Source organism: Labrys sp. E2SS-1L, from assembly GCF_057073705.1.
This window is the reverse complement of record NZ_CP172713.1, coordinates 340,015-397,685: the sequence shown is the minus strand read 5'-3', so window position 1 is coordinate 397,685 and position 57,671 is coordinate 340,015. Positions and strand designations below refer to the sequence as shown.

At 63.5% G+C, this 57,671-nt stretch carries 44 protein-coding genes (2 of these 44 only partly in view); 20 read left to right on the top strand and 24 right to left on the bottom strand.

The features are described 5' to 3' along the window. On the top strand, window positions 1-152 hold the end of the coding sequence (locus tag ACIGJE_RS27615) for a M23 family metallopeptidase (RefSeq protein WP_483680966.1). 2,311 nt of this gene lie to the left of the window's left edge; only the last 152 of its 2,463 coding nucleotides appear in the window; the start codon falls outside the window, past its left edge; its stop codon occupies window positions 150-152. A 63-nt stretch (window positions 153-215) separates the two neighbouring features. On the opposite strand, the gene tagH is transcribed toward ACIGJE_RS27615, so the two are convergent. The 3 genes from tagH to ACIGJE_RS27600 all read right to left on the bottom strand — a co-directional run bounded on the left by tagH (window position 216) and on the right by ACIGJE_RS27600 (window position 4,481). Next, window positions 216-1,544 (bottom strand): type VI secretion system-associated FHA domain protein TagH, encoded by a 1,329-nt coding sequence (gene tagH, locus ACIGJE_RS27610; protein WP_367624586.1) that lies wholly within the window; start codon window positions 1,542-1,544, stop codon window positions 216-218. Window positions 1,545-1,690: 146 nt separating this feature from the next. Beyond that, window positions 1,691-2,245 (bottom strand): DUF6931 family protein, encoded by a 555-nt coding sequence (locus ACIGJE_RS27605; protein WP_415086531.1) that lies wholly within the window; start codon window positions 2,243-2,245, stop codon window positions 1,691-1,693. A gap of 478 nt (window positions 2,246-2,723) precedes the next feature. After that, window positions 2,724-4,481 carry a type VI secretion system Vgr family protein gene (locus ACIGJE_RS27600; protein WP_311943585.1) on the bottom strand — a complete coding sequence of 586 codons (1,758 nt, stop codon included), beginning with the start codon at window positions 4,479-4,481 and terminating at the stop codon, window positions 2,724-2,726. A 308-nt stretch (window positions 4,482-4,789) separates the two neighbouring features. Here ACIGJE_RS27600 and ACIGJE_RS27595 point away from each other — a divergent pair, with 308 nt between their 5' ends. The 3 genes from ACIGJE_RS27595 to ACIGJE_RS27585 all read left to right on the top strand — a co-directional run bounded on the left by ACIGJE_RS27595 (window position 4,790) and on the right by ACIGJE_RS27585 (window position 10,364). Further along, entirely contained in the window at window positions 4,790-6,157 is a 1,368-nt protein-coding gene (locus tag ACIGJE_RS27595) for a sensor histidine kinase (protein WP_415086528.1), read from the top strand. 279 nt (window positions 6,158-6,436) lie between these two features. After that, complete coding sequence (locus ACIGJE_RS27590) at window positions 6,437-7,735, top strand: type VI secretion system protein TssA (protein WP_367624590.1); 1,299 nt, start codon at window positions 6,437-6,439, stop codon at window positions 7,733-7,735. A 304-nt stretch (window positions 7,736-8,039) separates the two neighbouring features. Then, entirely contained in the window at window positions 8,040-10,364 is a 2,325-nt protein-coding gene (locus tag ACIGJE_RS27585; RefSeq protein WP_415086526.1) for a caspase family protein, read from the top strand. 85 nt (window positions 10,365-10,449) lie between these two features. On the opposite strand, the gene ACIGJE_RS27580 is transcribed toward ACIGJE_RS27585, so the two are convergent. Together ACIGJE_RS27580 and ACIGJE_RS27575 are read right to left on the bottom strand one after the other, a co-directional pair. Then, window positions 10,450-10,848 (bottom strand): tail fiber domain-containing protein, encoded by a 399-nt coding sequence (locus ACIGJE_RS27580; protein ID WP_311943594.1) that lies wholly within the window; start codon window positions 10,846-10,848, stop codon window positions 10,450-10,452. 791 nt (window positions 10,849-11,639) lie between these two features. After that, window positions 11,640-12,932 carry a S41 family peptidase gene (locus tag ACIGJE_RS27575; protein WP_367624592.1) on the bottom strand — a complete coding sequence of 431 codons (1,293 nt, stop codon included), beginning with the start codon at window positions 12,930-12,932 and terminating at the stop codon, window positions 11,640-11,642. A gap of 353 nt (window positions 12,933-13,285) precedes the next feature. On the opposite strand from ACIGJE_RS27575, the gene ACIGJE_RS27570 reads away from it, so the two are divergent. Together ACIGJE_RS27570 and ACIGJE_RS27565 are read left to right on the top strand one after the other, a co-directional pair. Beyond that, a complete protein-coding gene (locus ACIGJE_RS27570; RefSeq protein WP_367624608.1) occupies window positions 13,286-14,071 on the top strand; it encodes a polysaccharide deacetylase family protein in 786 nt (261 codons plus the stop codon). Between the two features lie 185 nt (window positions 14,072-14,256). Beyond that, entirely contained in the window at window positions 14,257-15,255 is a 999-nt protein-coding gene (locus ACIGJE_RS27565; RefSeq protein WP_415086523.1) for a L,D-transpeptidase family protein, read from the top strand. Window positions 15,256-15,303: 48 nt separating this feature from the next. Here ACIGJE_RS27565 and dinB read toward each other — a convergent pair whose 3' ends face one another. Continuing rightward, window positions 15,304-16,560, bottom strand: a complete 1,257-nt coding sequence (dinB, locus tag ACIGJE_RS27560; protein ID WP_415086521.1) for a DNA polymerase IV — start codon at window positions 16,558-16,560, stop codon at window positions 15,304-15,306. 423 nt (window positions 16,561-16,983) lie between these two features. Here dinB and ACIGJE_RS27555 point away from each other — a divergent pair, with 423 nt between their 5' ends. Genes ACIGJE_RS27555 through ACIGJE_RS27540 form a run of 4 tightly spaced genes read left to right on the top strand, consistent with a single transcriptional unit; the run spans window position 16,984 to window position 21,385 of the window. Beyond that, window positions 16,984-18,435, top strand: a complete 1,452-nt coding sequence (locus tag ACIGJE_RS27555) for a hypothetical protein (RefSeq protein ID WP_415086519.1) — start codon at window positions 16,984-16,986, stop codon at window positions 18,433-18,435. Window positions 18,436-18,457: 22 nt separating this feature from the next. Continuing rightward, on the top strand, window positions 18,458-19,237 hold the full coding sequence (locus tag ACIGJE_RS27550) for a hypothetical protein (protein WP_394312852.1): 780 nt from the start codon (window positions 18,458-18,460) through the stop codon (window positions 19,235-19,237). A 2-nt stretch (window positions 19,238-19,239) separates the two neighbouring features. After that, entirely contained in the window at window positions 19,240-20,313 is a 1,074-nt protein-coding gene (locus ACIGJE_RS27545; protein WP_367626787.1) for a hypothetical protein, read from the top strand. Next, window positions 20,306-21,385 carry a hypothetical protein gene (locus ACIGJE_RS27540; RefSeq protein WP_415086517.1) on the top strand — a complete coding sequence of 360 codons (1,080 nt, stop codon included), beginning with the start codon at window positions 20,306-20,308 and terminating at the stop codon, window positions 21,383-21,385. Before ACIGJE_RS27545 ends, ACIGJE_RS27540 begins: the two co-directional genes overlap by 8 nt. 217 nt (window positions 21,386-21,602) lie before the next feature. Here ACIGJE_RS27540 and ACIGJE_RS27535 read toward each other — a convergent pair whose 3' ends face one another. From ACIGJE_RS27535 to ACIGJE_RS27525, 3 genes are all read right to left on the bottom strand, one after another. Beyond that, window positions 21,603-22,430 carry an alpha/beta hydrolase gene (locus ACIGJE_RS27535; RefSeq protein ID WP_415086515.1) on the bottom strand — a complete coding sequence of 276 codons (828 nt, stop codon included), beginning with the start codon at window positions 22,428-22,430 and terminating at the stop codon, window positions 21,603-21,605. Between the two features lie 77 nt (window positions 22,431-22,507). Beyond that, complete coding sequence (locus tag ACIGJE_RS27530; RefSeq protein ID WP_311943612.1) at window positions 22,508-22,960, bottom strand: cupin domain-containing protein; 453 nt, start codon at window positions 22,958-22,960, stop codon at window positions 22,508-22,510. A gap of 221 nt (window positions 22,961-23,181) precedes the next feature. Further along, a complete protein-coding gene (locus tag ACIGJE_RS27525; RefSeq protein ID WP_367626785.1) occupies window positions 23,182-24,093 on the bottom strand; it encodes a LysR substrate-binding domain-containing protein in 912 nt (303 codons plus the stop codon). Window positions 24,094-24,299: 206 nt separating this feature from the next. Between ACIGJE_RS27525 and ACIGJE_RS27520 the strand changes: the two genes are divergently transcribed. Then, window positions 24,300-24,941, top strand: a complete 642-nt coding sequence (locus ACIGJE_RS27520) for a hydrolase (RefSeq protein WP_311943421.1) — start codon at window positions 24,300-24,302, stop codon at window positions 24,939-24,941. An 88-nt stretch (window positions 24,942-25,029) separates the two neighbouring features. Here ACIGJE_RS27520 and ACIGJE_RS27515 read toward each other — a convergent pair whose 3' ends face one another. From ACIGJE_RS27515 to ACIGJE_RS27470, 10 genes are all read right to left on the bottom strand, one after another. Further along, window positions 25,030-25,287 (bottom strand): helix-turn-helix domain-containing protein, encoded by a 258-nt coding sequence (locus ACIGJE_RS27515; protein WP_311943413.1) that lies wholly within the window; start codon window positions 25,285-25,287, stop codon window positions 25,030-25,032. A gap of 230 nt (window positions 25,288-25,517) precedes the next feature. Continuing rightward, window positions 25,518-26,513, bottom strand: a complete 996-nt coding sequence (locus ACIGJE_RS27510) for an ABC transporter permease (protein WP_483680963.1) — start codon at window positions 26,511-26,513, stop codon at window positions 25,518-25,520. A gap of 10 nt (window positions 26,514-26,523) precedes the next feature. Beyond that, window positions 26,524-27,471, bottom strand: a complete 948-nt coding sequence (locus ACIGJE_RS27505) for an ABC transporter permease (RefSeq protein ID WP_483680962.1) — start codon at window positions 27,469-27,471, stop codon at window positions 26,524-26,526. Next, the gene (locus ACIGJE_RS27500) at window positions 27,464-29,092 is read right to left on the bottom strand and encodes a dipeptide ABC transporter ATP-binding protein (protein WP_483680960.1); all 1,629 of its coding nucleotides are present in this window, start codon (window positions 29,090-29,092) and stop codon (window positions 27,464-27,466) included. Before ACIGJE_RS27500 ends, ACIGJE_RS27505 begins: the two co-directional genes overlap by 8 nt. A gap of 24 nt (window positions 29,093-29,116) precedes the next feature. Continuing rightward, window positions 29,117-30,904, bottom strand: coding sequence for an ABC transporter substrate-binding protein (locus tag ACIGJE_RS27495; RefSeq protein ID WP_483680959.1), 1,788 nt, complete (start codon window positions 30,902-30,904; stop codon window positions 29,117-29,119). 59 nt (window positions 30,905-30,963) lie between these two features. Next, window positions 30,964-32,229 (bottom strand): GNAT family N-acetyltransferase, encoded by a 1,266-nt coding sequence (locus tag ACIGJE_RS27490; protein WP_415086505.1) that lies wholly within the window; start codon window positions 32,227-32,229, stop codon window positions 30,964-30,966. Between the two features lie 5 nt (window positions 32,230-32,234). Then, entirely contained in the window at window positions 32,235-33,503 is a 1,269-nt protein-coding gene (locus tag ACIGJE_RS27485; RefSeq protein WP_483680957.1) for an acyl-CoA dehydrogenase family protein, read from the bottom strand. 40 nt (window positions 33,504-33,543) lie between these two features. Further along, complete coding sequence (locus ACIGJE_RS27480; RefSeq protein WP_483680956.1) at window positions 33,544-34,989, bottom strand: LLM class flavin-dependent oxidoreductase; 1,446 nt, start codon at window positions 34,987-34,989, stop codon at window positions 33,544-33,546. 12 nt (window positions 34,990-35,001) lie between these two features. Then, window positions 35,002-36,243: an acyl-CoA dehydrogenase family protein gene (locus ACIGJE_RS27475; RefSeq protein ID WP_483680954.1), complete on the bottom strand. Its 1,242-nt coding sequence runs from the start codon at window positions 36,241-36,243 to the stop codon at window positions 35,002-35,004. After that, window positions 36,240-37,661, bottom strand: a complete 1,422-nt coding sequence (locus ACIGJE_RS27470; protein WP_483680953.1) for an NtaA/DmoA family FMN-dependent monooxygenase — start codon at window positions 37,659-37,661, stop codon at window positions 36,240-36,242. The genes ACIGJE_RS27475 and ACIGJE_RS27470 overlap by 4 nt, the downstream gene beginning before the upstream one ends. A gap of 230 nt (window positions 37,662-37,891) precedes the next feature. Here ACIGJE_RS27470 and groES point away from each other — a divergent pair, with 230 nt between their 5' ends. The 7 genes from groES (at window position 37,892) to ACIGJE_RS27435 (ending at window position 45,166) form a co-directional block, all read left to right on the top strand. Further along, complete coding sequence (gene groES / locus ACIGJE_RS27465; protein ID WP_311943393.1) at window positions 37,892-38,179, top strand: co-chaperone GroES; 288 nt, start codon at window positions 37,892-37,894, stop codon at window positions 38,177-38,179. Window positions 38,180-38,254: 75 nt separating this feature from the next. Then, window positions 38,255-39,883 carry a chaperonin GroEL gene (groL, locus tag ACIGJE_RS27460; RefSeq protein WP_394312870.1) on the top strand — a complete coding sequence of 543 codons (1,629 nt, stop codon included), beginning with the start codon at window positions 38,255-38,257 and terminating at the stop codon, window positions 39,881-39,883. 101 nt (window positions 39,884-39,984) lie between these two features. Further along, entirely contained in the window at window positions 39,985-41,565 is a 1,581-nt protein-coding gene (locus tag ACIGJE_RS27455; protein ID WP_483680951.1) for an ABC transporter substrate-binding protein, read from the top strand. Window positions 41,566-41,580: 15 nt separating this feature from the next. Then, window positions 41,581-42,528, top strand: a complete 948-nt coding sequence (locus ACIGJE_RS27450) for an ABC transporter permease (RefSeq protein ID WP_311943387.1) — start codon at window positions 41,581-41,583, stop codon at window positions 42,526-42,528. Next, window positions 42,528-43,403 (top strand): ABC transporter permease, encoded by an 876-nt coding sequence (locus tag ACIGJE_RS27445; protein WP_311943384.1) that lies wholly within the window; start codon window positions 42,528-42,530, stop codon window positions 43,401-43,403. Before ACIGJE_RS27450 ends, ACIGJE_RS27445 begins: the two co-directional genes overlap by 1 nt. A 23-nt stretch (window positions 43,404-43,426) precedes the next feature. Further along, window positions 43,427-44,347, top strand: coding sequence for an ABC transporter ATP-binding protein (locus ACIGJE_RS27440; protein ID WP_483680950.1), 921 nt, complete (start codon window positions 43,427-43,429; stop codon window positions 44,345-44,347). A gap of 3 nt (window positions 44,348-44,350) precedes the next feature. Then, complete coding sequence (locus ACIGJE_RS27435) at window positions 44,351-45,166, top strand: ATP-binding cassette domain-containing protein (protein WP_483680949.1); 816 nt, start codon at window positions 44,351-44,353, stop codon at window positions 45,164-45,166. 201 nt (window positions 45,167-45,367) lie between these two features. Here the strand turns inward: ACIGJE_RS27435 and ACIGJE_RS27430 are convergent, their stop codons facing one another. Further along, a complete protein-coding gene (locus ACIGJE_RS27430; RefSeq protein WP_483680948.1) occupies window positions 45,368-48,349 on the bottom strand; it encodes an NAD(P)-dependent oxidoreductase in 2,982 nt (993 codons plus the stop codon). Window positions 48,350-48,846: 497 nt separating this feature from the next. On the opposite strand from ACIGJE_RS27430, the gene ACIGJE_RS27425 reads away from it, so the two are divergent. Together ACIGJE_RS27425 and ACIGJE_RS27420 are read left to right on the top strand one after the other, a co-directional pair. Next, complete coding sequence (locus ACIGJE_RS27425) at window positions 48,847-50,055, top strand: transporter substrate-binding domain-containing protein (RefSeq protein WP_483681184.1); 1,209 nt, start codon at window positions 48,847-48,849, stop codon at window positions 50,053-50,055. 81 nt (window positions 50,056-50,136) lie between these two features. Then, the gene (locus ACIGJE_RS27420) at window positions 50,137-50,778 is read left to right on the top strand and encodes an ANTAR domain-containing response regulator (protein WP_311943374.1); all 642 of its coding nucleotides are present in this window, start codon (window positions 50,137-50,139) and stop codon (window positions 50,776-50,778) included. Window positions 50,779-51,027: 249 nt separating this feature from the next. Here ACIGJE_RS27420 and ACIGJE_RS27415 read toward each other — a convergent pair whose 3' ends face one another. The 4 genes from ACIGJE_RS27415 to ACIGJE_RS27400 form a co-directional block, all read right to left on the bottom strand. Next, the gene (locus tag ACIGJE_RS27415; protein ID WP_367626770.1) at window positions 51,028-52,671 is read right to left on the bottom strand and encodes a purine-cytosine permease family protein; all 1,644 of its coding nucleotides are present in this window, start codon (window positions 52,669-52,671) and stop codon (window positions 51,028-51,030) included. Between the two features lie 329 nt (window positions 52,672-53,000). Beyond that, window positions 53,001-55,085 carry a hydantoinase B/oxoprolinase family protein gene (locus ACIGJE_RS27410; protein ID WP_483680945.1) on the bottom strand — a complete coding sequence of 695 codons (2,085 nt, stop codon included), beginning with the start codon at window positions 55,083-55,085 and terminating at the stop codon, window positions 53,001-53,003. 38 nt (window positions 55,086-55,123) lie between these two features. Further along, window positions 55,124-57,196 (bottom strand): hydantoinase/oxoprolinase family protein, encoded by a 2,073-nt coding sequence (locus tag ACIGJE_RS27405; RefSeq protein WP_394312890.1) that lies wholly within the window; start codon window positions 57,194-57,196, stop codon window positions 55,124-55,126. 436 nt (window positions 57,197-57,632) lie between these two features. After that, window positions 57,633-57,671, bottom strand: the final stretch of a protein-coding gene (locus ACIGJE_RS27400) for an RrF2 family transcriptional regulator (RefSeq protein ID WP_311943366.1). 381 nt of this gene lie beyond the right edge of the window; the window shows 39 of its 420 coding nt (coding positions 382-420); its start codon lies off the right edge, out of view — the gene reads right to left on this strand; its stop codon occupies window positions 57,633-57,635.

Below are 57,671 nucleotides of genomic sequence, written 5' to 3'. Positions count from 1 at the left end.
CCGCCAAGAAGATGGGTGCGGCGATCTCGGGCACTTCGACGCCCTCGCAGGATACGGGCACCACGACGGTCAGTAACGAGCCTTTGGCGAAATTCGCCAGCGATCCCGCCTTCGCCGCGCTCAAGACATCCGTGCTGGCGCTGTTGCAGTGATGCCGATGCCGCACAGGGAAACGCGACGATGGAAGGCCAATCTCCAGATCGCGCGAGCCTGCCTCACGAATGCCGGTTGCGGTTCGAGGCGCTCAGCTTGTCATATTGCTCGGCATAGAGCTCCAGGAAGGCGCCGAGCATGCCATGTTCGCGGCGGCCGACCCTGGCCGCCCAGCGCTCGGCATAGAGTTCCCAATAGTTGCCCTTGCCGGAAAACAGGGATTTCTTGGCATCTGCTGCGGTCTTGATGGCCTCGGGGGACAATTCGTCGAAGAGCTCGGTCAGCGCCGCCTGCATCGAGGCCAGGAACGCGACCTGATGCATCTTGAGATCGCCGAAGGCGTTCTCGAGCGCGGCCCTGCCGTCGAGGTAACCCCGGGTCCGCGGACCCAGCATGACCCGCAGGGCCTCCTCCGGGGTCGGCATGAACTTCAGCGGGTTGTTGTCCTCAGCGCTGATCATGGTGCGGTTGCCGGCACGCGACAGCGCCTTGGCCTCTGCCCGTGCCCGCAGCAGGGCCATCACATGCAGGCAGGCGACATTGAGGAGCCGTCCGGCATCCTCCGCCAGGTCGCCGGCATCGACGCCGCCGAAGATGTTCTCGGGAATGCCCGCACCGGCCGCAAAGCGGCGAATGAATTCGGCCGCACCGACATCGCCCGAAGATGGCGCCGGAACGTTCCGCTCAGCAACTGGCTTCGGGGCCTCCACGGCATCCCTGGGCTTGACCACAACCGGCGCCACCTCTTCTGCCGCCGGTTCGGCCTTGGCAGGCTCGACCGGGCCGGGATCCTCGCTTTCCCACAACGCGGCGGCCGGCGCCGGCGTCGGAATGGCCGGCATCGGAAGGGAAGGTCTGGGCTTGCGGATCGGCTCCGGCTCCTCGAGGGGCGGCGGCACATAGGCGGCCTGGTGCAGGAAATCCGGCCCACGATCAGCCTCGCTCAGCGGCGGCAATAATTGGCTCGCATCGATGGGAGGTGGTGCCTCGTGCGGGCTGTCCCAGATATCCGCGCTTGCCAGGGACGGGCCCGGGCTCGAACTCGGAGGTGGCGGAGCCGGCTGCACCGGTGCCTGTGGCAGCTTGATCGATACCGCCAGCACATAGTCGCCCACAGCCAGCCTGTCGCCATCAGCGAGACGGTAGGGGCTTTGCAGGCGCTTGCTGGAGCCGTTGAGAAAGGTACCGTTGGTCGAGGTATCGGTCAGCCAATAGGCGCCGTCGTAGAAGCGCACTTCGCAATGCTTGCCGGAGATCACCCGGTTGCGATCGGGCAAGGTCCAGTCGAGATGCTGGTCGCGCCCAAAATCGAAACCGCGCTTGTCGATCGCAAACTCCAACGGCCCGCCATCGGGCAGGCGATCAAAGTTCTCGATCCTGAGTGTCAGCATGGCGGTTGCAAAGTCCTGTCACGTCATGAGGCAAACGATAAATAGAGCGTTTTGTGGAAGAATTGATAGGCCCTTCGATCAAGAAAACGCGCCAAAACAGAGGCTTAGAGCTCAATAGGTTTCCGGGAAATCGCGCCTTGCCACGGTCAGGAACCGCCGCGTCGCAGCAGCGCCACGGCATCGCCGACCAGGTCTTCCATGCCACCAACCTGCCTGGCCATGGGCAGGCAGGCGACCAGCAACGTCAAGCCGACATTCACGGCGTGACCGGTCAGATGCGGGGGCGGCGGGACCGGATGTTCGGGATTGGGCGAGAGACTCCCCCCGCTCCAGCCCGCCGCCAGGGCGGCCCAGGCGAAGGCGCCCTTATCGGGATCGTCCATGCCTGCATCGAGGGCCGCACGGCGGGTAAACTCAATGGGTTTCTTCAGCCAGTCATCGACCAGGCGCAGCAAGTTGGCCTCCGCGCCGCTCGGCGGCTGCGGCCGCTGGCGCAACGCCAGGCTGAGCCATTGCACGGCCTCGCGGCGCGGCAGCACGAAGGCACAGAACATCATGGCCTTGCGCGCGCCGCCCTGCGCCAGCAAGGCCTCGATGAACGCGAAAGGCTCAAGGTCGAGATTATATCCGGAAAACTCGCCATCGAGGTTCGGGAAGGCGTCGATCACCTGCCTGGCCGTCGAGAACCGAAGATGCTTCATCTCGTCTCCTGCGACCGTTCGAATACAGACTCTTGGCTTGCGGTCACGCCTCGGTATCGCATCACTTCGTGCTGCGATGCGTGCTCAGCCGCACCTTGCGAACAAGTTGTGGCCGGGATGACACGAGTGAGCCAACAAGACGGCACCATTCTCAGCGCTAACTCATTGTTTAAACGTATTTTTGCAATTTCCAGCGCTTTCGTCCAACCAAAAATGCTCCGCCGGGTCGCAATCGATTCCTGAAAATCCATCGCGATCCTGCGGATCTCTGGCGTCGCGTGCCGGTTGGACGGCGGCGATACGCCCTATCGCGTTTTTCCGGAGTCGATAAGAAGCGCAAAGACTTGCAGTTACTCCCTCCACCACCAAGGTCGCGTAACCCCGGTGAGCAGTTACAGACGCTTCAGCCAATTCTTTGGATTGGCTTGGAAACAAGGAGTTGGAGCAAAGAAGCGTTCAAACTCGAACGCGTTTTGCTCTAATTGATCAGAACCAGCGCCCCCTGGACCATTAAGGGTGCTGCAGCCGAGACCTGGCCGATTGCGTTCGACTTCAGATTCATCAAGGCATCGGCCTCCAGGGTGATCATGGTCGATTTGAGCTTGATGCCAACCGGGGTCATGGTGAGGGTGCTGTTCCCCACGGTGAACTCGATCTTCTGATTGGCCTTCACCGTCCAGGTCGACATGATGGTCTCGTCCCGGCTGTTGCCGATCTTCACTTCGACATTCTGGCCGATCTCGCGCCGCTCGTCGTTCTCGACCTTGCCTTCGAGGTCGTGCTGGGCGTGGAAGCGGATCAGCTCGTTACCGGCCGTATCGTCCATGATCAGCTCGTTATAGCCCGATCCGTTGAGCGTCTGCGACTTGGTGCCCGAGACGGCGTTGAGCTTGTCCTTGACATAAGGGGCGACATTCTCGGCATTGTAGACGCTGCCCGTCACCAAGGGCTGGTCCGGGTCACCCTCGATGTAATTGACCACGACCTCCATGCCGATGCGCGGGATCTTGACGTCGCCCCAGCCGTTTCCGGCCCAGTTCTGGGCGATCCGCACATAGCGGGACTGGCTCTTGTCGCGGTCCCAGAAGAACTGCACCTCGATGCGGCACTGGTCGTCCACGTCGCTGACCACCAAGGCGGTCTGCGGGCCGTGAATGACAGGCTTGGACGTCACGGCTGGCGCCCGGAACGCAATGTCGAGCGGCTGGAACTCGTAGCTACCGGAATAGCCTTCCTCGCCGGACGCGCCCGTCGAGCGATAGGCCTGGGCGCGGAAGAGATGATGGGCCCGAACGATCAGATATTTGGTGCCCTTGCTGGCCGGGGGATTGCCATCGAGCGTCATGGTGAAGCCTGGGCAGCAGGTGACGGCATCGCCGCCGGCCATCACGCGCTTGTCGATGGCCTGCTCGGCCTCGAGCCTCACATTGGCCAGCGTGGTGCCATCGCCCTTTTCCGTATAGCGGCCAGGGTAGTCGTAGAGTTCGAGGTCGCCATGCTGGTACCGGGCGCTGGCCGCCTTTTCCGCCATCAGGTCGGTGCTGGGCTTGTGGTAGTCGTAATCGTCCAGCGTGACCTTGCCGGAGCGCAGGCGCCGGCCTTCGGCCCATTCGTTCAGCCTGTCCTTGGTCATGATGTTGTCGAGACCGACAGCTGCAAATTCGAGTGCCGCACCGCCGAGCTTGGGCTGATGCGCCGCACTCGCATCCGCCATGACGAGCTTGTGGTCGGACTCGCTGTGTTCGAAATAATAGTAAATTCCGTATTCTTCCATCAGCCTTGAGATGAAGGCAAAGTCGCTTTCGCGATACTGCACGCAATATTCGAGCTGCGGATAGCTTTCCGACAAACGTTGCTCGAACTGGATGAAGCCGCGATTGTTCAGGACCTGGCTGATGATCTCGGGCGCGGTCATGTGGCTGTAGATCTTACAATTGGTGGTCCTGGTCAGCAGCCACAGCCAGGGGCGGAGCACCAGGCGGTAATAGCGCAGATCCTGGTCCCTGCCGATCCATTGCGTCTCCACCAGCACGCCGTTGAAGCTGCGCTTGACACCCTCGTGATGGGACTGGATCTCCAGACGGCATTTGGTGCCGAGGATCTTGTCGAAATCGACCTCGCTGTCGTCGCTGACCACTTCGAGGCGATATTCGAAAAGCTCGCTGAGGCCTTCCGATCCTTCAAAACGGGTGACGACGAGCTTGTCCTTGCCAAGGCTGCTCGTGAAAGAACCCATTCGTGTGTCTTGACCGAATATTTGTGCCACAGCCTGCCCTCGCTTTACCACGTCGGCCAATCAAGGCTAGCTCTGTTCAAGTTCAACGTCCATGCCATAGGCGCTTTGTCGCCTCCCACATTTAGGGGGTCCCAGTCATAGTCCACTCATCTGGGACTGGCGGGTTTCGACATTCTTGCTATTCTTGTTCGAGGGTCGATCGCTTTCCTGAATGAGACGCCTCTCGCGCAGTTGACGAGCGGTTCAGCCGGCCGACCCTGGAGCAAACGCTTTGGGCGTATCGTCGGTTATGGTTTGAGGACGGTGCGATGAGCCCGGTTGCGCAAGATTTGAGGCAGTTGGGGCATCTGCTCGCCACCGACACTTTGGCCGTCATCGCGGCAATTGCCCTGATGAGCTGGCTGCTGCGCCGGCGGGAAGGCGTCCTGGCCTGGCTCTGCTGCGCGGGTGCCGCCTGGTGCGCGTTCAACCTTGCGGGCCTGCCCCAGATCGAAACCCGACCCTTCGGCTTTTCGGTCGGCCGGATCGCCTTGCTCTACCCCCTGCTCTTCACCACGCTCGGCCTGGCGGCAAGCCTGGTCGGTGCAAGCCTTCCTCGCGGCCTGGTGGTCGCGATGGCGCTGGCCTGTTTCGGCCTCGGCGCAGCGGCGATCCCGTTTCACGACCTGGCAACCACGCGGATCGCCGGTCTTGCGAGCCTCGGCGCAGCGCTGCTCCTGCTGGTTTTTTTTGCAACGAGGGCGGAAACGCAGATCGCTACGCCTGAAAAACTGGCGCTGGTGATCCTCTACGCGCTCGGTCTCGCGGCGGTTGGCATCGATCTTTATGCCGGAACGGTCTGGCCCGGCAAAAGCGTGCCGTTCGCACCCTATGCCGGCGTGATCCTGCTCGGCTTCAGTGGCTTCGTCATCCTGCGGCACATCCTGGCCAATGCCGAGGCACGCGAGAGGCTCAACCAGGCGCTCGGCCAACGTATCGAGACCACCAAGGCCAATCTGCTGGCAAGCGAAAGCGCGAGGCACGCCCTCGAAATCGCCCATGCGGTGAAGCTGGAGCGGGAACGCCTGATGCGGGAAATCCATGACGGCATCGGTTCGAGCCTCGTGGCGGCCCTGGCTTCGGCCGAACGCCAGGGCAAGGAGAGCACGACGGCAGTCGTGGCCCTCAAGGGCGCGCTGACCGATCTTCGCGTCGCGGTCGACTCGCTCGAGCCGGTGGAAGGCAATGTCGCCACCCTCCTCGCCAGCCTGCGCTATCGCTACGAGCCCGAACTGCGAAAATCGGGCATCGGCGTCAAATGGATGGTCGAGGACGTGCCCGAACTCGACTGGCTCGACGCGCCGAGCGCCCTGCATGTGCTGCGGATCCTGCAGGAATCGGTCAGCAACACCATGGGCCACAGCAAGGCCACCCAGCTTACCTTCAAATGCAAGATGGCGCTGCTGCAGGGACGGCCCGGCCTCCGCGTCGAGATTGCCGATAATGGCAGCGGCTTCAATATGGAGGCTCCGGCCACAGGCCGCGGCCGCAGGAACATGCTTCAACGCGCGGAGGCCCTCGGTGCCACGCTGGAGGTGCTCAGCAAACGGGGCGAAGGCACCGCCACCATCCTTTGGCTGCCGCTGGTCCGCAGGCAGGGATTGAATCTGGAGGAGGGTCAGGCGGCAGAGCGGTAGACAAGACGCTCATACGCCGAAAGTAAAGGATCGATCGATCAAAAAATACTACCGCCGGCGGCCATGGTCATCGGCAACGATCGGCGCAGCATTTCCGCAGCCTCCCCTATATGGGGGGTTGCGGGTTGAGACGCAGAACAGCATCATTTCCAAAGGCGTTTTGTCATTTGAAGGAACCACGTCAAATCGCAAAGGCGCTCCGGACCAAAAAGTGGGAGTAGAAGTGCGGTTCGGACAAATCGCACTTTGCTTCGGCACAATCCCAACAGGTAGGCCAAGATGGCAGTCTATGCCGGCATCGAAACAGAGATTTCAGCCGACGCTCCCTGCGGGCCGGATCCCGATGCCGATTCCGACGCCCAGAATTTTCTCACCGTCGCCGAAGGCCAACTGCCGGCGAGCTACCGCAGCTTCAACAAGAAGTCGTTCGAGTCCAAGCAGACGCTTGCGGATCTGCGCGTGCATCTGGAGAAATCGCGCGATCTGCGCTATCTCGTCCTGGCGGCCAAGTATCATATTCTCTCGGATGATCTGCCCGGTTTCGTCGACGCCGTCGCAGCGACCAATGCCTTGCTCCTTGCGCAGTGGGATCATTGCCATCCGACCGAGGCGGCCGGCGGCGCCGAACTGAGGTCCGCCTTCCTCAAATCGCTCGACGACTTGCCGACAGTGGTTTTGCCGCTGCAGAGCGCCACCCTGATCACTGACAAGCGCCTGGGCGCGTTGTCCATGCGCTCGGTCCTGGTCGGGGAAGGGAAATTGCCTCCGCGCGAGGGAGAGACAGCCATCGATGCCTCGGGCGTCAGGGATGCCTTTCTGCGTTTCGAGCCGCTGCAGCAATTGGTGGACCTGACGGCTCATCTCGAGGCCATCCTCGCCAATCTTGACAGCCTGCGCCAGCTTTTCATCGACAAGGCCGGGCACGAGGCGGCACCGCAATTCGAGCAATTACCGGATCTGGTGCGCGCCATTCGCACCTATGTCGGCGGCATCGTCACCACGCGGGAGCCGGGCCTTGCACCGGCTCAGCCGGCTGAAGCCGAGAGCACGCGGGAGCAGGCGCAGACTGCCTCTGCATCCTCTGCGCCCGCTCCCCTCGCGCCTTCGGATGTCGCCTCGGTGAAGGAGGCTTCCAATGCGCTGGCGGCGATCCTGGCCTATTATGCCGGCAAGGAACCGTCGAGCCCGGCAAGACTGCTCCTCAAGCAGGCACATCTGCTCGTCGGCAAGTCCTTTGTCGAAGTCATGAAGATATTGGCACCCGGCCTCGTCGAGAAAGCGAAGATCCAGATCGGTGGCACCATGCCCTTTGCCTTGAACTTCGCCCAGCTTTCGGCGCTGGCAGTCGAGGAAGGCAAACCCGACGAGACCGAGGCCGAGGCCCGCACCTATTCTGTCGGGACGCGCGGCGAGGCCTCGGCCCTGATGCGCCAGATCGAAATCTTCTACAACAATATCGAGCCGTCGAGCCCGATCCCCATGCTGATCGAGAAGGCGCGAGCCCTGGTCGCCAAGGACTTCAATGCCCTTCTCGTCGAAATCTCGCGCAAAGATGAGAAGAAGGATGACAAGTCCTGATTCAACCAGGACGACGTATCGGGTAGAATAATACCGGGAGGCACTATCAATGCCCCTGGTCCCTTTTGGCAATCTCGGTCAAATCTTAGATTTGACATCGGAAATTACCAAGTGCCCAAGCCGAGATTGCGTCAGCATTTTCGAAGCTTGGCATCATCAGACACCCGAGGAGCTATGTAAGATATTCTTATTTGCTCTTCTAAGCTTTCGGACTAAGCCGATATCACTATTTCGAGAGTAGCAGGCAATTGTTTCGAAAGCTGATATCATTGGATCAGATATAGTACAGGAGGCGTCGGTGAAGATGCTGACCTCACATCAGGACCGGGACATGCGTCATTGCCTTGACTGGCGAGCCGGGCTATCGGCCGCCGCCCTCGCCGCAGTCATGTTCGCCCTGCCGGCGAGCGTCAAGGCAGCGGAGCGGCGCGTGGCCTTCGTGGTCGGAAACAGCCATTACACGGTCGTTCCCCAGCTCAACAATCCGGACAAGGACGCGCAGGCCGTCGCAGCCGCCTTGAAGCGCGAAGGTTTCGAAGTGGTGTCGGCGCTCGATCTCGACCGCAACGAGTTCGACAAGGCCCTGCAACGCTTCATCCGTTCGCTGCCGGGCGCCGAACTCAGCGTGTTCTATTATTCCGGCCACGGCATCCAGGTGGGCGGCGACAACCGCATCATCCCCATCGATGCCAAGCTGAAGGATCCGGCCGATCTGGAGGTGGAGACGATCAACGTCAAGACGATCTTCGCCTATATGCAGCAGAACTCCAAGACACAGCTCATCTATCTGGATTCGTGCCGGAACAATCCATTCCAGTCCCGCTCGTTCCTGGTCGGCCCCGAAAAGCAGATGGCGGTCGCCGGCGTAGGCCTCGCGCCCCAGACCAGCCCGCCGAGCAGCCTCATTGCCTATTCGACCCAGCCCGGTGCTGTCGCGGAGGACGGCACCGGCGACAAATCGCCGTTCACGGCCTCCATGGTGAAATACTCCTTCACGCTGGGCGTCGACGTGCAGCGCGCGCTCGACAAGGTGACCGACGACGTGTGGGAGGCAACAAACAAGCGCCAGCGCCCGTGGTCGGTCGGCACCTTGACCCAGCCGGTCTACCTGGCCAAGCCGGTCATTCGCATTGCCGCAGCGGCACCCGTCCAGCTTGCCAAGAATACCACCGTGAAGATTGGCCCGGCGCCCAAGCAGGGATCGGACAACTTCGCCGATCAGCAGGCCCCGATACAGGTTGCCGCATTGCTCGGCGAAACCTTCAACAAGCCGCGCCGCGTTCCAATCGGTGTCGGCCAGGTCGCCATGCTGGATGACCTGCCGCTGGTGCGCGCCGCCACCGGCGCGCAGATCCAGATCGCCGCGGCTCCGAGCTTCGGTACGATGTATCTAAACGGAGCGCCGCTGGCCGAGGGCGATGTCGTCGACCAGAACGCCGTCCGCTCCATCACTTTCGAACCTTCGATCGGCTCGGAGGGCAAGGTGCAGAGCGTGCAGCTCAAGGTCGAGCAGCCTGGGGGCGAAGGCCAGGTTGTCACCGGCAAGATCGAGTCCTTCGTGCCGATTTGCGACGACAAGGCGGGCGAGCCACTCGATCCGCAAGGCGTCACTCTCGGCAAGTTGCCGAACGAGATCGACGCCAAGCCGGCCATCGCCGCCTGCAGCGAGGCCGTCGCCAAATTCCCCACTGTCGCGCGCTATAAATACGAACTCGGCCGCGCCAAGCTGGCCGACAAGGATGTCGCGGGCGCCATCGAACTCTTCAACGCGGCCGCCGATGCGGGCTATACGCGCGCCTACTACGAACTCGGCTATTTGGCCGAGCGCGGTCTCGGCCGCTCACAGGACCTGGTCGAGGCCAACCGATTGTTCAAAATGGGCGCCGAACGCGGCGATCCCTATGCCATGCTCGCTTATGGCCGCAATCTCACCCTCGGGCGCGGCGTGCCCAAATCCGTGGACGAGGGCGTCAAGCTACTCAATCGGGCCGTGGAACTCGGGCACACCTATGCCATGAACACTGTCGGTGCCATGTACTATTATGGCCAGAACCTGCCGGCCGATCCGAAGCGCGGCATCAAGTTCTACGAAGCGGCGCTGGCGCGGCACGACATCTATGCCATGCGCAACATGGGCATCGCCTATCTCGACGGCAAAGGCGTGGCGCGCAAGCCCACCATGGCGATGGAGCTGTTCAAGCAAGCCTCCGAGGGCGGACATCCCAGCGCGCCCACCAATATCGGCGCCATGTATTTCAAGGGCAATGGCGTCAAGAAGGATCTGGCGAGCGCCATAAGCTGGTATGAGATCGGTGCCGAACGTGGCGACTTCTACGCGGCATCCAATCTCGGCTGGATCTATTCCAAGGGTCCGGCGGCGCAGCGCGACCTGGAGAAGGCCGCCTGGTATTCGAGCCTCGCCATCGCACTCGACGCTTATGGCGAGCACAAGGATGAGGGAAAGAACCTCAGCGCCTTGCCGCTGGCCGAGAAGAAGAAGGTCATCGACAAGCTCAATGCCGAATTGGGCAGCGATGCGGTGGCCCCGACATCGGATGTCGACGACACCATCGTGCTGGCTGCCCGCAAGGCCTGGCAGAAGCGGAACCCCCGTCTCGACCTGTTCTGAAGCAGGGCCGCCATACCGGCAGAGCGCGGCTTTTCTCCATGGCATCGAACCTGGCTTGCCGCCAGGTTCGATGCTGCCGTCGGCATTACGCGCCGCGCCCGAGCAGCTGCGTCGACCTTTGATAGTCCGCCAACATCATCATCTTCACATCGATGCGGTCATAGTCGACCATGAAGTAGCCGCTGTCGGTCCGGATGACCGCGTCGGGATGGATCTCCAGAAGGTCCTGGGCCATGACGCCGACATAGACCGGACCACCCCAGACATAGCGGAAGCGATAGATCGTCAGGCCGCTGGGAGACTGGCCGATGGCACGGATATCGGTCTTGAGCCGGCGATCGGACCAGCCACCGCCACCGCCCGAACCACCGCCGCCGCCACCACCGCCACTTCCGCCGCCCCCGCCGCTACTGCCGGCAGGCATCCTGTCGCGTGTATCGTCGCCGGCATCCGGCTCCATGATCACGCGCCTGCGGCGGGGCATCGTCGTATGGTGAGGCCGGGCGGGCCTGATCCTCCGGCGCGGCGGCTCCGGTTCATCCACATAGATGGGTTCGTTGGGGTAACCTGACGCGCAGCCGGCAAGCACAACGGCCAGCCCGCTTCCCAAGACCCCAAACAGCAGGCCCCGCCGAACTTCAAATTTGCTCGTCATCGGTATCTCCTAAAATCTGGCGGGCACACACCGCGCCGATATGGATCATAGCAAGTCCAGCGGATTCAGGCGTGACAGCCCGCACAGAGGAGCGCGCCGAATAGGATGACGCCGCCCCTTAAACTGACCGAATGGTCAACAAAATAAACGCCGAGACGACGGCCCCGGCGCAAATATAGAACAAAACTTGTTCTTGACATAGGCGTACTCGATCTTTGCAAAGCACTCGCATGACTTAAGGCATCAACGCCGGCCGCGCACCGGGTTCATCAAACACGGCTTCAATTCCGAGGAGTTGGCTTCGCCCCTATCATGGCCAAAGTCATTCCCCTTCCGTGAGCACGTGATCTCCAAGCAGGACTCGCCTCGCCCGCGTTTTATTCCCGGATTCGGTCAAGCGGATCATGCGGCGATCGACGGCGCTCGCTCTTGGGTACAATGCCCTCGGGGCTGCCATCCGGCGGTGAGGGCGATATGTGCAAGATCATGCCGTTTTCGCACGGCCGCACGGATATCGCCCAAGAACGTCCTGCGATTTGAATGAATTACTTCAAATCGCAAAGACGTGTCTAAGCAAAAAGTCGGAGCAGATAGGGGTTCGCCCTTGAACGCGCATCACCCTAGGATGGGCGCCCCTGCAGGATGCCGATCGCCTTGTTGAGCTGGGTGTCGTCCTTCTCGTTGGCGGGCACATAGGCCGAGGAGCCGCCTTCTTCGGCCTTGTCGGCATCCGGATTCGCCAGATGGCCCTTGAGGCCGGATTCGCCCTTCGTCTCGTCGGCACCCTTGAGATCGTCCGGCACGTTCTCCTTCACCACGATTTCGGGCTCGATGCCCTTGGCCTGGATCGAGCGCCCGGAGGGGGTGTAATAGCGCGCCGTGGTCAGGCGCAGCGCGCCGTCGCCCTGCAGCGGGATGATGGTCTGCACCGAGCCCTTGCCGAAGGAACGCGTGCCGACGATGGTGGCACGCTTGTGGTCCTGCAAAGCGCCGGCCACGATTTCCGAGGCCGAAGCCGAACCGCCATTGACCAGCACGACGATGGGTTTACCTCCCGTGAGATCGGGCCCGTCTGCAGCAAAACGCTGCACGTCGTCGACGTTTCGTCCGCGTGTCGAAACGACCTCCCCGCGCCCCAGGAAAGCGCCGGAAACCGAAACGGCCTGGTCGAGCAGGCCGCCCGGATTGTTGCGCAGGTCGATCACATAGCCCTTGAGCTTGTCCTGGCCGATCTTCTTGCTCAGCTTGTCGATACTCTTCTTCAGGCCGTCGAAAGTCTGCTCGGTGAATTGAGTGATGCGGATATAGCCGATACCTCCGGCTAACTCTTCATCCCTCACCGAGGCAACCTTGACGATGTCACGCACGAGCTTGACATCGAAAGGCACTCCCTTGCCCGCCCGCAGGATCCTCAACGTGATCGGTGTGTTGACCGGCCCGCGCATCTTGTCGACGGCCTGCTGCATGCTCAATCCCTGAACCGCCTCGCCATCCAGCGCAGTGATCACGTCGCCCGCCAATATGCCAGCCTTGGAAGCCGGCGAGTCGTCGATCGGCGATACGATCTTGAGGACGTTGTCCTCCATGGTGACCTCGATGCCGAGCCCGCCGAACTCGCCCTTGGTCTGCACCTGCATGTCCTGGAAGCTCTTGGCGTCCATGTAGCTCGAATGGGGATCGAGCGAGGCGAGCATGCCGTTGATGGCCCCCTCCACCAGCTTGCCGTCATCGGGTTGTTCGACATAGTCCGAACGCACCCGCTCGAACACTTCGCCGAACAGGTTGAGCTGCTTGTAGCTGTCGGCCAACGCGGCCTGAGCCCGACCGACGAGAAGAAAATGGGGTTGCGTCAGGGCAACCGTACCGAGCACGCCGAGCGCGGCTCCCGTGGATATGAGGGCGAGATTACGCATCAGGGTCTCATCTGTTGGCGGCCAAGTTCGAGTTCGAACGTACTCGATGCGCCTTCCATTCCCTCTTCCAAATCGCCCCAGGGAAGGCTGACAACACTGATACCGCGATTATGGCTGCATTTTGTTGTTCGTTCTTCACCGTCCAAATCGTGCTCGCCCTTCAATGAATGCGGGCCCGGCGTCTCCATGGCAGACGGAGTCATGGTTGTAGCTTTTTTCCTCGAAAAGCATTTTGATCGATCCTCGAGGTCTCGGTGAGGTTCAAGGCAGTGTCGCGTATCCGGAAGGCCGTTTCGAAGCAAAGGCATGGCAACACTCCTGGCCGGATATGCCTGGGCATCGTGACCTTCCTCATGGCGCTGTCATCGGTGCTGCCGGCCGCCCCTGCTTCAGCCGGCCAACAAAGGCATGAAGCACGGCAAAGCCCCACGCCCTGCGTGGCGTTGACGTTCGATGACGGGCCGGACATGACGCTGACCCCTCTCCTTCTCGATATTCTGGCCCGGGAAAAGGTCCATGCCACCTTCTTCGTGGTCGGCAAAAGGCTGGCTTATTCGCCCGGCCTGGTACGGCGTGAATTTCTCGAAGGCCATGAGATTGGCAATCATACTTTCGACCATCGGGCACTCACCGAACTGACAGATGGCGAAGCCATCGCCGAAGTGGAACTGACGGATGAGGCGGTCATGGAAGAAACCGGCCAGAGGCCGGATGTCTTTCGCCCGCCCTGGGGCAAGATCGATGCTCGCATCAAGGCGGCCTTGCGTGGTGCCGGCCTCTGGCGCCGAATGGCACTTTGGGACTTCGATTCCTTCGACTGGCTCGACGACACAGCGTCTCTGACCAGGCTGATCGGCGCCGGAGCCCCGGCGGGAGCCGTGATCCTGATGCATGATATCCATGCCAGCACCATCGAGGCCGTGCCGGACATCATCCACACCCTCAAGATGCGAGGCTTCCGGTTCGCGACGGTCGGGCAATTGCAGGCTTGCCGGCATGGGACGGAACCGGGCGCCGTATCGACGGCGCCTCATGCCTTGCCCGCACCGTCCCGCGATGCCCCCTATGGCAGCCTGGCCCATGCCCTGGATGCCATCGCCCCCTTGAAGGAATACATCGCTCATCGGCTCGGCTCCTGACGGCATGCTCGCGGGTGAAGGAGCCTGACTGCACCGGGCATGAAGCAAAGGCGGGTCAATCGCGAGTGCGCCCGATGGCGGGCGGCACGCAAGGCGCAGGCTGGGGATGGTCGCGAGGCGGGAACCAGATCAGCCGTACCGCGTCCTAGGAACAGGTACTTCGTCCCGGTCCTGGAGTGAGGTCCATGTTCAGGCTGCTTCTCGCCCTCACATGTGCACTCGTCTGCGGTGCCACGCAGGCCGCCAAGCTCGACCTCGATGGAGTCGATCGGGCGCAATTCAGCGAGGGCGAGCCGAAGGATGTCGATCCGATGCTGATCAAGGCGCAGATCCTTCTCGATCGCGCCCGCTTTTCGCCCGGTCTCATCGACGGCCGCCTTTCGGACAACTTCACCAAGGCCGTCGCGGCCTTCCAGGCGACGAACGGCCTGGCATCCGACGGCAAGCTCACCAGGGAAACCTGGGACAAGCTCGCGGCGACCTCCGTCGCCCCCGTGCTGACGACCTATGAGGTGACCCGCAAGGACGTGCGCAGCCGCTTCACCCGGCGAATTCCCACGCGCATGGAAAGGATGGCTCGTCTCAAACGGCTCGGCTATCGCAACCTGCGGGAGCAATTGGCGGAGCGTTTCCACGTCAGCCAACAATTGCTGACGATGCTCAACCCCGGTGCCCGTTTCAAAAAAATAGGTACAAGCCTGACGGTGCCTTATGTCGGCCGCAGCGCGCAACCTCCTGTTGCTGCCAGCATCGAGGTCGACAAGGCCTCCCGCCAGATACGTGTACTCGATCCTTCAAGCAACGTCCTTGCGGTTTACCCCGCCTCGATCGGCAGCGAGGAGAAGCCGGCCCCGAGCGGCTTGGCGGAGGTCAGGCACGTGGTGCACAATCCCACCTATTACTACGATCCGAAATTCGCCTTCAAAGGGATCAAGACCAAGCGTCCCTTCACCATTGCCGCCGGGCCGAACAATCCGGTGGGATCGGTCTGGATCGATCTTTCCATCGAAAGCTATGGCATCCACGGCACGCCCGACCCCGGTAAGATCGGCACGACCTTCTCGCATGGCTGCATCCGCCTGACCAACTGGGACGCCGAGGACCTCGCCACCATGGTCAAGCCGGGCGCGAAGGTCGAATTCAAGGGGGATACGGTGCAAAGCGAGAGCGAACGCTCTCCGTAAAGGCCTGCACGTCCTGCAACCGCCTCTACCGGGTACGGCGCTCAGCTTTCATGATTCATCCAGATCTTTCTGCGCAAGCTCTCTGAAGGCGTCCGGAACGGACCGCCTTCGATCCAGCGCCGCCGTCGCATAGCCCACCGCATCGCGCCCGAAGCGTTGGCGGATGAGATCCATGGCGCGATCGGCCGACTGGCGCGCAGTTCCCTGACAGGCGCCGGGCCGCCACTTCTCGTCGGGAAGGCCGAGCGGAAGATCGAGCTGGATCTCCCGCTCCTTGTGCAAATGGGAAACGCAAACCGCAACCAGCGTGATGACAGTCTCTCGCGGGTGATCGGCAAGCGCGATGCGCACCAGCCTGGTGGCAATCTCCGCCAGCACAATCGTCGCTGCGACCGGCGCCTCCAGCGTTGCCGACCGCGTGACGGCACGCATGTCGGCAAACCGGACGCGCACGGTCACGGTCCAGCCGGCCAAGGCCTTGGCGCGAAGGCGCGAGGCGACGCGATCGGCAAGCTGAAGCACGGCCGGCACGAACACGCCTTCGATGGCGGGTTGCCGCCCCAGCGCGGATTGCGCGCCGGCGGATCGGGCTCTGTGCTGCGTGCGGATTCGGCGGGGATCCCGGTTCCAGGCGAGTGACCGGAGCTTTTCGCCAGCCGCGCGCCCCAGAAGCCGCTCGATCGAGTGGCCGGGCGTATTGGCGAGTTGGCCGATGGTAAGAATGCCACGCTCCTTGAGCCTGGCCTCGGTCACCGGCCCGACACCCCACATCAGGCCGACCGGGAGGTCATGAAGAAAGTCGAGCTCGTGAGCCGGATCGACGACGACGAGGCCGTCCGGCTTTGCGACCTGGGAAGCGATCTTGGCCAGGTGCTTTGTCCGCGCGACACCGATGGAGATCGGTAGACCCAACTCGCTCCGCACACGCTCTCGAATGGTTGCCGCGATATCGGCCGGCGTCCCGAAGAGATGGGTGCAGCCGGCGACATCGGCGAAAGCCTCATCGATCGAGATACGCTCTACCAGCGGCGTGAAGTCACCCAGGATGGCGATCGCCGCATCGCCAAGACGCTGATAGTCGTCGAAATGCCCACCAACGAAAAGGAGTTGCGGACACAGCTCCCTCGCCTTGCGGCCCGACATGCCGCTATGCACCCCGAAAGCCTTGGCCTCGTAACTCGCCGCCAGCACCACCCCGCCGCCGACGGCGATCGGCCTTCCGCGCAGATTGGGGTCGAGGAGTTGCTCGACCGAGGCATAGAAGGCGTCGAGGTCGGCGTGGAGAATGGTGGCAAGGGTTTCCATGACCCGGAATCCCGCATCACAATGTTCCTTATTTGTTCTAGACAACGCAGGCAAAGTCAAGGCCCTGGAAGCGGCTGGCAGCTCCAGCCCCCGAGCGGTAAGCCAGCGATCGCCGAAACGCTCGGTGCCGCACCAAGCGAAAGCTCGCTGGTGGTCTCGTATCCATTGCAGCGGGCGCGTGTTCATTCGCCATCGTCGCGACGGCAAGCATCAGGGCGCCACTTTCAGGACGGTACAGCCAGTCCTTCCTGTCACAGAAGGCCATAGGCGCCATGGCAGTACGCACGCCCATGGCTCAACAGACACAATCCCAGGCCCCGGCGGCAAAACCACCGCTATGATAGCCGCAGCACTGCCTATATAACTACGCCGTCGGCTAAAATCGCGACCGATTATTTCGTTTGAGTTTCTGGATATTGCATCTTGAAGAGCACTGCCCTCGCCCGCCTGTTGCAGGGGATCACGAAGCCTTCTCACGACAAGCGTCCCTCGATCGAGACCTTTGCGGATATCGACACGGACCGGCTCGCTGCCGAGCTCAATCTTGCCGGCCGGGGAAGAGAACGCGGCGGCAACGAGGAGCCTGCGACGTCATCCGAGACGATGGACTCGGTCGAGACCCAGATCATCGAGCGCATCGAGGCCGCAAAGAAGGCCGCCCATGCCACCATCGAGGATGAGTTGCGCACTTATGCCGAACGCCTGGCGGCTCTCGATTTCGAGGACAGGTTCACGCAGATCCAGCATACCGCCCCGGCAGCCGTCGGCGATTTCAAGCTGGAAGCACGCGCGGGACGCGACGACCTTTATGCGCTGCGTCGCAACCTGCGCGACCTCGACGCCGAGCAGCAGGCCTTCCGGCGCAAGCACAAGATCGACCGCACCGCCCGTGTTCATGGCGGGGCAGCGACCTTCCTGAAAGTCGCCCTCCTCATCGTGATGTTCGTGGTGGAAGCGTTCGCGAATGGCAACTTCCTGGCCAAGGGCAGCGAACAGGGCCTACTCGGTGGCGTGACCGAGGCCATCTCCTTTGCCGCCCTCAACATTTTCGGTACCTTCATCATCGGCCATTTCGGCGTCAAGCAGATCGCCCACAACAGCGTGTTTCGCAAAGGCCTGGGGGTGCTGGCCTTCTGCTTCTACGTGGCCTTTGCCCTCGGCCTCAATCTCGCCTTGGCCCATTATCGCGACGTCTCTGCCCAGTTCCTGGAGGGAGGCGGCGAGCGGGTGATGCAGGTCATGGCCACCACCCCCTTCCAGCTCCGCGACCTCAATTCCTGGCTGTTCTTCGGGCTTGGCCTGATGTTCTCCTTGGTCGCCCTGATCGACAGCCTGACCTTCTCGGATGCCTATCCCGGCTATGCCGAAGTCCAGCACCGCCTCGAAGCGGCCAGGGACGCCTATCGCGACCGCAGGGCGGAACTCGATGAAAACCTGAAGGACGTTCGCGACGAATATCAAGACAGGATGCAGGATATCAGCAGCGACCTGTCCCTGCGGCGGGGCGAGTACGAGGCCATCATCGCCAATCGCGCGCGCATGCTGAAGCTCTTCAGCCAGCATCAGGACCATCTGGAACGAGCGGCCAACACGCTGATCGGTTTCTATCGCGAGGCGAATGCCAAGGCTCGCAAGACGCCGCCTCCGGCCCGTTTCGCAAGCCCCTTCTCGCTTGCAAAGGTCAGCGTGGAGGCCAGCACCGAGGGCGAATGGAGCCTGCGCGACCTGCGATCCCGCATCGAACAGATCCAGGCGATGCTGACGGCCGAGGTGAAGGAGATCCACACCGCCTACCAGACCACCATGGACGAATATCAGCAGCTCGACGACGTGGTTCCCGAGCCGGGGATGGGTGATGGCTCGAAACAGGCGTAGGCGCTCGCGCGGTGGAAGCGGTTTGCCGCAATACATCCTGGGCGGCCTCCTGCTGCTGGCGGCCGCGGCGGTGGCGATCGGCTTTGCCTATCTCAAGCTGACGGCCAAGGTTCCGCCGAAACTCGATGCGGAGCTGTGCCCCGTCGATGGCCCGACATCCATGACTATCGTCCTGCTCGATGCCTCCGATGCCCTGCCGCCGATCGGCCGTCAGCAATTGGCGACGGAGCTCACCGATCTGGCCGAGGCCACGCCCGAATACGGCCTGTTCGAACTGCGCGTCCTCGAACCCAACGCATCGGGCGGTGCCGTGAAGTTCCGGGCCTGCAATCCGGGTGACGGTTCGAGCGTGGACGCCCTCACCGGCAACAAGGAGCTTGCCAGGCGGAAATGGACGCAGGGGTTCAAGCAACCGCTCGAACGAGCCTTGGCGGCGGATCTGGCCGGTGTTCCCTCCGACAATTCTCCGATCATGGCGACCATCCAGGCGATTGCCGTCGAGCGATTCACGGGAGCCAGGTCGGACAACGTTGCCAAGAAGCTGGTCATCGTCTCCGACATGATCGAGAACGGACGGGATTACAGCCAGTATCGCGGCGACCTCTCCTTCGCCCGTTTCAAGAAGTCGGTCGCCTACAAGCAATTCAGGACCGATCTTCACGGTGCCGAAATAGGCATCAAATATGTGCAGCGCCAGAAGCCGCCGATCGACAGCGTTGCCCATATCCGGTTCTGGCAAGAATGGATCGCCGACAATAACGGCAGGTTCGACAGCGCCGATCGCCTGCAGGGAGTGAACTGACGATGGTCCAGGACAAGGCCTGGTCGACGACCGACAGCGCCATCAGTGCCAGCCTCTTCAGCCTGTTCGTCCTGGCGGGCAGCGCCTACATCATCGCCGCCAAGCTGATGCACTATCCGGCCTTCCTGGTGACATCAGTGCCGGTTGCGGTGATGGTGGTCTACGCGCTCGTCATCGTCGTGCTGCGGCGCTTCCGCCTGCGCTTGGACCAGGCAGGCGACAACATCTACTATATGGGCTTCCTGTTCACCCTCACGAGCCTGGGCGTCTCGCTCTATCAGTTTCAGGCCGAGGGGGCAGTAGAGGAAATCGTCCGCAATTTCGGCGTCGCAATTGCCTCGACCATCGCCGGTGTCGCCCTTCGCGTGCTGTTCGGGCAGATGCGGCAGGATCCCTACGAGGTCGAGCTGGCCTCGCGCCTGGAACTGTCGGAAGCCACCCGGCGGGTTCGCCGGGAGCTGGATACCATCGTGGTCGAAATCGCGAATTTCCGCCGTTCCTCCCAGCAGATGATCATCGAGGGATTTGGGGAAGCCCGCGAGGGCGTGCGGGATGCGACCAGCAGGGCTCTCGGCGACTTCGAGGATCTGACCCGGAAGGCCGCCGGGCCGATCGAGGCCAGTGCCGATGCCAGCACCACGATCCTGAAGGCCTTTGCCAAATCGGCATTCGAGAGCGTCGAGGCGGCCAATACGAAGTTTGCCGCGGAAACTGCCAAACTGTCCGAAGGGACGGACAGGCTCACGGCGACATTGGAGGCGGTATCGGACCACCTCAAGAGCCTGCAGGTACCCGCCAACGTCATCGAAGAAAAGCTCCAGCCTTCGGTCGGGGAACTGACGCAGGCCGTCTCCCAGCTGAGCAAGAGCCTCGCAACTTTCATCGAGCACAATTCGCCGATGGCACCGACCCAGCTTCTCGATACGGAAGCCAAGCGCAATGCCCGCATCGACAATCTGGCGGAGGCGATCGCCGGCCTGACACGGCAGATGGAAGAGGCTGCCGCCGCCAAGCAGAGCAGGCCGCTGCGATATATCAGGCGCCTCTTGCGCAGATCGGCGGCGGCTGATGCGTAGAGCGACCTCCATCGGCTCCGATGGGGCGGCCTATCGGCGAGGCATCGTCCTCGGTTTGACCATGGCCGAGATCATGCTGCTGCTGGTTTTCTGCCTGCTGATCGCCCTGACGGTCATGTTCAGCCGGGAGCAGGAACGCGCCAATCTTCTTGCCGCCCGCCTGAAGCAGGCCGAAGCGGCGCTCGCAAAGGAACAGCAGACCTCGAAGGATCTCGCTGCACTCCTGGACGAGTTCAAACGTACCGGAGCAATTCCCCAGCAGCTCGATGATAGCTGGCGCAAACTGGTCGAAGCACGCGGCCTCGTCGACAAACTGCGGGAGAACGGCGTCGATCCCGACCAGCTCAAACAATATGCCGCGAAACTCAAGGACATCCTGCCCACGCTGACCGCCGATGTCTCGGGAGCCGATCTGGCAACGGCATGGCGCCAGATCGCCGAAGCGAAAAGCCGGATGACGACCATCGAGCTTGGGAATCTGACGGTCTCCGGGGTGGCCGACCTCATCGTCAAGGGTGCCAAGACACAGCAGGCCGAGCGAGAGGGGCGCGGCGAGCACGACTGGCCACCCATCATCAATCTGAGCGAAGCCAGTGGCTATAATTTCGCCATCGGCCGGGCCGACCTCACAGCGGATTTCGACAGGAAGCTCAAGACGAACGTCGTCGAGCGCGTGGCGAAGATCGTCGCCGAATATGATGTCGATGTCGTCGAGGTGATCGGCCACACCGACGAACAGGCCGTCAACAACCGTGCTTCCAACCTGGATGGCAAGCTCATCCCTGCCCTGGCGGGCAAGGTGCAGATCGACAGCCTCACTCCGGCGGACAATGCAGGCCTGGGCATGGCCCGGGCCGTGTCCGTCGCCAGGGTCCTGGAGAATGACCCTCGTCTCAAGGGCGTGACGGTCCTGCCTCTCTCCGGAGGCCAGATGATCCTGCCGGGGGACAAGGTGACCGACGGATCCGTGAGGGGCGACGTCAAGGAACGGCGCCGGATCGAGATCAGGGTGCGAAGGTCCGAAGGCAAGGCGGCGAGCGGCCTCCGGCCTGAATCAGGAACGCAACCCTGACCCGACGCGCCAAGCATCTTATACCAGTCCGGACAATGTTTGACCTGTGCCTGCAAAGGGGGCGCTGTCATTCCCGGCGCCGCCGCAGGCGGTGGGAAGGGAATCCAGGGGCCGAGAACGTCGCTCGTCACTCCTGGATCCCCTTCCCTCCCAGTCACAAGCAAAGCTTGTGACGTGCTCGCCGGGGATGACAGGTCCGTCTTTCTGCGATCGGGTATCACATGGAGAACAAAGCGCGCGTCAAGGCATGGTCGGGATCGACAAGCCCATCCAGGATATTGAAATGGTGGCGATCGGGCTCCTCGACGACATCGGTCTCGATGCCGAGGCCTCGCCAGATATTGCCGAGCAACGCATTCTGCCGCAGGAACTCGGAGGTCTCCCGGGCACCTGCCCAGCAGATCAGCTTGCTGCCGGGCAATGGCTCGAGCAGAGCCGGGCTCTCGCTTTTTGCTTCGTTCATGTCGATCTTCAGCGTCCCATTGCGGGCTATATGCATCAGCGGCCGAAGGTCGTGCAGGCCTGAAACGGAAAGCGTTCCCACGATCCGGCCGTGGAGTTCGCCGGGGAGCGGCGTCGTCTGGCTGATCATGCGCGTCACCAGCTGGCCGCCGGCAGAATGGCCGATCAGCCGGATCGGCCCCGGCACGATGCCCGCGGCCGCCACGATGGCCTGGCCGATCGACTTCGTGATATCGGCGATGCGTACCTCCGGAGCGAGCGGGTAGCTGGGTATCGCCACCGCATGGCCATGCGCCAGCGCCCCCTGCACGAGATGCGACCAGAAGCTCTTGTCGAGCGCCATCCAAAATCCGCCATGAACAAGGACGACCAGGCCCGCAAGGCCTCCCTTCGGATAGAACAGATCGAAACGCTGGCGCGGATCGTCGCCATAGGCGAGATCCAGCCTTGCACGATCCTCGGCGACGAGCGCATCGCGTGCCAGCCGGGCAGGGTCCACCCAGGCCTGCGGCCACGCCTGGCTCCCGGGGATGTTGGCTGCGTTGTCGTAAGCCCAGGTCCAGTCGACCACCCGATATCGCATCTTACTCTCGCTTTCAGGCCCGTCATCCGGCAGCGGGACTCGCCTCCCCCGATCTCACCGCCCGGAACGACCTCGTCTCAGTCATTGGCTTCCGGCGGCAGGAAATCGACGTCATGCTCGGCCGAGGCGCGTAGGACGGCTTCGACATCGGACATGTTGTGCAAGGTCTCGAACAGGTCGCGCAGCCTGCCGGCGGGCGACACCCAGAACAGCGCCCGAGCCGGCTTGTCCGACTTGTTGAAATAACCATGCGGGATGCCGCGCGGCATGCGCACCAGGTCGCCGGGTTTGGCGGTCTGCCAGGTTCCGTCGAGTTTCAGCTCCAGCTGCCCCTCCAGCAGAAAGATGAATTCATCCTGCGTCGGATGGATGTGGACCGGCACGAACTGACCGGGTTCGGAATTCGCCTCGAAAGCGAAAGTCGACCCGCAATCGGCCTTCGGGAAATAGCGCTGGCCAAGGATGTTCCATTCGACCTGCTCATAGCCCTCGCCGTGCCGCGTGATGCCGCCATCCAGTTCCGTGGTCATCGTGATCCCTCCCCTTTTGTCTAGATTCGATATTCGCAAGAAAAGGCATGCGCCGCCCGCGGGCGGCGCATGCCTTGAGATCATAACCTCGTCCAGATTTCCTGAAACGAGTCTTTTCCGCAAAATGGCCCCTCTCCCGCCGAATTCGCGCTGCGTCTCGGGCAGGCACGCCGGCGGCAGCGCACGAAGCGCCGTGTGCTCGCAGAAGTGTCGTCTGCGCCCTACATGGCAGCCTGCTTTCGCGCCGCCGCACATTCGGCAGCAAGGAAATCGAGCAGCGCACGAACCGACGGCAGCAAGCCTCGCCGTGAGGGAAAAACCGCATGAACGATGCCGGCATTGGGTCGCCAGTCCGGCAGGACATGGACGAGCTGTCCCGCAGCAACGTGCCGCCAGACGGCCATGGTGGGCAGTTGCGCCACGCCCACGCCGGCAAGCGCCGCATCGCAAAGTGCGGCCATGTCGCCGGTCACCAGCCGTGGCAGATGCCTGACCTTGGCGCTTTGCCCATCGGCATGTTCGAGCTGCCAGTGATACTCGCGCTGCGGAGGCCCGAGGGTGGCGCTCGGCAGGCGGTCCAGATCGGCCGGGGAGGCTATGGGGCGCCCGGCCAGAAGGCCTGGGCTGGCCACCAGGCATTGCGTGCTTGTGTCGAGCCGCCGCATGACGAGTTCAGTCGGTTCAAGGGGCGGGAAACGCACGCGAATGGCCACGTCGAAGCCTTCGGCAATCACGTCGACGCGCCGGTTGGTGCTTTCCAGATGGATCTCGATGGCCGGATACGCAGCAAGAAAGCGCGCAAAGAGCGCCCCAAACTGAAAATTGATCAGCGCTACCGGGCAACTTACCCGGATGATGCCACGCGGCTCGGCCTGCACCTGCACGATCACCTGTTCGGCGGCCTCGGCCTCGACCAGCATGGCAACACAACGATCGTAATATTCACGGCCGATCTCCGTGACGGAAAACCGGCGAGAAGAACGATTGAGCAGTCGCACACCCAGCCGATCTTCCAGTTGCTGGATGCGCCGGCTGAGCTTGGACTTCTGCATGCCGCCGGCTCGCGATGCCGCAGCGAATCCGCCGTGATCGACCACCTGCACGAAATAAAAGAGGTCATTGAGATCCTGCATCGTCCCATTGATAGGACGCTGCATCGGGTTAAGCAATCTTCCGAGCCAGTCGTCCCGCTGATATTTCCAATTCTGCCGGTTCTGCCTTGGAAGCCGGGCTGGTTTTCCCAATCGGGGCGGCCGAAGCGCCCGCGCCGTTCTGCCCGCCGAGAATACTTCTCCGCGCGGAAAGGAAGTCGGGCGCCTGCAGAAGAAAGGAACGACCCATGTCGAGCGAACCCGTGCGCGATCCGCAATCGGATCAACTGCTGACACCGCAGAATGCAGCTTTCATCATCATCGATTATCAGCCGGTCCAGGTGAATTCGATCGCTTCGATGGATCGCCAGCTGCTGCTCAACAACATCGTTGGCTGTTCGAGGGCGGCAGTCACCTACGGGCTGCCGATCGTCCACTCGACCGTGAACGTGCAGACAGGTCTCAACAAACCGCCCGTTGCACATATCCGCAAGGTGCTGGGCGACTATCCCACCTATGATCGGACCAGCATCAACAGTTGGGAGGACATTGAATTTCGCAAGGCCGTCGAGGAAACCGGCCGAAAGAAACTCGTCATGACCGCTCTGTGGACGGAGGCCTGCCTCACCTTCCCGGCGCTGGACGCATTGGCTGAAGGTTACGAGGTCTATGTTCCTGTCGATGCGGTCGGGGGGACCTCGGTTGCGGCGCATGAGGCAGCGCTGCGGCGCATCGAACAAGCGGGCGGCAAGCTCATCTCGACCGTCCAGCTCTTCTGCGAACTTCAACGCGACTGGAAGCGCAGCCAGACCGTTCCGGCATTCCTGGATCTGTTCATCCAGACGGGCGGGACCCCCGGCATCCAGTTCACTTACGACAAGGCCGAATAGCATTCGCCCTAGCGTACCCGCCAGTCCCTGTGAGGTTACGGGGGCTGGCCGGCATGGATCGGCATTTGGTGGAATAGAGCCGCCTTGATTATCGGCCTCGCCGCCGCATCTGCCATCTCGAGGGCCGATCGTCCTCGGCCTGTCCCAGTCCGTATAGAATGTCCGCCACGGTGGTCTTCAGCTTGGCGGCCAGCTTCACCGCAACGTCGGGAGGGATCGATTCTCGGCCGGCCGCCCATGTCTCAAGCTGGGCGAGATCCACGCCCACCCGCCTTGCCAGCCATGAAGGGTCCATGCTGGCCTGGCTCATCGCCTGAGCCAGGCCATTGGGATATTCAGCGGCCATCTTGAGTCACAAGTCCGTGGGGAAGCCTATCGCTATCATCATAGTCACCTTGGGCGGTGAATATGACAGAAAGAAGCCCGCTCTATGCACTCCAGCCCTCGGCTTGACCTTGCCCCCAAGTTTTAAGCTATCTCGGGAGCTTGGTAAGTCTGCCCGCGATGCTGGAGCAATTGGCAGGCTGCTTCCAGGAGAAGGTCAATTCAGCCATCACCGCAATGCCTGTCGGCGGCTCATCCGGCTGCCGCCAGCGGGTCGCGCAGCCTGGTGATGGCATCGACCAGGAAGTTGCAGGCGACGAAGATCGCCGCGGTGAAGATGGTGGTGCCGATCACCACGGGAAAATCCCCGTCCAGCGCGGCGTTGATGGCCAGCCTGCCGACACCGTCGAGGCCGAAGATCTGCTCGGTAACGATCGCCCCGCCCATGATCACCGCCAGTTCCAGCCCAGCCAGGGTGATGATGGGGTTGAGGGCGGCCTTGAGCGCGTGACCGACCTGGATGCGCCATTCGCTGAGCCCCTTGGCCCGGGCGGTGCGGATATAGTCCGCGCCCAATACGTCCAGCATGGCGGCGCGCACCACGCGCTGGAAGATGCCGATCTCTGCGATCGCCAGCGTCAGCCAGGGCAAGGTCAGATGACGGGCCCATTCGAAGGGATTGTCGAAGAACGGCACATAGCCGCTACTCGGGAACCAGTCGATGCCCATGGTCGAGAGCTGGTAGAACAGGAAGAAGGACAGCAGCATCCCGGAGAGGAAGGTAGGGACCGACAGGCCGACATAGGCGATGGCCGCCAGCGCATGGTCGAGCAGGGAGCCCGGCCGCCGCGCCGCCAGGATGCCCAGCATCAGCGAGACCACCATCCAGATGACCAGCGCTCCCAAAGCGAGCGAGAAGGTCACGGGCACCTTGTCGAGGATCAGCTCGGTGACGCCCGTCTGCTTGCGGAAGGAATAGCCCAGACCCGGCGGCCAGTGCGCGAGCCCCATCGCCGCACCCTGAATGTCCGGCCCACGATAGAGATATTGCCAGAGCTGGACATGCCAGGGCTCGTCGAGGCGCAGCGCATGGGTGACCGCATCGATCGCCTGCTGATTGGCATTGCGCGGCGCCAGCATCACCGCCGGATTCTGATAGGCGAGGCGCGTGATGAAGAAGGCGATGACGAGGACGATCAGCAAAGTGGAGATCGCCCGTACGGCGAGGCCGAGAATGAAGCGCAGCATGATCCCTCCCTCAACGCCGATGGGGATCGAGGACGTTGCGCAGGCCCGCGCTCAGCGTGTTGAAGCCCACCACCGTCAGGAACAGGGCGATGCTCGGCCCGAGCAGGAACCAGGGCTGCAACTGGTAGAGCGAGGAGCGCTGGGCATCCGCGATCATGTTGCCCCAGCTCGCCGTCGGCGGCTGGATGCCGACGCCCAGAAAGGACAAGGTCGCCTCGGCCACGATGTTGTTAGGCAATTGCACGGCCCAGTAGACCAGGGCGACCGGCGCGACATTGGGCAGGATCTCCCGGATCAGGATCCGCCGGCGGCTTGCCCCCAGGGTCTCCGCTGCCTCGACGAAGGGGCTGTGCCGAAGCGAGAGCACCAGCCCCCGAGTCAGGCGGGCGAAATAGGTCCAGGAGAACAAAGCGATGATCAGCACCACCACCAGCACGGGATCGGCGATCGGTTGGCCGTTGGCGCCGCGGTTGAGCGCCAGCAGGCTGAGCGCCGTCACCACGAAGGGAAAGGACAGGGCCACGTCGATGCCCTGCGAGATCACGCGGTCCGCCAGCCCGCCGAAATAGCCGGCGATCAGGCCGATCGAAGTGCCCACCACCATGGCGAGCGTGGTGGCGGGGATGGAGACCAGCAGGGAGATGCGCGCGCCATAGAGGGTGCGGACCAGGACATCGCGGCCATCGCCGTCGGCGCCGAGCGGAAAGGCCCAGCCCGGCCCAATGGGCAAACCATCCTCCGACAGGGCGATATCGCTGAATTGCTCCGTCGGCCCATGGCCGAGCCAAAGCGCCAACAGGGGCGCCAGCAGCGCGGCGGCCACCACCGCCAGCACCAGCAAGCCGCCGAACCGCACGGAGGCTTCGGCCAGCACCGCCGCTATCCCGGACGGAACCTGCCGCACCGTGCGGTCCGGCTCGGACCTGCCGGCGAGCGCCGTTTCGGTGACGTCAGCCATGCAGGGCCAGCCTTCTGGGCTCGTCCGCTTCCCTGGCCCTCCGTCCCGGAATCGCGGCGATCAATGCCTGGGTATAAGCTTGGGTTGGATGGCGGAAGACCTGCGCGGTCACCCCCTCCTCCACGATGCGGCCGGCCTGCAGCACCAGCACGCGATCGCACAGATCGGCCACCACGCCGAGATCGTGGGAAATGAACAGGATGGAGACGCCGAGCCGGCTCCTGAGTGAGCGCAGCAGCGCGATGATTTTCGCCTGCGTGGTGATGTCGAGAGCCGACACCGGTTCATCCGCCACGATCACGCGCGGCTCCAGCGCCACCGCGCGGGCGATGGCGATCCGCTGGCGCTGCCCGCCGGAGAGCTGGGCGGGGTAGCGGTCGAGCACGTCCTGGGGCAGTTCCACCACATCGACGAGGTCGCGGGTGCGCGAACGGATCTGGGGCGCGGACAGATCCGTGTTGATGATGAAGGGCTCGGCCAGGATGGCGCCGATCCGCCGCCGCGGATTGAGGCTGCCATAGGGGTCCTGGAACACCATCTGGATAGCGGAACGTTGCTGTCCGGTGAGGGTTGTAGCGCCGGCATGGGCATAGACATTGTTGCCGAGCCGGACCTGGCCCTCGTCCGGCCTGTCCAGTCCGACGACGATGCGGCCGATGGTCGACTTGCCAGAGCCGGACTCGCCGACCACGCCGAGGATCTCGCCTTCGCGCAGGGCAAACGAGACCCGGTCGAGCGCCTGCAGCGTGCCCTCGGCCTTGCCGCCTCGGCGAAAGCGGCGGGAAATCCCCTCCACCGTCAGCAGGGGCTTGGTCTCCACGGGTGCGGCGGTGCCGAGGGCCAGCCCGTGGCGCGCCGCTCCCAGCAGCAGCCTGGTATAGGGTTCCTGCGGTGCGCCATAGATGCGCGCCGCCGGCCCCTGCTCCACCACGCTTCCCCCACGCATCACTACCACGTCGTCGGCGATATCGTTGACGACGCCGAGGTCATGGCTGACGAAGATCAGGGCCATGCCATGGCGCTCCTGCAATTGGCGCAGGAGCGTGAGGATCGCGGCCTGCACCGTCACGTCAAGTGCCGTGGTCGGCTCGTCGGCGATCAGCAGGTCGGGCCCGAGCGCGATCGCCATGGCGATCATCACGCGCTGGCGCATGCCGCCGGAGAACTGATGAGGGTAATCGTCGATGCGCCGGGCGGGATCGCGAATGCCGACCTCGTCAAGCAGATCGAGGATGCGCGTGCGCAGGGCCGACCGCCCCACGCGCTGGTGGGCCGTGATCGCTTCGCCGATCTGGCTGCCGATCGTCTTGAGCGGATGCAGATTGGAGAGCGGATCCTGGAAGACGAAGCCGATCTGCGCGCCGCGCAGGCGGCGCAGCCGGCTCGCCGACAGGCCGAGGAGTTCGGTGCCGCGATGGCGGACGCTGCCCGCCACCGCCGCCGAGGGCGGTAGCAGGCCGGTGGCCCCCAACAGCGATACGCTCTTGCCGGAGCCGGATTCGCCGACGATGGCCAGGGTCTTGCCGGCATCGACGGCGAAGGAGACGCCGCGCACCACCTGCGTGGGATGCCGGCGCGTTCCAAAGCTCACATCCAGATTATCGACCGAGAAGATCGCCATGGCCGCCTCTCCTGCACCCTGCCGCTATTTACGCAGGGCGATGTTGGTGATGTCGGCCTGCACGGCGAGCGAGGACCAGGTCCACAGCGCGATGCGATCGGAGGTGATGGCGACCTTGCGCTTCTCGAACAGGGGGATCCAGGGCAGGTCGGCGGAGACGAGGCGATCGGCCTTGGCCCAGACCGGGCCGGGATCATCGGAGGGGAAGGCCTCGGCCGCCAATCTGTTGAGCTCCTTGTTGGAGTAGCAGATCGCATAGACGTTGCCGGTGCCGCAGGGCGAGGCATCCGAATTCAGCCAGCCCCCGAGCAGCATGCGGGTGCTCGGTCCCTGCCAGTCGGGTGCGAAGGCGCCGCCGAGGAAGATGTCCCAATGGCTCTTGGGGTCCTGGATGTAGGAGCGGTACTGCGAGCTCGGCACCGGGATGAGGTTGAGGGTGAAGCCCGCCGCGGCCAGGTCTTCCTTGAGCGTCACCGCGATGGCCTGCACCTGCGCCGTGGTCTGGTAGACCGCATCCAGCGTCAAGCCGTCGGGATAGCCTGCCTTGGCCAGCAGCTCCTTGGCCTTGGCGGGATCACCTGCGCTCTTGGGTGTGGCGTAGGGATCGAAGGGCTCATGGCCGAGGATCGTCGAGGTGATGATCTGGCCGAGCGGGAGAGCGGCGATCGAGCCGCCCTGGCGCTGGACGAGATGGGCCTTGTTCACTGCATAGGCGAGAGCCTGGCGCACTTCGAGCTTGCGCAGGGCGGTGGCGCCTGGGCTGGTGGCTTCCGGCCGGGCGTTGACAGTGATGAAATTGGCCGAACCGCTGTTGGAGGCATGCAGATAGGGGCTCTTCTGCGCCTGATATTGCCGGATCGCCGCCAAAGGCGGCACGTCGAGATAGAGCGACAGGTCGGCTTCTCCGGCGCGGATCTTCTGCACCACGGCATCTTCGGTATTGGTGGTGAAGTCGACGACGATCTCATCGACATAGGCCTTGCGAGCCGGATCGGCGGCATGATTGTAGTTGGCCACCTTCTTGAGAACGAGCTTCTGGCCCTGATCGTAGGTCGCCACGTAATAGGGACCGCTCGAAGGCAGGTTCTTCCTGAACTCCAGCGAATCCGGGAAATATTTGGAGGCGATTTCCGGCGGCAGCGGGCTGACGAAGTTCATCGACAGGATGTTGAGGAAATCATAGTTCTTGCTGTCGGAACGCAGCACCAGCGTCCTGTCGTCCGGCGCGGAGACGCCGGCGATGTCATGCGTATCGGTAAAGGCCTTGGTGGCGGCGAGATCGCCCGTCGGTACCTTGGCGAACTGCTTGCAGTAGTCGGCGAAGCCGGAAAAGGCGAGATTGAAATAGTTGATGGCCGCGACCTGCTTGTTGGGATCGCAGAAGCGCTTGATGCCGTAGACGAAATCCCCCGCCGTGATCTTGCGCGTGATCGGGCCCGAATAGGTGATGCCGTCACGAAGATGGAAGGTGTAGGTCTTGCCGTCGGGGCTGACGTCCCAGGACTCGGCGAGGTCGGGCACCAGCTTGGTGTCGTCCTTGATGTCGCCCGGCGCGCCCGGATAGGTCACGAGCTGGCGGGTCACGGCCCGCAGGATCTCCCAGGAATCGGTACTGTAGCCGGTCAAGGGGTCGAAGGCGTCGAGATCGGGGTCGAGCGAGGCGATGCGCAGCGTCCCGCCATAAGGGACCTCGTCGGCCGCCTGTGCCGTGCTGGGGGCGAGGCTGCCTGCCAGCAGCAGGGCCGCCCCCACCGCCGCAAAGCAAGCCGCCGAGCCGAGCAGCCAAGAACGGGCGAAAAGCCGGGATTTCATAGTCTGTTTCCTGATGTTTCGAAGGAGGGACGAAGGCCCTGCGCCATCGGGCGTGGGGTCTAGAACACGGTGCCCGCGTGGGGCTGGGCCGGTGTGGCGAACAAGGTATCGAGCGTGGACAGCACCGCCTCGCTCTCGGCCTTGACCCGGCCGGCCCTGGCGAGCTGCCACCAGCGCGTGCCGCCGAGATAGGTCGTTGCCAAGGCGGCGACATCGAGCTCGGCCTGTGCCGGAGCATCGGTCGGCACCGCACCCTGCGCCGAGATGCGGAACCGGCCATTGTTCTCGGCGAAAAGAGGGTCGCTGACGGCGAGCACCACCTCGCCTTCACCGGCATAGCGGCGCGTTTCCAGGGCCTGGCGCACGTCGAGAAGACGCAGCCAGGTCTCGTCCCGCTGCCCGGTCACACGGGCCTGCCGATGGTTTTCGAACAGCCACGGCAGGGCGTCATCCACCGGCCGGCCTGGGAAGAGGATGCGGTGCACCAGATCGACATTGAGAAGATGGCCAATCAGAGCGCCATAGGCGGCATCGTCGGCCGCGACCAGATCGTCGACGACGAGGGTGCGATCCGAGCCGGCGAACCATTCGTCGAGACCGATCGGATGGTAGCGCACATAGCCGCTCTCCCGCCCTTCCTCGCCCGCCACCACGACATAGGCCGGCGCCTTGGACAGGTCCTGGCGCAGGCGCTGGAAGCGCCACCAGGCGTGCCAGCGTGCGATGGCGCCGGCCCGGGCGGTGCCGGCCTGAGCATGGATGGCGGGCAGCAGCGACCAGGCTTCGTCCGGCTCGACGAAACGCACCGGCAGGCCGCGCGCCACGCCCGGCCGCAGCCGGGCCCCTTCGGTGGCAAGGTCGAAACTGACCTGCGAACTGGCGATACCATAGCCGAAATGGGCGTAGATGCGCGCATCCGAAGCCCGCAGCGTAGCGATGGCATCGCCGCGCGAACGCGCCTCTGCCAATTGCCTTTCCAGAAGAGCGGTGCCGATGCCCCGCCTGGTATGGGTGGGCAGCACGCCGACATGGGTGACGGCGGCATGGGCGAGCCGTCCGCCGCCCGGAACCGTCAGGGTGCTGGCATAGGAATTGACGGTGCCGACCAGCGTGCCTGACAGGAAGGCGCCGAGGGTGCGACCCGGCTCATAGATGTCGGCGACGAAGCCGGCATCGATCGGCCCGAAATTCGGCAGACCCACCATGGCGGTGCGGAACAGCCGGGCCGCCTGGATCAGTTCCGGGACGTCATCCAGAACTCTTACCCGGGCGGGCGCCGGGCTCGGTGCCCTGACGGCCGAGAGGTCTACGGCGTGCAGCGACATGGCGTTCAGGCCTTCGCCGGCGGGGTGAAGACGCGTGGCTTCGGCAGCGTCTGGTTGAGCGCGAACTCGCCGATTTCACGCAGGCGGTAGGACACCGGGTCATGCACCGTATGGGTACGCACATTGCGCCAATAGATGTCGAGACCGTATTTGTTGGCCGTCGAACGGGCGCCCGTCGCCTCATAGATATCGGCAGTAACCTCCAGCGAAACCTTGGTGGCGATGACCTTGGCCTGGTCGATCAGAAGGGCGAGCTCGCCCCAGGCCTGCGCCGTCAGCGCCGGCCCCGCCAGCAGCGCCGCCTGATAGAGGGCCGCAGCCTTGTCGGCCAGGGCCACGCCGGCGGCGATGCCGGCCGACAGGCGCCCGAAGAGCTGGAGGTGGTAGGGATCCTCGGTCGCCTTTTCCAGCCCCGACTCGGGCCAGGGCCGGCCATGGCTGCGCACATAGGCGGAGGCGGCCTTGAGCGCTCCCTCGGCAATGCCGAGATAGAAATTGACGAAGATCAGCTGGCTGAACAGTACGCGCAGCCCGTCGCGCTGCTCGACATCACCGGCATAATGATCGAGACCCGACAGGAGGTCCGCATCGGTCGCCTCGACCCTGTCGAAAATCACCGAGCCGCTGGCGGTGAGGCGCTGGCCGAGGTTGTCCCAGTCGCCCTCGAAGCTGATGCCCTTGCGCGATGGCGGGACCTGAAAATGCACGCGCTTCTCGCCATCCCAGACGGTAACGGTGAGGATCTGGGCGATCGAGGCGCCGGTGGCGAAGGTGCGCCGCCCGCTGATCAGGTAGCCGTTCGCGGTCTTTTCCAGCTCGGCCTTGGGATCGCGCGGATTGCTGACGCCGCCCTGGAACCAGCCCTCCTCGCCGACGCCGCGGGCCGTGGCCTGCCATTGCTCGGGCGTGCCGAGGATGTAGCTCCACACCCCATTGGAATAGTGATAGGCGATCAGCTGCCCGATCGAGCCGTCGGCTGCAGAGATGATACGGCTGATCTCGAGCGCCTGCGCGAGATTGGCGCCGGCGCCGCCCAGGGCCCTGGGCACGGCAAGGCCGAGGAGGCCGGCCTTGCGCAAGAGCTCGATTTCCTCGGACGGATCCTGGTTGGCACGGTCGCGTTCGAGCGCAGTGGCCGCGAGTTCGGCGGCAACACTTTCGGCGCGGCTGCGCCACTCCGCGAATTCCGCCTCCGAAAGGCCGGCATAGATCTCGATGGCGGGGGCATCCCTGCGCGTATCGCGCAAGGCGCTCACGGTTGCGTCATAGGCCACTTGTCTCGTCCTCGTTCAAAGCTGTCGGCACATTGGGGGGTCACTCGGCCGCGGTCGCGGCCGGCACGTCCCGCGCAGGGACGAAACGGGTGAAGTCGCGGAAGGAGGCGCCGCGATGATCCTCGCGCAGCCGGCGCTGGCCCTCGCCCTGGAAGCGTTCGCGCAGGGTCACCGGCGTCGCCGGTCGCTCGCGGATGCGGCCGCGCTGGCGAAGCTCGGGCACGATGAAGCGGATGAAGTCCTCGAAGGAGCCGGGGCTGATGGCATAGGCGAGATTGAAGCCGTCGATGCCGGTCTCGTCGGCAAGGCGCTCGAGCGCGTCGGCGACCTTCTTCGGCCCGCCGACCAAAGTGGGATGGATGCCGCCCACGCCGATATAGTCGGCGACATCGCCCACGGTCCAGCGCCGGTCGGCATCGATGCTGGTGAGGCTGGACAAGGCCGAACGGCCGGCATTGGTCTCGATATATTCGATGGGATGGTCGAGCGGATATTGCGACCAGTCGACCCCGGTCCAGGCCGAGAACAGGGCAAGCGCCGCCTCCACGCTGGTGTAGGAGAGATAGTCGCGATATTTGGCCTCGGCTTCCTCGTCGGTTTCAGCCGTCACCACGCTGATGGCGGTGATGAACTTGATGGCATCGGGCGCCCGGCCGAGCTCGACGGCACGCGAGCGGATCTGCTCGATGCGCCGGCGGATCGAGGGCGAATTGGTACCACCCAGGAAGACGACTTCGGCATTGCCAGCTGCGAATTCGCGCCCGCGCGTCGAAGTGCCGGCCTGGTAGAGCAAGGGCGTGCGCTGGGGGCTCGGCTCGGACAGATGCGCGTCCGGCACGGTGAAATAGGTGCCGCGATGATGGATGGCATGGACCTTGGCCGGATCGGTATAGATGCCGCGCTGGCGATCGCGGATGACTGCATCCTCCTCCCACGAGCCCTCCCACAGCTTGTAGGCGACGTCGACGAACTCCTGGGCGCGGTCATAGCGCTCGTCATGCTCGATCTGGCGTTCGAGACCGAGATTGCGCGCGGCCGACTCCAGCACGGAGGTGACGACGTTCCAGGCGATGCGCCCCTTGGTGAGATGGTCGAGCGTGGTGAATTTGCGCGCCAGCAGATAAGGCTGCTCATAGGTGGTCGACACCGTGATGCCGAAGCCCAGATGCCTTGTGGCCGCCGCCATGGCCGAGACCAGCAGCAAGGGATCGTTGACCGGCGACTGGGCGGCGGTGCGCAGCGAGGCATCGGGCGTGCCGGCATAGACGTCCAGGTGCCCGAGCGCATCGGCCAGGAACAGTCCGTCGAAGCCGCCCTCCTCGAGCAGCCTGGCGAGGCCGATCCAGTAGTCGATGCTGGTATAGGTGTCGGCCCGGTCGTCGGGATGGCGCCACAGGCCCGCCGAGACGTGACCGACGACGGTCATGCCGAAGCCATTGAGAAGGAAAGGTTTCTTGGCGGCAATCGGCGGTGATGAAACGGACATCGTTCAAACCATTCACGAATAATAGGTGGGTGGAGGAACCGTCCCGTTGAGGGCGTAGTCGCCCACCTCAAGGACCTTGTAGTGCACGGGATCGTGCAGGGAGTGGGTGCGCACATTGCGCCAGTAGCGATCGAAGGAGAGCGCCCTGGTGGTGGCCCGCGCGCCCATCAGCTCGAACAGGCGGGAAGTGACCTCCAGCGCCACTTCGGTCGAATGCACCTTCGACTGGTAGGCGATGGCCGCGACCTCGCCTCTCTCCTGCTCGGTCAGTTCACCCCCGCGTTCCGCCGCGCGCTGGGCCGCCTCGCCCGCTGCATCCGACAGCGCTACGGCCGAGGCCAGCGCGACGGAAAGCCTGCCGAAACGCTCGACCACCAGCGTGTCCTCGCTGGCCTTGCTGGCCGGGGAGGAAAGCCAGGGCCGCGAGCGCGTGCGGATATAATCGCGTGCCTCCTCGAAGGCGCCGAGCGCCGTGCCGAGATAGAGTTCTCCGAAGGCGAGCTGGATGATGGGCACATGCAGGGTCTCGGCCGGCGTCTGCGGAGCGCCCTCGCGACGATGCGCGACAAGATCGTCCAGGCTCACCGCGACATTGTCGAAGCTGGCGCTGCCGGAGACGGTGAGGCGCTGGCCCATATTGTCCCAGTCATGGCCGAAGCTCAGCCCCGGCGCGGGATTGGGCACCACGAACTGGCCGATATGGCCGCCCGCATCGTCCCCCGCGATCTCAGTCCCCGGCGCGAAGCGCACCCACACATGCAGGGTGTCGGCCACCGCCGCGCCGCTGGCGAAGGGCTTGGAACCGTTGAGCACGAAGCCCTTGCCTTGCGGCGTCGCGCTGATGAGCGGTTCATAGGCGGCCTGGGCCACGCCGCCATGGAACCAGCCCAGCCGGAGGAAGCCCTCCGCGCGCCGGGCAAACAATGCCTGGTTCGCGCCATTCCGGCCCAGGGCCGTGCCGAACAGATGGTAGGTGGCGATCTGGGCGATGGAGGTATCGCCCTTCGCCAGGATGCGGATGATACGCAGGACCTGCCGGGTGGTGGCACCGCCTCCGCCGATCGCCTCGGGCAGGAAGATCGTCAGGAGACCGGCCTGGCGCAACAACTCGATCTCCGCCACCGGATCGGCACCGGCGGCATCGCGCGCCGCCCCCGTCCTTCTCAGTTCCGCGGCGACCTGCTCGGCCGCCTCGACCCAGAGCCGGAACCGCTCCTCCCTGCCCAGGCCTGCCCGCGTTCCATCGGCGCTCATGACCGGGCCTCAGCCGTCTGGGCTGCCGGGAAGGCAAAGCGGGCCGCGGGATGGTCGGGCGGCACAAGCGGGGAATCGGTGCCGAACAGGCGGCTGCGCAGCGCGCCGGCCCGGCGTTCGCGCAGGCGCCCACGCCGGTCGAGCTCGGGCACGACATGCTGCGCGAAATCGCGGAAGCTGCCGGGATTGACGATGTGGATGAGATTGATGCCATCGGTATCGGTCTCGGCGAGCCAGGCGTCGAGATCGTCGGCGATCCGGGCCGGCCCACCCACCAGCGTCTTCACCCGGCCGAAGCCGCCATCGGGCAGGAAGGCCTCGCGCAAGGTCCACCGCCTGCCCGAGGCCGGATCGTCGAACATGCGCAGCAGGGATCGGTTGGCGTTGGTGTCCTGATAGCGCAGCGGCTCATCGAGGGAATGACCGGCAAAATCGATGCCGGTACTCGCCGAATAATGGGTGATGGCGCCTTCCAGGCTGTAATAACGCAGGTAATCGTCGAGTTTCGCCTGGGCCGCCTGGTCGTCCTCGCCCGTGACGACGGCCAGCGCGCTGATGAAGCGGATGGCCCCCGGCGCCCGGCCCGCCTCGCGGGCCAGTTCCTTGATGCCAGCGACATTGCGCCGGATGCCGGCGGCATCGGCTCCGGCGACGAAGACCACCTCGGCATGGCGGGCCGCGAAAGCCTGCCCGCGCGGCGAGCCGCCGGCCTGGAAGATCACCGGCACGCGCTGGGGACTGGGCTCGGAAAGATGCGGGCCGGGAACGTTGTAGTAATGGCCGCGATGGCCGATGCCGTGCACCTTGGAGGGATCGGTATAGAGCCCTTCGAGATGGTCGGCGCTGCCGCGGTCACGCAGGACGGCATCGTCCTCCCATGAACCCTGCCAGAGCTTGTAGGCTACTTCGAGGAATTCATCGGCGCGATCATAGCGCTCATCATGGGGGTACTGGGCCTCCAGCCCCAGATTGCGGGCGGCGCTGTCGAGCTGGGAGGTCACCACGTTCCAGGCGATGCGCCCGCGGGTGACATGATCGAGCGTGGTGAATTTGCGGGCGAGCAGATAGGGCTTCTCGTAGCTGGTCGAGACGGTGATGCCGAAGCCGAGATCGCGCGTGGCCGCCGCCAGGGCCGAAACCAGCAGCAGGGGATCGCCGAGGGGCGATTGCGTGCCCGTTCGCAACGAGGCCTCGGCGCTGCCGCCATGCACGTCGAGCAATCCCAGCGCATCGGCGATGAACAGATTGTCGAAGCGGCCTTCGTCGAGGATGCGGGCGAGCTCGAGCCAATAGTCGAGATCGGTATAACGGTACGTCTGATCCTCGGGGTGTTGCCACAGCCCGTAATTGACATGGGAAACCGAGTTCATGGTGAACCCGTTCAAAATGATCGGTTCGGCGGACACGACGCAAATCATCCATTGGTAGGGAAATTGGCTCGCCGGGATGGCCGCGCCCGCTGTCGCCGCAGGCTGCGTCCGGCAAATCGATGGAGGTATGTTTGCGCATAAATTATATATTGTCTATATATTTTATATTCTTTTTATTGACGCCGACGCTTGACCCGCCCTAGCATGGGTTCAAGCCGCGAAACCTGCCTGAATCAGGCGGAAAATCGCGGTGCTTCAATCAATCTGAGGTAGAATCCATGAGCTTTCGACCGCTCCATGATCGCGTGGTCCTGCGTCGCCTGGAAGGCGAGGAGAAAACCAAGGGCGGCATCATCATACCTGATACCGCCAAGGAAAAGCCCCAGGAGGGCGAGGTCGTCGCCGTCGGTCCCGGCGCGCGCGACGAGAACGGCAAGCTTCAGCCGCTGGATGTGAAAGCAGGCGACCGCGTGCTGTTCGGCAAATGGTCCGGCACCGAAGTCAAGATCGACAGCCAGGACCTGCTCATCCTCAAGGAAGCGGACATTCTCGGCATCATCGCCTGACATCCCCTCCCCCTTTTCACAGCCAGACAAGCCTTCGAGCGCTTTCGTCGCTTCCGGGCCTGAAGGAATCCAATCATGGCAGCAAAAGACGTCAAATTCTCCTCCGATGCCCGCGAGCGCCTGCTGCGCGGCGTCGACATCCTGGCCAATGCCGTCAAGGTCACCTTGGGTCCGAAGGGACGCAATGTCGTGATCGAGAAGTCGTTCGGCGCGCCCCGCATCACCAAGGACGGCGTCACCGTCGCCAAGGAGATCGAGCTCGAAGACAAGTTCGAAAATCTCGGCGCCCAGCTCCTGCGCGAAGTCGCCTCCAAGACCAATGATCTTGCCGGCGACGGCACCACCACCGCCACGGTCCTCGCCCAGGCCATCGTGCGCGAGGGTGCCAAGGCGGTGGCGGCCGGTTTCAATCCGCTCGATCTCAAGCGCGGCATCGACCTCGCCGTCACGGCCGCGATCAAGGACATCGAAAAGCGCGCCAAGAAGGTGAAGTCGTCCGAGGAAGTGGCCCAGGTCGGCACCATCTCGGCCAATGGCGACAGCTCGATCGGCGCCATCATCGCCACCGCCGTCGACAAGGTCGGCAATGAGGGCGTGATCACCGTCGAGGAAGCCAAGAGCCTGGAAACCGAGCTCGACGTCGTCGAGGGTCTGCAATTCGACCGTGGCTATCTCTCGCCCTATTTCGTCACCAATGCCGAGAAGCTGGTGGTCGAGTTCGAGGACCCCTACATCCTCATCCACGAAAAGAAGCTGTCTTCGCTCCAGCCCTTGCTGCCCGTGCTCGAAGCGGTGGTGCAGACCGGCAAGCCCCTTTTGATCATCGCCGAAGACGTCGAGGGCGAGGCGCTCGCCACCCTGGTGGTCAACAAGCTGCGCGGCGGGCTGAAGGTCGCCGCCGTCAAGGCACCGGGCTTCGGCGATCGCCGCAAGGCCATCCTGGAGGACATCGCCGTCCTCACCGCCGGGGAGACCATCTCGGAGGATCTCGGCATCAAGCTCGAAAACGTCACGCTCTCCCAGCTCGGGCGCGCCAAGCGCGTGCGCATCGAGAAGGAAAACACCACCGTCGTCGACGGTGCCGGCAAGAAGAAGGACATCAGCGCCCGCGTCGCCCAGATCAAGGCGCAGATCGAGGAGACCACCTCCGACTATGACCGCGAGAAGCTGCAGGAGCGCCTGGCCAAGATCGCCGGCGGCGTCGCGGTGATCCGCGTCGGCGGCTCGACCGAGGTCGAGGTCAAGGAGAAGAAGGATCGGGTCGACGACGCGCTCAACGCCACCCGCGCTGCCGTCGCCGAAGGCATCGTGCCCGGCGGCGGCGTTGCGCTGCTGCGGGCCAAGGCCGCCGTCGCCGAGCTCAGAAGCGAGAACGCCGACGTCCAGTCCGGCATCAACATCGTGCTGAAGGCCCTGGAAGCGCCGATCCGCCAGATCGTCGAGAATGCCGGCGTCGAAGGCTCGATCGTGGTCGGCAAGATCACCGAGAACAAGTCGGCGACCTTCGGCTTCAACGCCCAGACCGAGACCTTCGTCGACCTCCTGGAGGCCGGCATCGTCGATCCGGCCAAGGTGGTGCGCACCGCCCTGCAGGATGCCGCCTCGATCGCCTCGCTGATCGTCACCACCGAGGCCCTGGTGACCGAGCTGCCCAGGGAAAAACCGCCGGTCGGCCCGCCGGGCGGCGGCATCGGCGACTTCTGACGCCGAGATCCGGCAGGCGGATCGCTCCGGCCTTCCGCCTGCCGCGACGCGCCGTCTCCCGGCGCGTCCGCTCCTCTGACTGGAATGAATGGAAGATTACGATGCGGTTCGTTTCCCTGGGCCTCAGACTGAGCCTTGCCGGCGCCCTGTTTGCCCTCGTCCACGGCGCGGCCCTCGCCGACGACGCCGATAAATATGGCGGCACGCTGATCGTCGCCCAGAACGCCGAGATCACCAATCTCGATCCAGGCCGGGAAGGCGGCTGGGAGACCTTTCGCATCGCCCGCCACATCCACGAGCCGCTGGTGACCGAGGACCTGTCGAAATCCGGCGCGGAGGTAAAGGTCCCGCCCCTCAAGCCGGCCCTCGCCGAATCCTGGGAGATCTCGCCGGACGGGCGGGTCTACACCTTCCATTTGCGTCGCGGGGTCAAGTTCCATGACGGCACCGATTTCAACGCCGAGGCCGTGGCCTTCAACATCCGCCGCGGCTGGGATCCGAAATTCGAGTTCTACGACAAGATCAGCGCCGCCAACCTCGCCTACACCTATTCCTCGCTCAGCCGGATCGACACGCCCGACGACCACACTCTCGTCCTCACCTTCGCCGAACCGTTCAGCCCCTTCCTGAGGATGCTCGCCCAGGGCAGCGGCGGTTCGGGCGGCATTGCCAGCCCCGCGGCCATCCGCAAATACGGCAATGACGGCTATGCCGAGCATCCCGTCGGCACCGGTCCCTTCCGCTTTGTCGAACGGGTACGCGGCCAGAAGGTCGAGATCGAGCGCTTCGACGGCTACTGGGGCGACAAGCCCTTCCTCGACCGCATCATCTTCCGGCCGATCATCGACGGTAATGCCCGTGTCGCCGCTTTGGAGACCGGCGAGGTCGACATCATCTCCTGGCCGCCGCGCGACAGCGTGGCCAAGCTGAAGGCGGAGGGCTTCAGTGTCGACAATGTCGACCTGCCTTCGGTCTATTACTACACCTTTAACACCGCCAACGAGACCTTCAAGGATCCGCGCGTGCGCCAGGCGCTCGCTTTGTCGATCGACCGGGCCGCGCTGGCGCGCGACCTTCTCAAGGACACGGCCGGCCCTGCCTATGGCATCCTGAACCCGGGGAGCGATGCCTTCGACCCCTCCTTCCGCGACTATCCCTACGATGTGGAGAAAGCCAGGCAGTTGCTGGCCGAAGCCGGCCATCCCGGCGGCGTCAGCGGCCTCCTGGAGATCTATGCGGGCGGTGAGCCGGTGGCCGAATGGATCCAGCGTGACGCGGCCAAGGCCGGCATCAAGCTCGAGATCCGCTCCTATGACTGGAACAGCTTCCTGGCCCGCAACAAGAAGAACGGCCCCGAGGTTGCCCTGACCTCGATGGAATGGGGCTTTCTCACGCCCTATTGGCTCTACATTGTCGCCCACAGCCAGAGCAGCGGCAATACGGGCAACTACAACAATCCGGCGTTCGACAAGGCCGTCCATGAGGCAATCACCGCCGTCAAGGCCGAGGACATCAGGGACAAATGGCGCGAGGCCAACCGGATCCTGGCCGCAGACGTCGGTAAGCTGCCGATCTATTACGAGCGCACCCACTATGCCGCGGGCAAGAATGTCGGCGGCTTCGCCACCCCTGCCCAGGATTGGTATGATCTCAGCCATGTCTGGCTGAAGGAAAAGCAATAGGCCGGGGGTGCCGGGATGATCGCCCTCATCGCACGCCGCGCCGCCGCTTCACTGGCTATTCTGGTGCTGGTCACCTTCCTGGTCTTCCTGGTGGTCTATTTCAGCCCGGGAGACCCGGTGGCGATCATGCTCGGCCGCGACGCCTCGGGCGAGACTGCCGACCAGATCCGCCGCGATCTTGGCCTCGACAGGCCCTTCCTCGTTCAGTATGGCGCCTGGCTGTGGGGCCTGCTGGGCGGCCATTTCGGCACCTCCATCACCATGCATGTGCCGGTGCTCGACATCCTCGTCCCCGCCTATGTCAACACCTTCATCCTGGCCCTGGCGAGCCTGGTGATCGCGCTGACGGTCGGCGTCCTGCTCGGCGTGCTTTCCGGCCTGCGGGCCGGGGGCTGGTTCGACCGGCTTGCAGCCGCCATCAGCGAGGGCCTGGCGGCGACGCCGGTGTTCTGGCTCGGCATCATGCTGATCTGGCTGGTCTCCAAGCAGCTGCGCTGGCTGCCGTCGTCGGGCATGTACAATCTCAGGGGTTCCCATTCCCTGGCGGACCTTTTCGCCCATCTCGTCCTGCCGGCCTTCTCCGCCGCCGTGCTCGCCATCGCCATCATCATGCGCCTGACGCGCGCCAGCGTCATCGATGCGCTCAATGCCGACTATGCCAGGATGTTCGCCTCGGCCGGCATGTCGACGCCGAGGCTGCTGTTCACCCAGATCGCCCGCAACATCCTGGCACCGATCGTCAGCATCGGCGGGCTGCAATTCGGCACGCTGTTCGGCGGCGTCATCTTCGTGGAGACGGTGTTCGCCTGGCCCGGCCTCAGCGCCCAGCTCTACAACGCCATCACCGCCCATGACATCCCGGTCATCCAGACCGGCGTCCTGATGATTGCCGCGACCTTCATCGTGATCAACCTGATCGTCGACCTCGCTTTGGTCTGGCTCAATCCGCGAGCGAGAGCCTGATGTCATTCTTCCAGGCCTCAAACGCCCTCGGGGCATCGCCCACCGAAACGCCGACGCGCCGGCGCCGGATCGATCGCGGCATCATCGGCCTTGCCATCATCGTCGCGGTGATCGGCCTGGCAGCCCTGGCGCCCTTGATCTCCCCCTATGATCCCGACATCGGCGAAGGCGCCCTCCGGCTCGCACCGCCCGGCACGCCGGGCCATTGGCTCGGGCTCGACGGCCAGGGGCGCGACATCCTCTCCCGCTTGATCTGGGGCGCGCGCCTGTCCCTGATCGCCAGCATCGTCCCGGTCGCCATCGCCTTCATCGTCAGCCTTGGTCTCGGCCTCGCCGCCGGCTTTGCGCGCCAGCCCTTGGGCGCGGTGATCATGCGCGGCATCGACGTGCTCTTCGCCTTTCCGATGATCCTGTTTGCGATCGCCATCGCCGCCCTGCTCGGCCCGGGCCTGATCACGATCATCGCCACCATCGCGCTGTCGCTGGTGCCCTATATGACGCGCGTGGTCTATTTCGCGGTGCTGGCGGAAACCGGGCGCGAATATCTGGATGCGGCGCGCCTGCTCGGCGCCGGCCGCTCGGCAATCCTGTTCGGCGAACTCCTGCCCAACGTGCTCTCGCCCGCCATCATCTACGCCACCACGCTGATCGGGCCGATGATCGGCTTTTCCTCAGGCCTCAGCTTTCTCGGCCTCGGCATCCAGCCGCCTTTGGCCGATTGGGGACGGATGACCGTGGACGGCGTCGGCGTATTCGCCGAGGGCGCGCCGCATGTGGTGATCGCGCCCGGTATCGCCATCATCATCGTCTCGCTGGCCTTCAACTGGCTCGGCAGCGGCCTGCGGAACTGGCTGGATCCACATCACCATGCCTAGTCGAACTCGCTGAAGGAGCGGCCATGTCGATCATTGCCCCCATTGCGCATCACACGGTTCAGGCATCGCCGGGCCCTTCCGAGCTTTTGCGGCTCGCCGATCTGCACGTCGCCATCACCACGCCCCGCCGCACCATCCAGGCCGTCAGGGGCGTCGACCTCGATCTCCAGGCGGGCGAGATTCTCGCTCTGGTCGGTGAGTCCGGCTCGGGAAAGACCATGACGGCGGCCTCCATCGTCGGCCTGCTGCCGCGTCCCGCCGCCCGGATCACACAAGGCCGCATCCTCTTCCAGGGCCGGGATCTGCTCGCTGCCGGCACGCGCGACCGCCAGCGCATCCTGCGCCAGGACATCGCCTTCATCGTCCAAAGCTCCCTGACCTCCCTGAACCCGACATCCACCATCGGCCGCCAGCTTGCGGACATGATCGCCTTCCGCAACGGCCTCGGCCGCAGCGAGGCCCGCCGCGAGGCCTTGCGCTGGCTCGGCGAAGTGGGCATCGACGCGGCCGAACGCGTCATGGCCTCCTATCCGCACAGGCTGAGCGGCGGCATGCGCCAGCGCGTGCTGATCGCCATGGCGATCAACAGCCGCCCCAAGCTCATCATCGCCGACGAGCCGACGACGGCGCTCGATACCGCCACCCAAAAGCAGATCCTGGCCCTGCTGGCCCGCATCCGCGACAGCTACGGCACCGCCATCCTGCTGATCACCCATGATTTCGGCGTGGTGTCGTTCCTGAGCGACCGCATCGCCGTCATGCAGCACGGACGCATCGTCGAGACCGGGCCGACGGCGCAGGTGCTGGCGGCACCCCAGCATCCTTATACGGCGACACTGATCGACGCTGTGCCGCGCCTCGACCATCCCCTGCCCCGCCCCACGCTCAACGTGATCAGCGAGCAGGATCGGCCGGCCCTCCTTGCCCGCACAGCCGGGCGATAAGCGATGGCGTCATCTCCCATCCTCCAGGTCCGGGGCCTCACCCGCCGCTATGGCGTGCGCACCGGCCTGTTCGGCCCGCGGCACGAAGTCGTCGCCGTCGAGGACGTCGATTTCGCAATCGAACGCGGCGAGATCGTCGGCATCATCGGCGCCTCCGGCTCGGGCAAGTCCACGATCGGGCGCCTGCTGACAGGGCTCGACGAACCTGATGGCGGCGAGATCCTGTTCGACGGCGCCAGGATCGACGGACTGTCCGACCAGGCACGCCGCCCGCTGCGCCGCCGTCTCCAACTCGTGCTGCAGGACGCCTCCTCGGCCCTCAATCCGCGCCGGCGCGTGGGCGTCCAGATCGCAACGCCGATGCTGCGGCTGGGTGTCGCCGCCGACCGCGAGGACGCGTGCGAGCGCACGGCCGAGCTCCTCCGCCTGGTCGGCCTGGACGCGGGTGCCGCGGAGCGCTATCCGCACGAATTCTCCGGCGGGCAGCGTCAGCGCATCAACATCGCCCGCTCGCTCGGTGTCGAGGCCGAATGCCTGATCCTGGACGAGCCGACCTCCGCCCTCGATGTCTCCGTGCAGGCCCAGATCCTGGCGCTGCTGCTCGAGCTCAGGCAGCAGCTCGGCCTGACCTATGTCTTCATCAGCCACAATCTGGCGGTGGTGCAGTCCTTCTGCGACCGCATCCTGGTGCTCGACAAGGGACGACTGGTGGAAAACCTGCCATCCGGCACTATCACCAGGCAGGCCAGCGCGCCGGCCACCCGGCGCCTGCTGGAGGCAAACCTGTTCTTGTCCCGCGCCCCCGCTGCCGAGCCCTAAATCAAAGCATCCAGCCAGATCTTAGGAGAATGTGCCGTCGGCTCGATCCAAGGCTATCGAGCCGCTTTTGAGGACCGATGCCGCCGGCAGGCTGGATGGAGGTGTGGCGAGACACCCCCATCCGATCGAATTCCGCATGACCCTGCCGGATCAGGCCATACGGCGTTATCCCCTGTAGCTCGCCTCGGCCAAACCGGCTCCTTAGGCTTCGGCATAAGGCCCCCTGAGCCCGAGCTTTTCCGTAAGGGCCGTGTAGCGGTTGGTGTCCCGCACGAGAGCGGCGCCATAGCGCTGCAGCAAGGTGGCGCGACGGTCGGGATCGGTGGTCGACGACAGCGCTCCCCAGATCGCGGCAAGGGATTCCACCGCCTCGCGCGCCTGGCGCAGGACCGCTTCATCGGCGACGGCGCGAGCAAGCGTGCCACCTGTCACCGCACCTATACCATTGACGGTGCGAGCGCCGGCATTGCGGTAGCCTGGCGGCAGATCGCCCTTCAGATTGGTGACGACGCCGTATTGGATGACGTCGAAGATCTGGTCGACGGCCTGCCTGGCTCCCTCCACCCGCGAGGGATGGTCGGTGTCGGCGGCGGCATGCGGCAAGAGTTCGAGCTTGCCGGAATGCCGGCCTTCGAGCGCGCGATAGGGCACCATCGGGCCCGACAGCGTCCCGTCGGCGGCATTGCGGAAGAGATCGGCGTCGATGCAGGCATAAGAGACCTTGCCCTCGGCAAGCGCCGCATCGAGGGCCTCGGCGTCGACCACTTCGCCTCGATCATAGTTGATGAGCACGGCGCCATCGGCGAGGCGGTTGAGGATATCGCTGCCGATCAGCGACTGGTTGGCGAAGCGTCCGCTCTTGGCATCGATCGGGCCGAGGCCGGTATGCACGGTGAGGACATGAGCCCCCTCCGCCGCAGCTTCGGCGGTCGGAGCGTATTCGAAGCCTTCCGACTCGATCCAATCCTTGTGCCGCTCGCGGGCATGGATGGCCACCTGCATGCCAAAGGCGCTGGCGAGCTTGGCGAGCTCGCGGCCGATATTGCCATAGCCGATTACCGCGATGCGCCGCCCTTCCAGCTTTTCGGTCGGGAAGTCGCGCAAATGCTTGCCGGTATCGAACTCGCCGGCGACGACACGCCGGTGCAGTTCGTCGACCTTGAGGTCGGGCGCCACCTTGAGCAGGGCCTTGAAGGCCATCTGGGCCGTTGCCCGGCTGTTGAAGCTGGGCGTGTTCATCAGGGGCGCGTCGCCGCCAACACCGCTGCCGCCGCCCCAGGACAACGAGCCCATATTGCCGGTACCGGCGCCGATGCGCACGCCGCCGAGCGGAAACACCGAGTTCTTCGGCAGGAAGGTGGCCGCGGCAATCACCGCATCATACTGCCCCTTGTCGGTCTGCGGCAGGATCTCTGCCTCGGTGCTGAGATTGGGCTGGTAGAAGAAGTGGATACGTCCCTTCTGCAGCGCTCCGTCGTCCCGGATCGGGCCGAGATGGAAGACGCCGCCCTTCGCCTCGATATAGCGGCGGACTTCCTGGTGGTCAGGCTCTCCCTCACCGTCGAAGCGCATGCCGATAAGATCGGCCACCAATACCTTGTAGGCACGGTTGGGATCGTCGCGCCTGGCGCGCTCGCCGCCGGCATCGGCGCTCACCGGGAAGGTCTCGCCGAGCTTGGCGAGTTCTTCTTCCAGCACCACGATCTTGGCACGCAGATAGGCGTATTCGAGGTTATCGAGCAGCGCATCGATATCTTCCACCGGCCGGATGCCGCCGATCCAGGCGCGATAGTCGCCCGGCGTGCCTGGGAAGGCGTTGACATAGCGGGCAACGTCGAGGCCGCGTTCATGCTCGCCATTGGGATGGGTGATGCCTTCATAGGCAAGAATCTGCTTGGAACGGGCGATGATGCGGGCGTGGATGGCGGGGTCGGTGATGTCGGCATCCCTGATGCGCAGCAGCGTCACCGCCGCGCCGCGCCGCTCGGGATCGGCGACGCCGAGCTCGAACAGGGGATGGCTGGCCACCCACTGGTTCACGGCGGCGCGGTTGCGCACCGAGCGCTTGTAGAGATCCTGAACCGAGCCAAGGCGCTTTTCCGAGCGCAGCAGGCCGAAGGTGGTCTCGGCAAAGGCGAGGGTGGAGTAGGTGTTGATCACGCCGCCCAGCATCTTGTCCTGCGCCGGGTCATAGATCGGCCCGACATTGACGGTCCTCTCGCCCGTGAGCGGACGCTTGGGGTCGACCGGCGCCACGATCTTGAGCTGGCGCGGGATCGCCCAGGACGGCGACTTCTGGTTCCTCTCGACGAGGTCAAGCGCCTGCGGCGTGAAGGAGACGACGAAATAACCCGAGATACCGCCGATCGCCTTCTGGAACGGCATGAACAGGCAGCATTTGGCAATGACGTTCTTCACCGCCTCTTCGCCCCAGGGCATGGCGCCGAGCATCGAGGTGGCGTCGAGCACGGCATGGTGTTCGGCCGGATTGCGGTCGAGCCATTCGAGCAGATTGGCGATGTCCTGGGCCGTATAGGTGGTGGCGCCGGTGGTTTCATGGCCGACGCCGATGAAAAGCTTGACGCCCATCTTTTCGAGGGCGTCGGCGCTGGGAATGGCACCCTCCTCCTCGGCAAAGTGGATGCGGGACTCATCGCCATTGCGGGCATAGCGGTGCATCTCGATGAGCTGCGCGCCCCAGGACTGGCGGAAGAAACCGCCCGCCTTGGCCGCTTCGGACTCCGGCCGGAGCGTGTCGACGTAAACATGCTGGTTGGGATCGCCGGCAGTCACGAGATGGAGGGCGCAGACCGTGAAGCCGCTATGGCCACCACCGAGCCCCACCGCCATCTTGTTCGCCCTGGGGAACTCGAAATAGCGATGGATCTCCCGCATCATGTCGGTCAGGAACTTGTCGGCTGGATAGCCCCGATGCATGCTCCGCCCGACCTCGGCCGTGGTGAAGGGCCCGAGATCGCCGCCCTGGTCATCGAGCTTTCGATAGTTCTTTTCGAGCCAGCGATCGAATTCGAAACGCAGGAGGCGCGCATCCACCTCATCCAGCGTGCCGTCGGTGATCGGCCCGACGCCGAAGAAGGGATTGGAGGTGCGCGCCGGCGGCCCGGAACGCGTCAGTTCGAGAGTCTTGTCGCGTTGTGCCTTCAGCGTCTGGGCATTCGCCATCGGTCGGCGTCTCCTGTTCGGGTGGAAAAGGCTTCTTGGTGCCCGATGATAGCCGGCGCTTGCCGCCGCAAATATCGCGGGGCCGACTCAACATTCACCTTGCTGCGCATTTCGGAGCGGGAGACTGGCAGGCTGGCGATGCCGCATTGAGCGGCGCTGGTGCTGATCCGTGCGGGATTGCCGCTCCTCCGCGCCGCGAGTAGCAGAGCAGGGCACCCCCGTTCAGCCATGCGCGGCCGTCGATCGGATGGCGCCCGCGCCCGCTGCCCCGAAACCATTCATCCTGACAGCGAAGCCGTCGGCGGTTCCCAGGGAAGCTGAAGAACACTTTGCATGGGCGATGGTCTCAAGCATCCGGACACCGCCTCAAAAGCCAATCCCGAACAAAGCATTGACCGCCTAGATTGGCTCATCTAGCGTTCAAGATCACCTGTGAATGCAGTGCCGCTTGAAAGGCAAGTTTGCTGGCTAAGAGCAGGTTGCCCCATTCTCGTGTGATGGAGTCTTGCGCAATAATGACAAGCGATCGACCAATCCATATTGGGGTGCTGTTCTCGAAAACGGGTTGGACCGCGGCAACCGAGCGCAGCATGCTGTCCGCAACCAAATTCGCCATCGACGAGATCAATGAAACAGGGGGCATAAACGGACGAGAGCTCGTTCCGATCTATGGCGACCCTGAGGGAAAGCCGTCAGCATATCAGGATATGGCCCGAGAACTTTTGTCGGAAAGGAAGGCAAGCATCATCCTTGGTTGCTACACTTCCAGCCAGCGCAAGGCTGTCTTGAGCGTCCTGGACCGGGAGCATGGATTGTTGTGCTATCCAGCGCAATATGAAGGTTTCGAATATTCAAGGAATATCGTTTATTTCGGCGCAGTTCCCAACCAGAATAGTTTCTTCTTGGGATCTTATCTTTTGGAGAACTTCACGCCGAGACTGTACATCGTTGGTTCGGATTATGTGTGGCCGCGTGAATCCGGAAGGATCATGGCGGATCTGATCGGCTCCCGCGATGGCGAGATCGTTGGCCAGCGCTACCTTCCAGAAGAAGCGTCGATTGAAGAATTCGACGCCCTGATCAAGGACATGAAAAGCCGCAAACCGGATATCGTGTTCAACAATTTCGTCGGCAATTCGAATGTGAAATTCTACAAGGCCTATGCCGACAACGGCCTCGACGCCTATCAGATGCCGGTGGCAAGCTTGACGACCAGCGAAACCGACATCCGGGAAATCGGCATCGGTGCAGCATCCGGCCATATTACTGCGGCCACTTATTTCCAGTCGCAAACCAACTTGGCAAACAGGTCGTGTCTCGAGCGGTACCAGGCCGTGCATGGCGAACAGCCAAATGCGAACATGGGCTGGGAGGCCGCCTACACCCAGGCCCATGTGGTCGCGCAGGCGATGCGGCAGTGCGATTCCGACAACGTTAATCTCGTGCGCGCGCAAATCCTCGGTTCGACCTTCGACGCGCCGCAGGGTGTGATCGCCATCGACCCGTTGAATTCCCACGCGCATGTCTGGCCCAAGATTGGAGTCGTGCGGGAGGATGGGCAGTTCGACATCGTTGCCGAGACCAGCCACGCCGTGCCGCCAGACCCCTATCGGGCTGCCTATTTCCTGGATGACGAGGACACGCCATTGCAGCCCCCCGACCTGCCGAAAACGCTTCGCGCCGACTCTTTCGGCACTCAGGAGTGATCCAGTGATGCCTGAGAGGCCCCACGTGCTTCGACAGGCAAGCCGCTCGCGACAAACGGATGCCGGTGAGAGGATCTGATCATGCGGGGTTCCCATTCCTCCAGTGGCAAGGACAGGGACCAGATGGTTTCGGTCAAGGACTTGCGATCCTTGCGTGTCCTGCTCGTCCAGCCGAAGAACAGCGAAGGCGCGGCTCTACGGTCTCATTTGATGCGGATCGGCTGTCATGTGGAAGAAATCTGGCCTCCGCCGAGCACTTTCGAGAACATCGATATCGTTTTCGCAATGTTCGACCAGATCATAGAACATAAGCTGACGTTTGAATGGCAGGCCGACGATCCCCCTGCGGTCCTGATCGGGGTCATCGATTATGAAAATCCCCTCGCGATCGACAGGCTGCTGCGAATTCGAGCGAATGCGGTCATCGGACTGCCGATCCGCCCCTTCGGCATTCTCACCAATCTCCTGGTGACCGTGAATAATTTCCGGCGCGAAAAGCGGCTTTGCGCCAACCTGCACCGCATGCAGGCCAAGCTCGAAACCTGCCGCACGATCGAACGCGCCAAGCTTGCGATGATGCTTACGAACAGCCGCTCTGAGCAGGAGGCCTATGGCATGCTGCGCCAGTTGGCGATGAAACGGCGAACCACGGTGGAGGTCGTTTCCGGGGAAATTCTGAACGCTCTCGACTGGTGCGACGAGGACATGCCGACATCCCCCTAGAGAAAAATGGCTTTTCTCCGAATCGTCATTTTTCCCAACTCTTTGTTTCGGCGCGTTTTCCTAATCGAAAAATCTATCGACTTTTCTGGAAAGCGCTCTGGGGAATGGTGCGCTCCCGACCTTCCACGGCGGATAAGGACGAGGCCAGTTCCGTTCTGACGATATCCACGGAAGATGCCGCCTTGGCGGCCCGAGCCGGGGCGGTCATGCAAGCCGGGCTGCACCGAAGGCGCAGCCCGCAATTGTGTTCTACGTCGCCGAACTGCGTCGAGAGCCGAGCATGACCGGCTCGCAGCGCCCGGCATAGGTTCTTGCCTCTGCCCGGGCTGCCAGCAGGAATTCGCGGCGGTCGGACGCGCATGCAAGGCAAATCGGCTCATGACGGAATGAAGGGTCGCGATCCATTTCATGGGCGATATAGGCCTGGGCACAATGACTGCAGCGGATCCTCGCAGTCCATGGATCGTCGACTTCACTTCTGGGGTCGTGCGGCCGCTCCACGATGAACCAGTTCGCGCGCGCGATCCCCAGAGACGCGGCATAGATGACGACGGCTATCGCCAAGGTGATTGGCGGTGCCCAGATGCCGCCAAAGCTGCCGCCGAAGACCAGGAGCAGGCAGCCGACCGCCGATGCGACCACCCAGGCTCCAAGTCCGCCCGGATTGACCAGCGGAACCCGGCCGGGACGAAACTCCAGCATGTCAGCCTTGATCCCGCGCAGGTAGCACCAGCCGACATGGGTCATGGCGACACCAACCCAGGCAACGATGATCACACCCTGGAACTGGAGCGTCTGCAGAAGGTAGCCGAAGACATTGGTGAGCATCACAAGGAAGATCACGACCGACATGATCGCCACCCACACGGTGCGGGGCAATGAGATCTTGAAGGCCCGCGCAAAGAAGTTCTGCATGTTGGTGGATGAAAGATAGAAGTTGATCGTGTTGATCCTGGTCTGGCTGACCCAGACCAGGAGCACGCCGAAGGGTCCCATCAGCGCCACGATGCCGATGATCGCAGACGTCTCCGACAGCGGCCCCACGATCGGAATGGTTTCGGCGATGAAGATCCCGACCGCACCGTTGATCAGCAAGGTGACGACATAGAAGGGAATGCCGAAGCTCGTATTGCCGTTGGCGACGGCGTCCTCCTTGCGGCCGAAGCGGGCCACGTCCCATGTCATCATCACCACGACCCACACGCCCATATAGACCGTGAAGGCGAACCACCAGCCGGGAACACCCATGTCGGCGCTCTTTGCTGGAAGATGAGTCAGCCAGTTGTTCGAGTATCCATGTGTAACGATCGCCCAGATGACGCAGGCGATGAGGCCAAGGACGTAGAGAGGTAGCAAAACGCCGTTGATCCGATCCAGCCAGGTGCGGACGCCGCGCATGACCAGAGGGGCGCTGTAGCAGCAGACGATGAAATACCACAGGCTCATCGGTCCGCCGAAATAATCCTGAAGCGCGATCGCGACGATCGTGCCCTCGGCAATGGCGTAATAGGTGATCGTCACCCCGAACAGCAGCGCGGCGAAAGTCGCGCCGACCTGCCCGAAAACCGCTCGGGAAAACAGCGCCACATTGGTGCCGCTTCGTGCCGCAAAGCGGGCCGCGACATTGCACAGAACGCCGTAGACCACCGTTGATAAGGCAATGCCGATCAACGTATCGACCGTGCCGACCGACAATGCGACGGTACTGCCGACAACGACCCAGAACATGGCGCTCATCAGGCCGAACCAGGCCATCGCAAGCGAAAATCGCGAGCTTCGCCACGTCGGCGGCACGATATGCAAAGAGAAATCCTCGGCGGCCGCCTGGCGCAAGACTCCAGGTTCGTCCTGGTAGATGATGTCCGGTTTTGGAACGCTACTGGCTGTGTCCATGATGTCCCCTCTGTGGTCGCGGTCGTACCAATGTCAGCTGGGGAACCAGGGATCAGTGGCCGGTCCGCAGGATGTGAAATTCCAGCCGTCTCTTGTCGCGGCTGGCTGTTTCCCTACACGCGAGAACTACCTTCAACAGGTGCATGCGCGGACCTGCTCGCGCAGAACGCGAACCGGCGTGAGCCCGGAAGTCGGAGATATGCGCATTGCCCTGAACACGATGGCGTTGGCGTTCCCAGCCAACCCAGCGCGATTGCAGGCCGCCTCAAGGAGCGGCACTGACGCGGAGGCGGAGCGTTCTGATGCTCCGCCTCCCCTCCACGGTCGCCTTAGGCGGCGCGGGATCTTTGGGTCGCTTCCTTGCCGAGGACCGCCAGCGTCTTGCCCCAATAAGGCACGACCCTGCGCTTGAGCATCTGGCGAAACTGACTGGTCGTATTGGGCAGGAGGGTGCCGTCACCCCAATCGAGGATGACGCCATATTGCCGGATGCAATCCATCTCGTTGAGCTTTCCGGCGCGATAATCGGCAGCGATCGCCTCGGCATCCTCATCGAGCCAGCCCAGGCGAGCTGCAGCAATGTGCTGGCGTTCCCTCTCGGTTGCCTCGACATCGACCTCGTACTGGGCCAGGTCACGGTCGATCACCCTGATGACGACGCCATAGTCGATCCGTGCCCGCTCGAGGCTGACATATTCGTCGGCCACGTCCTCGCAAACGAGTTGAGGGTCGCGCAGCAAGGGGTCGCCGACTCCGCCGCCGCCGGCGGATGGCCGCGTGAACACGTCGTCCAGCTCGATCGGCAGGTTGGAGAAGATCGAGCCGAGATAGCGCTCCTTCTCCGTCCCCTTGTTGAGCCACACGCCGTGCGGGATCGAGGGCAGACCGCCCCACATACCCCAGGTGACAGAGCGCTCGCGATCGCAGCAATAGGACACCACGATGCGCTCGCCTTCGAAGACGGATCCGCCCTTCTCGGCGCCAAGCCCGCCTCGGGACTCCCCGGGACCAGCCGAGTCCTGAACGAAATCATGGCATTTCGTCAGCACGGGAGCGAGGCGCTCCTGGCCCTCGAGAGGCTGGATGCCATATTGGGCGCCGAACACCGGAGCGGTGGCATTGAAACCATCTCGACCGTTGCGGCCGCCCCAACCGCCTGCCATCCAGTCATACCACATGAAATAGGGACGTCCCTTGATCCTGGTGTCGCGCCCGCCAACCAGCAGATATTCGAGATTGAAGGCGCAACCCATGGTCCGCTCGGGCAGGATCTCGGCCCAAAGGCCGAACACCGAGTTCATCAGCTTTTCGAACGGGCCGGAACAGAAGCCGGCGCATGGGCTAGGCCAATCGGCGTTCACGACGGTTCCCGGTTCTCCCACATTCACGGTTACCGCCCGGTAGAGGCCGGAGTTCAGCGGCAGATCCGGGAACTGATATTTGGTTCCCGCCACGATACCCGCAAACGAGCCGCCATAGGCCGCATTCAGGAAGGTCGAGATCTGCGGATGCGATCCCGACAGATCGTAATGGGCGTGATTGCCGTCGATCGTAAACTTGATCTTGATCGGGATCAGCCCCTCTTCGAGCTTGGGGTCCTGATCGATATAGTCCTCGGCGTACCAGGTCCCATCGGGCAATTCGGCAAGGCGCGCCCGCATGAGTACTTCGACATAGTCCTGTACTTCCTGGAACGCGGTCTTGATCGTCTCGGCGCCATATTTGTCGCAAAGCCGGATGATCTCACGCTCGGCGACCGCGGTCGCCTCGGCCTGCGCCTGCATGTCACCGATGACGTCGCCGGGATTGCGCGTATTGGCGGCGATCATGCGGGCCACGTCTTCGAGCCAGACGCCCTTGCTCCAGACACGCACCGGCGTGATGCGCAGCCCTTCGCCCATGTGGTCGAGCGCCGTGATGTTGAAGGATCCCGGTGCTGCGCCCCCCATGTCGGCCCAGTGGCCATTCGCCTGCGAATATCCGATCAGCTCGCCCTTGTAGAACATCGGGCGCAGAATCCGCGTGTCGTTGAAGTGACTGCCGCCGCGGAACGGGTCGTTGATGATGAAGACGTCGCCGGGGTGGATGTCGTCGCCGAACGCCTCGATCACCGCCTTGCAGGTATAGTGGAGCGTTCCCACATGCGCGGCGATGTCGCCCGTTCCCTGCATCACCAGGTTGCCCTGGGGATCGCTCAGCCCCGACGAGAAGTCGCGGCAATAGATCACGAACGAATAGCAGGTTCTCAACAGCTGTTCGGCCATCTGGTCGACGATGTTGACGAAGGCGTTGCGCAGAACCTCGAATGTGATCGGGTCGAGCGTGGTCTTGAACACCGTCTTCCGATCCGCGGGGAGCGGCGGATGCTGAATACCCTTGTCGGACAGTCCTGCATATTTGTTGGAGTTGCTCATGCTGTTCTTCCTCTCCATGTTCCTTTGCCAGGCACCGCTTATGCAGCGTCGAGCTTGATCTGGATGTTGAGCCACTCGTCGATATGGGCGACGCAGTCCGGCGGGATGACAGTGGTCGAGTCGAGCTGGTCGATAATGGCGGGTCCCTTGATCGTGACCCCGGCCGCCAGATGATCGCGGTCATAGAGGTTCGTGGTCATCGCCTCGGGCTGTCCGTGGAACCAAACCTCCCGCGTCCCCTTCGGTGTCGCCGTTGCATCCCTGTCAATCTTGACTTTCGGGAAGGACGGTTTGGGCGTGACGCCGATGGCGCGAACGGTCAGACGATAGATCTCGACCGGGAAGTCCTCACGCCGGAAGTTGTGCGCCTTCTCATATTCACTGTGGAAGATCGCAATCGCCTCTTTCATCGATTTGATCTGGCCGGAAACCGGCACCGCCAGCGAACGCCACTGGCCGCGATAGCGCATGTCGACAAGACGCTGGAACGTCATGTCCTTCTCCTCGACGCCGTCGGTCTCCAGGCGCTGGCGCCCTTCGGCTTCGATCTCCCTGAACGCCGCCTCGATGTCGGCAGGATCAGCCTCGACGGCATCCTTGAAGAACATCCGGGTCACGTCGTGCTGAACATCGACGAGCATGCAGCCGACCGCCGAGGTCACGCCGGGGTTCGGCGGCACGATCACCACCGGGATGTTGAGCTCGCGGGCAATGTCCACCCCGTGCAGCGGTCCCGCTCCTCCGAAAGCCACCAACGCGAAATCGCGAGGATCATGGCCGCGGGCAATGGAGATCAGGCGAACCGCGTCGGCCATGTTGGCGTTGGCAACCCGGAGCGTTGCGAGCGAGGCATCGATCACATTGAGATCGAGCGCATCGGCGATCTTTTTCATTGCCCCGAGCGCGGCATCACGATCGAGCTTCATCGTACCGCCGGCGAGTTCGGTACCAACGCGGCCCAGAATGATGTTCGCATCGGTATTGGTCGGTTCGGTGCCACCAGCCTTGTAGCAGGCGGGCCCTGGCACGGAGCCCGCCGATTGCGGGCCGTTGCGCAGCGACCCCGCCTTGTCGAGCCAGGAGAGCGAGCCGCCGCCCGCACCAATGGTGAGCACCTCGACCGACGGGAAACAGATCGGATGGCCCCAATCGACCTCCCATTTGTCGGTCATGCGCAAATGGCCGTCCGCCGCCAGCGAAATGTCGGCCGATGTTCCGCCCATATCCAGACCGATCGCGTTCTTGTAGCCGCACAGGCCGGCGAAATGCCTGCTCGCAATTGCGCCCGCCGCGATGCCCGAGGCCGCGAGCCGCGCCGCATATTTTTCCGCTGTCGCCGGCGTAATCACGCCTCCGCCGGAATGCAGGAGCAGCACGTCGGCCTCATAGCCGGCTTCGCTGGTTCTGCGGTCGATATCGCGTGCATAGGGGCGGATGATCGGCGCCAAGATCGTATTGGCGACCGTCGTCGAAAACCGGTCGTCCTCGAAGATCTCCGGGTGCGTTTCGTGCGACGTGGTGATTGCGACATCCGGCCCGAGCTCTTCGGCGAGAATTTCGGCCATTCGCAGTTCGTGAGCGCCGTTGACATAGGCGTTGATGAAGCACACCGCGACCGCGGTCACTTTCCGCTTGCGCAGGATGCGCGCGACTTCACGGGCCTCGGCCTCGTTGAAGGGCTCGATGACCTCGCCGCGATAGTTGATGCGTTCGGTGACGGCGAAACGATCGCGGCGGCGAACATAGGGCGGAGTGCCTTCCTTGTAGGCATCCCAGGGATCTTCTCGGGTACCGCGCCCGATTTCGAGAACATCGCGAAAACCCTTGGTCGTCACCATTGCTGCGGGCTTGAAATTACGGGTTATCAGCGCATTCGTGGCGATCGTCGTGCCGTGGGTAAACAGTTCCACGTCATGCCAATCGATCCGGGCCGCGGCAGCGCCGTTCATCACGGCGTCAATCGGATTGGACGTGCTCGGGACTTTTGCAACGGTTTGGTTGCCGTTGGAGTCCAGAATGAAAACGTCGGTGAATGTTCCTCCAACGTCTATGGCAACTCGAACACGTGACCCATTAGACGCATAGCTGCTCAGTCTTCCGTCTATATTCATAGGCGGACTCCTCCAGATTTACGTTGGACAGTGTGATCCGGACAGCACAACACATGTCGTGCGGTACGATTATCTTTTATGTTTGGGGGGATGGTCACGCACAGTACCTACTGCGCGCTGCGCAACGTGCCGTGACCGCGTTCTCTGTTGAACGTAACTGGTAGCATACGCACAAAATACTGAATTCGCCAAACGTTTTTTTGGGGTCACTGGCTTGGGCCCAGGAGTCCCTGCTTGCGCATAGGCGCGTGGCCGAAAGCGACAGTAAAACCGAGAGGACAACTCCCCGGACGTCCGCAACCGCCTTGCCTTGGGAGGAGCCCCCAAAGCCTCGATGCCCCCAGATCGCAACCTCCCGGTCGCACCAGGGGCTCATCCTCGTGATTCAGTTCGGCCGGTCGAGGATTTATTACAAAGGCGAGGCACGCCCTCTGTCTTACGAGGCTCTTAGCAGGTACCCGAAGTCACCTTTGCG

Coding starts and splice junctions, on each gene's coding strand:
- dinB (WP_415086521.1), bottom strand. CDS start 16,560: ATGGAAACCCTTGCCACCATTCTCCACGCCGACCTCGACGCCTTCTAT.
- ACIGJE_RS27570 (WP_367624608.1), top strand. CDS start 13,286: ATGGCGCTGTCATCGGTGCTGCCGGCCGCCCCTGCTTCAGCCGGCCAA.
- ACIGJE_RS27545 (WP_367626787.1), top strand. CDS start 19,240: ATGGTCCAGGACAAGGCCTGGTCGACGACCGACAGCGCCATCAGTGCC.
- ACIGJE_RS27535 (WP_415086515.1), bottom strand. CDS start 22,430: ATGCGATATCGGGTGGTCGACTGGACCTGGGCTTACGACAACGCAGCC.
- ACIGJE_RS27490 (WP_415086505.1), bottom strand. CDS start 32,229: ATGTCGCTGCACGCCGTAGACCTCTCGGCCGTCAGGGCACCGAGCCCG.
- ACIGJE_RS27585 (WP_415086526.1), top strand. CDS start 8,040: ATGCTGACCTCACATCAGGACCGGGACATGCGTCATTGCCTTGACTGG.
- groES (WP_311943393.1), top strand. CDS start 37,892: ATGAGCTTTCGACCGCTCCATGATCGCGTGGTCCTGCGTCGCCTGGAA.
- ACIGJE_RS27405 (WP_394312890.1), bottom strand. CDS start 57,196: ATGAATATAGACGGAAGACTGAGCAGCTATGCGTCTAATGGGTCACGT.
- ACIGJE_RS27415 (WP_367626770.1), bottom strand. CDS start 52,671: ATGGACACAGCCAGTAGCGTTCCAAAACCGGACATCATCTACCAGGAC.
- ACIGJE_RS27540 (WP_415086517.1), top strand. CDS start 20,306: ATGCGTAGAGCGACCTCCATCGGCTCCGATGGGGCGGCCTATCGGCGA.
- ACIGJE_RS27495 (WP_483680959.1), bottom strand. CDS start 30,904: ATGAAATCCCGGCTTTTCGCCCGTTCTTGGCTGCTCGGCTCGGCGGCT.
- ACIGJE_RS27520 (WP_311943421.1), top strand. CDS start 24,300: ATGTCGAGCGAACCCGTGCGCGATCCGCAATCGGATCAACTGCTGACA.
- ACIGJE_RS27575 (WP_367624592.1), bottom strand. CDS start 12,932: ATGCGTAATCTCGCCCTCATATCCACGGGAGCCGCGCTCGGCGTGCTC.
- ACIGJE_RS27410 (WP_483680945.1), bottom strand. CDS start 55,085: ATGAGCAACTCCAACAAATATGCAGGACTGTCCGACAAGGGTATTCAG.
- ACIGJE_RS27480 (WP_483680956.1), bottom strand. CDS start 34,989: ATGTCCGTTTCATCACCGCCGATTGCCGCCAAGAAACCTTTCCTTCTC.
- ACIGJE_RS27500 (WP_483680960.1), bottom strand. CDS start 29,092: ATGGCGATCTTCTCGGTCGATAATCTGGATGTGAGCTTTGGAACGCGC.
- ACIGJE_RS27455 (WP_483680951.1), top strand. CDS start 39,985: ATGCGGTTCGTTTCCCTGGGCCTCAGACTGAGCCTTGCCGGCGCCCTG.
- ACIGJE_RS27420 (WP_311943374.1), top strand. CDS start 50,137: ATGCGGGGTTCCCATTCCTCCAGTGGCAAGGACAGGGACCAGATGGTT.
- ACIGJE_RS27605 (WP_415086531.1), bottom strand. CDS start 2,245: ATGAAGCATCTTCGGTTCTCGACGGCCAGGCAGGTGATCGACGCCTTC.
- ACIGJE_RS27470 (WP_483680953.1), bottom strand. CDS start 37,661: ATGATTTGCGTCGTGTCCGCCGAACCGATCATTTTGAACGGGTTCACC.
- groL (WP_394312870.1), top strand. CDS start 38,255: ATGGCAGCAAAAGACGTCAAATTCTCCTCCGATGCCCGCGAGCGCCTG.
- ACIGJE_RS27600 (WP_311943585.1), bottom strand. CDS start 4,481: ATGGGTTCTTTCACGAGCAGCCTTGGCAAGGACAAGCTCGTCGTCACC.
- ACIGJE_RS27530 (WP_311943612.1), bottom strand. CDS start 22,960: ATGACCACGGAACTGGATGGCGGCATCACGCGGCACGGCGAGGGCTAT.
- ACIGJE_RS27505 (WP_483680962.1), bottom strand. CDS start 27,471: ATGGCTGACGTCACCGAAACGGCGCTCGCCGGCAGGTCCGAGCCGGAC.
- ACIGJE_RS27595 (WP_415086528.1), top strand. CDS start 4,790: ATGAGCCCGGTTGCGCAAGATTTGAGGCAGTTGGGGCATCTGCTCGCC.
- tagH (WP_367624586.1), bottom strand. CDS start 1,544: ATGCTGACACTCAGGATCGAGAACTTTGATCGCCTGCCCGATGGCGGG.
- ACIGJE_RS27510 (WP_483680963.1), bottom strand. CDS start 26,513: ATGCTGCGCTTCATTCTCGGCCTCGCCGTACGGGCGATCTCCACTTTG.
- ACIGJE_RS27440 (WP_483680950.1), top strand. CDS start 43,427: ATGTCGATCATTGCCCCCATTGCGCATCACACGGTTCAGGCATCGCCG.
- ACIGJE_RS27565 (WP_415086523.1), top strand. CDS start 14,257: ATGTTCAGGCTGCTTCTCGCCCTCACATGTGCACTCGTCTGCGGTGCC.
- ACIGJE_RS27515 (WP_311943413.1), bottom strand. CDS start 25,287: ATGGCCGCTGAATATCCCAATGGCCTGGCTCAGGCGATGAGCCAGGCC.
- ACIGJE_RS27430 (WP_483680948.1), bottom strand. CDS start 48,349: ATGGCGAATGCCCAGACGCTGAAGGCACAACGCGACAAGACTCTCGAA.
- ACIGJE_RS27475 (WP_483680954.1), bottom strand. CDS start 36,243: ATGAGCGCCGATGGAACGCGGGCAGGCCTGGGCAGGGAGGAGCGGTTC.
- ACIGJE_RS27590 (WP_367624590.1), top strand. CDS start 6,437: ATGGCAGTCTATGCCGGCATCGAAACAGAGATTTCAGCCGACGCTCCC.
- ACIGJE_RS27580 (WP_311943594.1), bottom strand. CDS start 10,848: ATGCCCCGCCGCAGGCGCGTGATCATGGAGCCGGATGCCGGCGACGAT.
- ACIGJE_RS27450 (WP_311943387.1), top strand. CDS start 41,581: ATGATCGCCCTCATCGCACGCCGCGCCGCCGCTTCACTGGCTATTCTG.
- ACIGJE_RS27425 (WP_483681184.1), top strand. CDS start 48,847: ATGGAGTCTTGCGCAATAATGACAAGCGATCGACCAATCCATATTGGG.
- ACIGJE_RS27445 (WP_311943384.1), top strand. CDS start 42,528: ATGTCATTCTTCCAGGCCTCAAACGCCCTCGGGGCATCGCCCACCGAA.
- ACIGJE_RS27525 (WP_367626785.1), bottom strand. CDS start 24,093: ATGCAGGATCTCAATGACCTCTTTTATTTCGTGCAGGTGGTCGATCAC.
- ACIGJE_RS27435 (WP_483680949.1), top strand. CDS start 44,351: ATGGCGTCATCTCCCATCCTCCAGGTCCGGGGCCTCACCCGCCGCTAT.